The organism is Ruegeria sp. CF2 (assembly GCF_056537385.1).
In genome coordinates, this window is record NZ_JBQFRL010000001.1 from 2,178,795 (window position 1) to 2,221,338 (window position 42,544).

Annotated in this window: 40 protein-coding genes and 1 tRNA gene (1 of these 41 running past the window's edge); 21 read left to right on the plus strand and 20 right to left on the minus strand. The window is 62.7% G+C overall.

Annotation, left to right across the window (positions count from 1 at the left end; genetic code table 11):
* The 4 genes in view from ACR0IR_RS10745 to ACR0IR_RS10760 are tightly spaced (at most 42 nt apart) and all read right to left on the minus strand, a layout consistent with a single transcriptional unit that may run on beyond the window.
* Window positions 1-1,210, minus strand: the 5' portion of a protein-coding gene (locus ACR0IR_RS10745) for an NAD(P)/FAD-dependent oxidoreductase (RefSeq protein ID WP_480779102.1). It extends 65 nt beyond the left edge of the window; only the first 1,210 of its 1,275 coding nucleotides appear in the window; it begins with the start codon at window positions 1,208-1,210; its stop codon lies beyond the left edge, outside the window.
* A gap of 42 nt (window positions 1,211-1,252) precedes the next feature.
* Window positions 1,253-2,287: an ACP S-malonyltransferase gene (locus tag ACR0IR_RS10750; RefSeq protein ID WP_170362784.1), complete on the minus strand. Its 1,035-nt coding sequence runs from the start codon at window positions 2,285-2,287 to the stop codon at window positions 1,253-1,255.
* The gene (locus ACR0IR_RS10755; protein ID WP_170362782.1) at window positions 2,284-4,473 is read right to left on the minus strand and encodes a dehydrogenase E1 component subunit alpha/beta; all 2,190 of its coding nucleotides are present in this window, start codon (window positions 4,471-4,473) and stop codon (window positions 2,284-2,286) included. The genes ACR0IR_RS10750 and ACR0IR_RS10755 overlap by 4 nt, the downstream gene beginning before the upstream one ends.
* An 18-nt stretch (window positions 4,474-4,491) precedes the next feature.
* Window positions 4,492-5,658, minus strand: a complete 1,167-nt coding sequence (locus ACR0IR_RS10760; protein WP_170366729.1) for a pyridoxal phosphate-dependent aminotransferase — start codon at window positions 5,656-5,658, stop codon at window positions 4,492-4,494.
* Between the two features lie 98 nt (window positions 5,659-5,756).
* Here ACR0IR_RS10760 and ACR0IR_RS10765 point away from each other — a divergent pair, with 98 nt between their 5' ends.
* Complete coding sequence (locus tag ACR0IR_RS10765; RefSeq protein ID WP_170366730.1) at window positions 5,757-6,641, plus strand: LysR substrate-binding domain-containing protein; 885 nt, start codon at window positions 5,757-5,759, stop codon at window positions 6,639-6,641.
* 101 nt (window positions 6,642-6,742) lie between these two features.
* Here the strand turns inward: ACR0IR_RS10765 and ACR0IR_RS10770 are convergent, their stop codons facing one another.
* The 3 genes from ACR0IR_RS10770 to ACR0IR_RS10780 form a co-directional block, all read right to left on the minus strand.
* The gene (locus ACR0IR_RS10770; protein ID WP_480779103.1) at window positions 6,743-7,900 is read right to left on the minus strand and encodes an acyl-CoA dehydrogenase family protein; all 1,158 of its coding nucleotides are present in this window, start codon (window positions 7,898-7,900) and stop codon (window positions 6,743-6,745) included.
* A 108-nt stretch (window positions 7,901-8,008) separates the two neighbouring features.
* Window positions 8,009-8,800 carry a TIGR03084 family metal-binding protein gene (locus ACR0IR_RS10775; protein ID WP_170362776.1) on the minus strand — a complete coding sequence of 264 codons (792 nt, stop codon included), beginning with the start codon at window positions 8,798-8,800 and terminating at the stop codon, window positions 8,009-8,011.
* A 48-nt stretch (window positions 8,801-8,848) separates the two neighbouring features.
* Window positions 8,849-9,412, minus strand: a complete 564-nt coding sequence (locus ACR0IR_RS10780) for a TetR/AcrR family transcriptional regulator (RefSeq protein ID WP_170358021.1) — start codon at window positions 9,410-9,412, stop codon at window positions 8,849-8,851.
* A 304-nt stretch (window positions 9,413-9,716) separates the two neighbouring features.
* Here ACR0IR_RS10780 and ACR0IR_RS10785 point away from each other — a divergent pair, with 304 nt between their 5' ends.
* The 3 genes from ACR0IR_RS10785 to ACR0IR_RS10795 are packed head-to-tail and all read left to right on the plus strand — an operon-like array spanning window position 9,717 to window position 11,102.
* Window positions 9,717-10,178 carry a nuclear transport factor 2 family protein gene (locus ACR0IR_RS10785; RefSeq protein ID WP_170362774.1) on the plus strand — a complete coding sequence of 154 codons (462 nt, stop codon included), beginning with the start codon at window positions 9,717-9,719 and terminating at the stop codon, window positions 10,176-10,178.
* A 13-nt stretch (window positions 10,179-10,191) separates the two neighbouring features.
* Window positions 10,192-10,806 carry a pyridoxamine 5'-phosphate oxidase family protein gene (locus ACR0IR_RS10790; protein WP_170362772.1) on the plus strand — a complete coding sequence of 205 codons (615 nt, stop codon included), beginning with the start codon at window positions 10,192-10,194 and terminating at the stop codon, window positions 10,804-10,806.
* Between the two features lie 47 nt (window positions 10,807-10,853).
* A complete protein-coding gene (locus tag ACR0IR_RS10795; protein WP_174819685.1) occupies window positions 10,854-11,102 on the plus strand; it encodes a hypothetical protein in 249 nt (82 codons plus the stop codon).
* Between the two features lie 51 nt (window positions 11,103-11,153).
* On the opposite strand, the gene ACR0IR_RS10800 is transcribed toward ACR0IR_RS10795, so the two are convergent.
* Window positions 11,154-11,828, minus strand: coding sequence for a TetR/AcrR family transcriptional regulator (locus tag ACR0IR_RS10800; RefSeq protein WP_170362770.1), 675 nt, complete (start codon window positions 11,826-11,828; stop codon window positions 11,154-11,156).
* A gap of 64 nt (window positions 11,829-11,892) precedes the next feature.
* Here ACR0IR_RS10800 and ACR0IR_RS10805 point away from each other — a divergent pair, with 64 nt between their 5' ends.
* From ACR0IR_RS10805 to ACR0IR_RS10830, 6 genes are all read left to right on the plus strand, one after another.
* Window positions 11,893-13,209 (plus strand): flavin-containing monooxygenase, encoded by a 1,317-nt coding sequence (locus ACR0IR_RS10805; protein ID WP_170362768.1) that lies wholly within the window; start codon window positions 11,893-11,895, stop codon window positions 13,207-13,209.
* Window positions 13,206-14,108, plus strand: coding sequence for a bile acid:sodium symporter family protein (locus ACR0IR_RS10810; protein ID WP_480779104.1), 903 nt, complete (start codon window positions 13,206-13,208; stop codon window positions 14,106-14,108). The genes ACR0IR_RS10805 and ACR0IR_RS10810 overlap by 4 nt, the downstream gene beginning before the upstream one ends.
* Window positions 14,105-15,037, plus strand: a complete 933-nt coding sequence (locus ACR0IR_RS10815; protein WP_170362766.1) for an SDR family oxidoreductase — start codon at window positions 14,105-14,107, stop codon at window positions 15,035-15,037. Before ACR0IR_RS10810 ends, ACR0IR_RS10815 begins: the two co-directional genes overlap by 4 nt.
* Window positions 15,034-15,792 carry an SDR family NAD(P)-dependent oxidoreductase gene (locus ACR0IR_RS10820; RefSeq protein WP_170362764.1) on the plus strand — a complete coding sequence of 253 codons (759 nt, stop codon included), beginning with the start codon at window positions 15,034-15,036 and terminating at the stop codon, window positions 15,790-15,792. The genes ACR0IR_RS10815 and ACR0IR_RS10820 overlap by 4 nt, the downstream gene beginning before the upstream one ends.
* A 133-nt stretch (window positions 15,793-15,925) precedes the next feature.
* Window positions 15,926-16,798: an NAD(P)-dependent oxidoreductase gene (locus tag ACR0IR_RS10825; protein ID WP_170362762.1), complete on the plus strand. Its 873-nt coding sequence runs from the start codon at window positions 15,926-15,928 to the stop codon at window positions 16,796-16,798.
* A gap of 105 nt (window positions 16,799-16,903) precedes the next feature.
* Window positions 16,904-19,969 (plus strand): aminotransferase class III-fold pyridoxal phosphate-dependent enzyme, encoded by a 3,066-nt coding sequence (locus ACR0IR_RS10830; protein WP_170362760.1) that lies wholly within the window; start codon window positions 16,904-16,906, stop codon window positions 19,967-19,969.
* 43 nt (window positions 19,970-20,012) lie between these two features.
* On the opposite strand, the gene ACR0IR_RS10835 is transcribed toward ACR0IR_RS10830, so the two are convergent.
* Together ACR0IR_RS10835 and hemP are read right to left on the minus strand one after the other, a co-directional pair.
* On the minus strand, window positions 20,013-20,489 hold the full coding sequence (locus ACR0IR_RS10835; RefSeq protein WP_170362758.1) for a hypothetical protein: 477 nt from the start codon (window positions 20,487-20,489) through the stop codon (window positions 20,013-20,015).
* Complete coding sequence (gene hemP, locus ACR0IR_RS10840) at window positions 20,486-20,653, minus strand: hemin uptake protein HemP (protein ID WP_005978533.1); 168 nt, start codon at window positions 20,651-20,653, stop codon at window positions 20,486-20,488. Before hemP ends, ACR0IR_RS10835 begins: the two co-directional genes overlap by 4 nt.
* A gap of 220 nt (window positions 20,654-20,873) precedes the next feature.
* Here hemP and gph point away from each other — a divergent pair, with 220 nt between their 5' ends.
* Window positions 20,874-21,548, plus strand: coding sequence for a phosphoglycolate phosphatase (gph, locus tag ACR0IR_RS10845; protein ID WP_170362756.1), 675 nt, complete (start codon window positions 20,874-20,876; stop codon window positions 21,546-21,548).
* Between the two features lie 224 nt (window positions 21,549-21,772).
* Here gph and ACR0IR_RS10850 read toward each other — a convergent pair whose 3' ends face one another.
* Window positions 21,773-23,020: an acetate/propionate family kinase gene (locus tag ACR0IR_RS10850; RefSeq protein ID WP_170362746.1), complete on the minus strand. Its 1,248-nt coding sequence runs from the start codon at window positions 23,018-23,020 to the stop codon at window positions 21,773-21,775.
* The gene (locus ACR0IR_RS10855; RefSeq protein ID WP_170362744.1) at window positions 23,017-24,405 is read right to left on the minus strand and encodes a bifunctional enoyl-CoA hydratase/phosphate acetyltransferase; all 1,389 of its coding nucleotides are present in this window, start codon (window positions 24,403-24,405) and stop codon (window positions 23,017-23,019) included. Before ACR0IR_RS10855 ends, ACR0IR_RS10850 begins: the two co-directional genes overlap by 4 nt.
* 386 nt (window positions 24,406-24,791) lie before the next feature.
* On the opposite strand from ACR0IR_RS10855, the gene ACR0IR_RS10860 reads away from it, so the two are divergent.
* Complete coding sequence (locus ACR0IR_RS10860) at window positions 24,792-25,994, plus strand: APC family permease (RefSeq protein ID WP_254441508.1); 1,203 nt, start codon at window positions 24,792-24,794, stop codon at window positions 25,992-25,994.
* A 44-nt stretch (window positions 25,995-26,038) separates the two neighbouring features.
* Here the strand turns inward: ACR0IR_RS10860 and ACR0IR_RS10865 are convergent, their stop codons facing one another.
* On the minus strand, window positions 26,039-27,634 hold the full coding sequence (locus tag ACR0IR_RS10865; protein ID WP_170362740.1) for a GMC family oxidoreductase: 1,596 nt from the start codon (window positions 27,632-27,634) through the stop codon (window positions 26,039-26,041).
* Window positions 27,635-27,742: 108 nt separating this feature from the next.
* Between ACR0IR_RS10865 and ACR0IR_RS10870 the strand changes: the two genes are divergently transcribed.
* From ACR0IR_RS10870 to ACR0IR_RS10885, 4 genes are all read left to right on the plus strand, one after another.
* The gene (locus ACR0IR_RS10870) at window positions 27,743-28,981 is read left to right on the plus strand and encodes a TRAP transporter substrate-binding protein (protein ID WP_093962894.1); all 1,239 of its coding nucleotides are present in this window, start codon (window positions 27,743-27,745) and stop codon (window positions 28,979-28,981) included.
* A gap of 66 nt (window positions 28,982-29,047) precedes the next feature.
* Window positions 29,048-29,713 carry a TRAP transporter small permease gene (locus ACR0IR_RS10875; RefSeq protein WP_093962895.1) on the plus strand — a complete coding sequence of 222 codons (666 nt, stop codon included), beginning with the start codon at window positions 29,048-29,050 and terminating at the stop codon, window positions 29,711-29,713.
* On the plus strand, window positions 29,713-31,071 hold the full coding sequence (locus ACR0IR_RS10880) for a TRAP transporter large permease (RefSeq protein WP_093962896.1): 1,359 nt from the start codon (window positions 29,713-29,715) through the stop codon (window positions 31,069-31,071). The genes ACR0IR_RS10875 and ACR0IR_RS10880 overlap by 1 nt, the downstream gene beginning before the upstream one ends.
* Before the next feature lie 11 nt (window positions 31,072-31,082).
* Window positions 31,083-31,862 (plus strand): IclR family transcriptional regulator, encoded by a 780-nt coding sequence (locus ACR0IR_RS10885; RefSeq protein ID WP_170357980.1) that lies wholly within the window; start codon window positions 31,083-31,085, stop codon window positions 31,860-31,862.
* 98 nt (window positions 31,863-31,960) lie between these two features.
* Here ACR0IR_RS10885 and ACR0IR_RS10890 read toward each other — a convergent pair whose 3' ends face one another.
* From ACR0IR_RS10890 to ACR0IR_RS10915, 6 genes are all read right to left on the minus strand, one after another.
* A complete protein-coding gene (locus ACR0IR_RS10890; protein ID WP_170363840.1) occupies window positions 31,961-32,422 on the minus strand; it encodes a c-type cytochrome in 462 nt (153 codons plus the stop codon).
* A gap of 37 nt (window positions 32,423-32,459) precedes the next feature.
* Entirely contained in the window at window positions 32,460-33,359 is a 900-nt protein-coding gene (locus ACR0IR_RS10895; protein ID WP_170362738.1) for a c-type cytochrome, read from the minus strand.
* A gap of 9 nt (window positions 33,360-33,368) precedes the next feature.
* Window positions 33,369-33,941, minus strand: a complete 573-nt coding sequence (locus tag ACR0IR_RS10900) for a c-type cytochrome (protein ID WP_170362736.1) — start codon at window positions 33,939-33,941, stop codon at window positions 33,369-33,371.
* A 54-nt stretch (window positions 33,942-33,995) separates the two neighbouring features.
* Window positions 33,996-34,316, minus strand: coding sequence for a hypothetical protein (locus tag ACR0IR_RS10905; protein WP_170362734.1), 321 nt, complete (start codon window positions 34,314-34,316; stop codon window positions 33,996-33,998).
* 24 nt (window positions 34,317-34,340) lie between these two features.
* Window positions 34,341-34,790: a c-type cytochrome gene (locus ACR0IR_RS10910; RefSeq protein WP_170362732.1), complete on the minus strand. Its 450-nt coding sequence runs from the start codon at window positions 34,788-34,790 to the stop codon at window positions 34,341-34,343.
* A gap of 282 nt (window positions 34,791-35,072) precedes the next feature.
* Window positions 35,073-36,407, minus strand: coding sequence for a hypothetical protein (locus ACR0IR_RS10915; RefSeq protein ID WP_170362730.1), 1,335 nt, complete (start codon window positions 36,405-36,407; stop codon window positions 35,073-35,075).
* A 99-nt stretch (window positions 36,408-36,506) separates the two neighbouring features.
* Between ACR0IR_RS10915 and ACR0IR_RS10920 the strand changes: the two genes are divergently transcribed.
* The 5 genes from ACR0IR_RS10920 to ACR0IR_RS10940 all read left to right on the plus strand — a co-directional run bounded on the left by ACR0IR_RS10920 (window position 36,507) and on the right by ACR0IR_RS10940 (window position 42,290).
* Window positions 36,507-36,740 (plus strand): hypothetical protein, encoded by a 234-nt coding sequence (locus ACR0IR_RS10920; RefSeq protein ID WP_170362728.1) that lies wholly within the window; start codon window positions 36,507-36,509, stop codon window positions 36,738-36,740.
* 10 nt (window positions 36,741-36,750) lie between these two features.
* Window positions 36,751-38,223 carry a guanitoxin biosynthesis MBL fold metallo-hydrolase GntH gene (gntH, locus tag ACR0IR_RS10925; protein WP_217357055.1) on the plus strand — a complete coding sequence of 491 codons (1,473 nt, stop codon included), beginning with the start codon at window positions 36,751-36,753 and terminating at the stop codon, window positions 38,221-38,223.
* 4 nt (window positions 38,224-38,227) lie between these two features.
* Window positions 38,228-39,208 (plus strand): CobW family GTP-binding protein, encoded by a 981-nt coding sequence (locus tag ACR0IR_RS10930; RefSeq protein ID WP_170362726.1) that lies wholly within the window; start codon window positions 38,228-38,230, stop codon window positions 39,206-39,208.
* Window positions 39,209-39,336: 128 nt separating this feature from the next.
* On the plus strand, window positions 39,337-41,010 hold the full coding sequence (locus ACR0IR_RS10935) for a sulfatase-like hydrolase/transferase (RefSeq protein WP_170362724.1): 1,674 nt from the start codon (window positions 39,337-39,339) through the stop codon (window positions 41,008-41,010).
* 47 nt (window positions 41,011-41,057) lie between these two features.
* Complete coding sequence (locus ACR0IR_RS10940) at window positions 41,058-42,290, plus strand: DUF3179 domain-containing (seleno)protein (protein ID WP_170362723.1); 1,233 nt, start codon at window positions 41,058-41,060, stop codon at window positions 42,288-42,290.
* 165 nt (window positions 42,291-42,455) lie between these two features.
* Here ACR0IR_RS10940 and ACR0IR_RS10945 read toward each other — a convergent pair.
* Window positions 42,456-42,532, minus strand: a tRNA-Met gene (locus ACR0IR_RS10945).
* Between the last annotated feature and the right edge of the window lie 12 nt (window positions 42,533-42,544).

Here is a 42,544-nt window from a genome sequence, read left to right on the forward strand (position 1 = left end):
CTGTCCAGCTTTCGCTGTGCTCAGGCACCGGCGGCAGCGGCAGGCGGGCGGGGTCGCCCGACAGCAGGCTGTCGGCCATCATGCGGCCGAACACCGTGCCCGGCCCGATCCCGCGCCCGGAATAGCCATGCGCCGACAGCGCGCTCGGCCCGATCTGCACCAGCTTCGGGATATGGTCCGAGGTCATGGCGATGCGCCCGTGCCAGCCGTCTTTCAGCGGTTGGTCGGCCAGCGCAGGGTATATCTGCGCCAGTTTGCGCGTGATCCATCCCCGATGGACGAAACTGCCCGCGTGGCCCAGATCGCCCATTGCCCCGATCACCAGCCGCCCGGCCTGATCCATGCGGAACGAGGTCATGATCAGCCCGGTATCCCAGCACCCCTCGCCCCCCGGCAGCAGAGTGGCGCGGATGTCCTCGGGCAGCGGATCGGTGGCGTATTGAAAGTAATAGACCGGCACATAATCCTGCCGGGTGTCAGGCAGCCCCGCGTGATAGGCGTTGGTGGCCTGGATCAGCGCCTTGGCCCGTACCGAACCCTGCGGGGTGGCCAGATGCCAAGTATCACCATCGTGGTGCAGGGCCTGCACCGGGCAGCTGGCGTGGATCGCGGCCCCGGCCTGCTGCGCGGCGCGGGCGAGGCCCTGCACAAAGGCCAGCGGCTGGATCGTCCCGGCGCGCGGGTCGAAAATGGCGCCGTGAAAGGCGGTGCTGCCGGTGCGGCCGGCGGTTTCCTGCGCCGACAGCAGTTCGACCGGCGCGCCATCGGCCGACAGTTGTTGGTGGCGGGTCTGCAGGTCGCGCAGACCTTTGGGCGAATGGGCCAGGTGCAGGGTTCCGGCCTGCACCGGCTCGCAATCGATGGCGTGGTCTCGGATCAGGCGGAACACTTCGGCCGGGGCCTGCGCCAGCAGGGCGATCAGCCGATCGCCCGCCTCGCGGCCCAGATGGGCCCGGATCTCGGCCGGGGGCAGCCACAGCCCGGCATTGGCCAGCCCGACATTGCGGCCCGACCCGCCATGGCCGATCTCAAGCGCCTCGAGCAGGCAGACCGACGCCCCCGACTGCGCCGCGTGCAGCGCCGCCGAACAGCCGGTATAGCCGCCGCCGATCACGGCAAGGTCCACCGTGACAGGCCCGGTCAGGGGCGGAGCGTCCACCCGCTCGCAGCTGGTCTTGGTCCACAGGCTGATTTCCGGATCGGTGGTCATGGGCGGGATGTCCTTGAATGCGCGCGCAGATTCCTCGAGCGCTCAACCGATGGCAAGGGGTCTTTGATCCTCGCGCCCCAGCGCAATCAGGAATGGGTTCTGTGCCTGCAGGGCCTGAAAGCTCTGCTTGTCGGACATGCCGCGCCAGTTGGCCAGCACCAGCGACTGCGCCACCGCGCCGCCCAGCGTGGCGCCGGGGCCGGTGACGATGAACAGGTCGGGCGCGAATTCGCGGGCGGCGGTCTGCACCGCGCGGGTGAAGTCGTAAGGCTCGGTCACTTGATCGCCCAAGGTATAGTCCCACAGCGCACCCGTGTCGGTGGCGCCGGGCCACCAGATCTTGCCGCGCCCGTCGATCATCGGCAGGTCGGGCTGGGTGAACAGCGTGGCGGGCAGTTGGCGGCGGCCCTCCTGCGCCACGGGCGCCTGCAGGCGCGTGTGGAAGGCCGCGTGGTTGGCCAGCCGCATCGGGAACCGCTCCTGCACCACGGGCTGCGCGGCTTCAAACGCCTTGAGCCCGGCCTCGTTGCCGGCCAGAACCAGCATCCCGCCCAGGTCGATCGACAGGGCGAGGTCATGTTCGGGCAGATCGTCGATGCGCGCCACTTCGGCCACGAGCTCGGCCTTGCGGGCCGGGTCGTCGCTCCAGTCGTCGCCGGTGAAGGGATAGACCAGTTGCCCGCCGATCAGGTGGGTCTGCATCAGCGTGCCCATCGTGTTGACCACTCGGAACCCGTTTTCGGGCGACAGCGCGCCTGCGGCGGCCAGCGCGATATACCAGCCCATCGAATTGCCGGTGACGGCCACCACCTCGATATCCTCGGGTAGCGCCTGCGCATCGGCCAGCGATGAGGCGTAGGTCAGCGGCGAGGCCACGTCGCCGCGCGAATATTTGCTGACCGAGAATCGCTGCGCGCCGTCCAGCGCGGTCACCGCCTCTTGGCCCGTTTCGGCGCGGATGGCGTCGAATTCACGGAACAGCTCCATCCGGCCCGCGTGATGGCGGTGCAGATAGCCCAACTCGGGCTTGTTGTAGGTGCCCCGGCCGGGGCAGATCACGACAGCGGTACGGGTCATTTCTGGGCTCCGGTCAGGGTCAGGGCGGCGGCCACGATGCCATCCTTCGAAGGCAGCGGCGCGGCAAAGGCGGGGCCGGTGGCGATGAAGCAATCCTCGGCCACCACGCGGGCGGTGGGCAGGTCGGTGTGCTCTGCAAAGAGCGTCATCAGCGCCTCGGACTGGCTGCCGGTGCGGCGGCATTCATCGACGATCAAGACGTGTTTGCAGCCTTTGGTCGCCTCAAGCAGCGCCTGTTCGGGCAGCGGCGCCAGCCAGCGCATGTCGATGATGCGGGTCTTGAGGCCCGCTGCTGCCAGTTCGGGCAGCGCCTGTTTCGACAGGTAATGGCCGTTGCCGTAGGTCACGATGGCCAGATCGGTGCCGTCGCCATGCACGCCCACCTCGCCCAGAGCGATGCGTTCGCCGGGGGCGGGATAGCGGGTCATCCACGCGCCGTCTTGCCCTTCGTGCAGGTCGCGCATCGGGTAGAGCGCGATGGGTTCAAGGAACACCACCACGCGCTGCTCCTCGCGCGCAAGGCGCACGCATTCGCACAGCATCCGCGCCGCGTCCGCCCCGGTCGACGGGCAGGCGATGATGACGCCCGGAATGTCACGCAGCACCGCCAGCGAGTTGTCGTTGTGGAAATGCCCGCCAAAGCCCTTCTGGTATCCCAGCCCGACGATCCGCACGACCATCGGGTTGGTGAACTGCCCGTTCGAGAAGAAGGGCAGCGTGGCGGCCTCGCCCCGGATCTGGTCCTCGGCATTGTGCAGATAGGCGAGGAACTGGATCTCGGGGATCGGGACAAAGCCGTTATGGGCCATGCCGATGGCGAGACCGAGGATGGACTGTTCGTCCAGCAGCGTGTCGATCACCCGGTCGGGGCCGAAGCGTTGCTGCAGCTTCTGCGTCACGCCATAGACGCCGCCCTTGCGGCCCACATCCTCGCCCATGCAGACGATCTCGCCATGTTCCAGCATCAGGTCGGTCAGCGCCCAGTTGATCAGGCGCGCCATCGGCTGCGGGTCGTCCATCGCGCGCAGGTCGCTGCCGAAGGCGGCGGCGCGGGCCTCGGCGCTGGGGCCGTTGGTGGGCTTGCAGGGGCGTTTCGGCGGGATCAGGCTGGCCGCGACTTCGGCGGCGGTGGCCAGATGCGGGCGAGTGGCGGCCTGCGCCGCGATGCGGTCGGTGCGGGCGCAGGTCTGTTCATAGATCTTCAGCGCCTGTCCGGGCGACAGCGCCCCGGCCTGATCCAGCAGGCGCACCGAATGCAGCAGCGGGTCGTTGGCCTCGTCGGCCTCGACCTCGGCGCGGCTGAGATAGGTGGTGGGCACATCCGCCCCCGCATGGCCATACAGCCGCACGGTTTTCAGGTGCAGGAAGGCCGGCTTGCGCCGGGTGCGGACGTATTCGGCCGCTTGCTGCGCCACCGCGAAGGTTTCATAGATGTCCAACCCGTTGGCCTGGAAATACCTGATGCCCGGACGATACTCCATCGAAGCCTGAATCCAGCCCTTGGGCGTCTTGACCGAGATGCCGATGCCGTTGTCCTCGCAGACAAAGAGCAGCGGCAGCGGGATCGACTGCACGCTGGTCCAGCCGGCGGTGTTGATCGCCCCCTGCGCGGTGGAGTGGTTGGCCGAAGCGTCGCCAAAGGAGCACATCGCGATGCCGTCCTCGGGCAGTTGCCGGTGTTCGGGGTCATGCCGCCGCGCCGCACCCAGGCTATAGGCCGCCCCCACCGCCTTGGGCAGGTGGCTGGCGATGGTCGAGGTCTGCGGCGGGATCATCAGCGCCTTGGAGCCCAGCACCTTGTGCCGCCCGCCCGAGGTCGGGTCCTCCTTGGAACAGGCGAAACTCAGCAGCATGTCCCAGGCGATCTGCTGGCCGGGCACCTGCTCGGCCCGGGCGATCTGAAAGGCGGCGTCGCGATAGTGCAGAAAGGCGATGTCGGTCGGGCGCAGGGCATGGGCCACGGCGGCCATGCCTTCGTGCCCCGACGAGCCGATGGTGTAGAACCCCTGCCCCGCCTTCTGCATCGCCCGGCTGGTGCGGTCCAGCGCCCGGCTGAGGACCTGAGAGCGGAACAGCGAGACCGCCTCGGGCGCAGTCAGGCCCGGGCGCGGCGGCGCGCCCGCGGGCAGGTCGCGGTTGGCAACGCGGGTCAGGAAGTTTTCGTGAACGATCTGGGCGCGATCCATCTGGGTTCCCCGGTCAGGTCAGAGTTTGGCCGTGGCGTCGGCAATCCGGCGCAGGCCTTGGGTCAGGCTATCGGTGTCATAGGCAAAGGAAAGCCGAAAATGCCCCGGCATGCCGAAGGCCCGCCCCGGCACCACCGCGATGCCCGCCTGATCCAGCAGATGACGGCAGAACTCGGGGTCCGACGGCATCGCGGCAGGCGTCTGCGGAAAGACGTAGAAGGCGCCGCAGGGCACTGGGCAGTCCAAACCGGCGGCCTTCAGGCCATCCACGACCAGATCGCGGCGCGCACGCATCGCCTCGCGGCGTTCGGCCAACAGATCCTGCGGGCCGGTCAGCGCGGCCTGCGCTGCCGCCTGCGCGATGGAACAGGCACCCGAGGTGATCTGCCCCTGTACCGCCGCCATCGCCTTGATCAGCGGCGCGGGGCCGATGCCCCAGCCGATGCGCCAGCCGGTCATCGAATAGGCCTTGGACACGCCATTCACCGTCAGCGTGCGGTCTGCCAGCGCCAGAACCGCCTGGGTAAAGGGCGTGAAGGGCACGTATGCGAGGTGCTGATAGATCTCATCCGAGATCACCCAAACCTGAGGGTGCCGCTCCAACACCGCGCCCAGCGCCTGCAATTCGGCCTCAGAGTAAACCGCTCCGGTCGGGTTCGACGGCGTGTTCAGCAGCAGCCAGCGGGTGCGCGGGGTGATCGCGGCCTCCAGCTGTTCTGGGGTCAGCTTGAAGCCCTGTTCGCGCGGACAATCCAGCACGACCGGCACACCGCCCGCCAGTTTCACCATGTCGGCATAGCTGGTCCAGAAAGGCGCGGTGGTGATGACCTCATCGCCCGAGTCGAGCGTCGCGAGGAACGCGCCGGCCAGCACCTGCTTGGCCCCGGTCGAGACGATGACCTGCGCCGGCTCGACCCCGGCCTGTTCCGCGATGGCGGCACGCAGGGCCGGCGTTCCGGCGGTGGCGGGGTATCGGGTCTGCCCGTCCAGCGCCGCCTTGTGGGCGGCCTCGACCACGTGCGGCGGCGTGGGAAAGTCGGGCTCACCGGTGCTGAGCGCGATCACGTCCACACCCTGCGCACGCAACTGCGCGGCCCGTTCCGAGATTTGGACGATCTCGGACAATTCGATCCCGTCGAGTCTCCCTGCCCGCCGAAATCCGCTCGAACTGTTCTGAATGGTCATGATCGCCCCGCTGCACTTTTCTACCGCCGCGCCTTTTTGCTATTGGATTGGGGGATCCACCAGTGATATTCCCTCCAGAAGCCATGAGGAAAAGTCATATGCTGGCACCGCGTCGATTTCTGCCGTCCATTTCTTCCCTGTTGGCGCTCGAAGCCGTCGACCGCCTGGGCAGCGCCTCAGCAGCTGCCGATGAACTCTCGCTCACCCAAAGCGCAGTCAGTCGCCAGTTGAAGGCCGTCGAAGAACAACTGGGCGTCGCGCTGATCCAGCGCGACCAAATGCGCCTGCAGCTCACACCCGCTGGCAAGGAATACGTGGAAACCGCCCGAACAGCGCTGCAGCAACTGGCGCAGGCCTCACTGAAGCTGAAGGCCAACCCTTCCGGCGGTTCTTTGCAACTGTCGATCCTGCCCGCCTTCGGTATGCACTGGCTGGCGCCACGGCTTCAGGATTTCGCGCAACGCCACCCCGAAGTGACGATGAACCTCAGCACACGGCTCAAGCCATTCGACTTCGGCACCGAACCCTTCGACGCAGCCATCCACTTCGGCCAGCGCGACTGGGCCGGGGTGAACTATCTGCCGATCATGTGCGAAGAGGTTCTGCCGGTCTGCGCGCCAGCCCTGCTGCCAGCCGAAGCCCCGAACGCTGAATGGCTGGTCGACGCACCACTGCTGCATCTGGATACCCGGCCCGATGCGTGGGAACGCTGGTTCGCCGCGCAAAGCACCCCTGTCGAGGGCGTCCGAGGCATGCTGTTCGACCAGTTCTCGACCATGATCCAGGCTACGATCCATGGGTTGGGCGTAGCACTGCTGCCCAGCTACCTGATTTCAGCCGAGCTCGAGGCCGGCCGGTTGGTTCCGGCCTGTGCAGCTCCGCCGGTCAGCCTGGGCGACTACTATCTTGTCTGGCCGCAAAATCGCACGGAACCGGCCCCGCTTGTCTCGTTCCGCGCATGGCTGCAGGGGCAGCTGCCTTAGCCGATCCGCCTCCGCCGCGGCCGAGCATCGCTCGGGCGCGGCCGGGCCCAACCGGAGGAGGCGGCCCGCAAGGGCCGTTGACGACGGGCGGGAGCGCCCGGTCAGACGTCGATCGAGCGGGCGATGAGTTCCTTCATCACCTCGTTGGTGCCGCCATAGATCATCTGCACCCGCGCATCCGCGTAAAGCCGCGCGATCGGGTATTCCATCATGAATCCATAGCCACCGAACAGCTGCAGGCATTCATGCATGATCTCGTTTTGCACCTCGGACCCCCAGTATTTCACCATCGAGGCGGTGGCCGCATCCAGCTGCCCGGCCTCCAGCTTGGCGATGCAGTCATTGACGAAGCTGCGCAGCACCTCGGCCTTGGTCTTGCATTCCGCCAGCTTGAAGCGGGTGTTCTGGAAATCCATCACCCGTTGGCCGAACGCCTTGCGCTCTTGGGTGTATTTCACCGTTTCAGCGATGGCGAAGTCGATCGCGCCCAGCGCCATGATGCCAATTGTCAGACGTTCCCACGGAAGTTGCTTCATCAACTGATAGAAGCCCTGCCCTTCCTCGGAGCCCAGAAGGTTGGTCATCGGCACCTTGACGTCCTCGAAGAACAGCTCGGCCGTGTCATTGGCCTTCATGCCCAACTTCTTGAGGTTGCGCCCCCGGCGGAAGCCCTCGGCCCCCTCGGTCTCGACCGCGATCAGCGACACGCCCTTGGAACCCAGCGACTTGTCGGTCTTGGCGGCCACGATGATCAGGTCGGCGGTCTGGCCATTGGTGATGAAGATCTTGGACCCGTTCATCCGGTAGGAATTGCCATCCTTCTCGGCGGTGGTGCGGATCGCCTGAACGTCCGAGCCTGTGCCCGGTTCGGTCATGGCCAGCGCGCCGACCATCTCGCCGGAGGCCAACTTGGGCAGCCATTTGCTCTTTTGATCCTCGCTGCCATAAGCGGTGATGTAGTGGGTCACGATCGACTGGATGCCATAGCCCCAGCCCGCATCCCCCCGCGAGGTCTGCTCATAGATCGTGACCGCGTCAAAACCCATGCCGCCGCCGACGCCACCGAATTCCTCGGGGATGGCCCCGGCCATCAGCCCGGTTTCCCCGGCCTTCCGCCAGAAGTCGCGATCTACCACGCCCTGCTCGGCCCAGGCCTCGATGTTGGGCACCAGTTCATCATCCATGAACCGCCCGGCCATTTCGGCAAACATGCGGTGTTCGTCAGTGACCCAGGAAGCGGTCGAGGTAAAAAGCGACATGATTGGTTCTCCGGAATTCTGTTGGCGAAAAGGGTAGCTTTCACCGCCGATTCCGCCAATCCGGGTGACGCCGCGTCGGTTTGCGCCGCTACGCAACGTCCTTTGGCGTCAATGCCCTACGCGGTGCCGGGCGCCGGGCGGCGGCGGCGTTTCCGGGGCGCCGGCGAAACACTGGGCGATGGCCATCCACTCCTGCGCGACCGGCCCCTGTACCGACAGGCCGGTGTCCGCCACGTTTCGGGTCTGGGTCACAACGCGGGCAAAATCGACGGCCGGCCCTTCGATCAGGTCGGCGCCGGGCGCGCCGAACTCCCACAGCGCCCCCGAAGGCGCGATCAGGCGCAGATGGGGCGTCACCGGAGGAACCTGGCGGCCATGCACCGTGAAAGTCCAGCCAAAGGTGTTCACGCCCAGCACGACGATGTTGCGGATCCGGTCGGTCTCGGGCCGGGTCAGGCCAAGAATGTCGAATACCTCCTGCCCATGCGCCCAGGTCTCCATCTGCCGCGCGGTCATCGAGGACCGCACTGACATGTCCGGCCCCACCCATTTGACCCGCGACTTGGGGTCCAGCCCCGACCAATCGCGGCCCATCCGGCCGCATAGATCAGACCATGCGGCGCGCAGATCATGTCCACGCTCAGTGATTGCAGCGTTTTCCGTGGCGCGAAAGCCCTCGGCCTGAATGCACGGCATCACCTGCTGCACCCTTGCATCGAACGCATTCGGGTCGCGCTGTGACAGGTCGGCCATCTGGTTCCAGAAATGCAGGTGCACCAGCACATCGTCGATCGTCCAGTCTTTGAACTGGGTCACGATCTGCCAGTCCGCGGCACTCAGCCCCGTCAGTGCGTCATCAAGAACCTGACATTCTTCCAGAAAATCCGAAGCCTGCTGCATATACCCCCCCGCTTACCTGCTTCAGGGACTTAAGCGGGTTTTTATGGGTCAAGCCAGCGCGTTTTTCAGCAAGACTGCAGCCGCCTCTTTTGCGTCGCGCGCGGGATCGCCGTTGCGGAGCAGCACGGCGGTGACGATCGCACCCTCTTTCAGCAGCAGCAGCTGGCAAGCCAGCTTGTCCGGGTCCCGCGCGCCGGCCTTGCGACACAGGTCGGTGAAGTATTCCAGCAGCAGGCGCTTGTGCTCGCCCGCCTGCACATGGATCGGGTGGTCGGGATCCTGGTATTCGGCCCCCGCCTTGATGAACATGCAGCCGCGAAAGTTATCCTCGCGGAACCATTCGCCCAGCGCATCGAACGCGGCCAGCAGTTGATCGGCGGGGGTGTCGGCCAGTTCCTCGATCCGGCGCACGAACCAATTGCGGAAATTCTCGTCCCGCAGGCGCAGTACCGCCAGGATCAACTCTTCCTTGGTGCGGAAATGCTTGTACATCGAGGTCTTGGACACGCCGGTTTCGACCACCAGCCGGTCCATTCCGGTGGCGTGAAACCCATCGCGGTAAAACACCTGCAGTGCTTTACGGACCAGCTCGTCCCGTTTGTTCGGACGCATGATTCGGCTCCTTTGCGTACAGATCAGTACATAATGCCTTTGCCGCGCAGGTGCAATTCACACCGCTTAAATCCCTGTTTTTTAATCATATTCTCCATCCAGAAAGGCTGAGTATAAAACTTTTTTCGGCTCAAGGGTTGAAAAAGTTAACCGTTCTGTACACCTTATCAGCACAGTTTACCGATCTGTACACCCAAAGGATTTGACCGATGCAACGCCGCGCCAGCCCATTTCGCGCAAGCTATGTTCCCTTCCTTCTGACCCTGGCCCTTCTGGCCGCCACCCTCGCCTGAAAGCCCTGACCATGCCCCCTCCTCTGCCCCCGTTCACGACGCAGACCGCCATCGAAAGGGTTCGCAAGGCCGAAGACGCCTGGAACAGCCGCAACCCCGACTTCGTGACCCCGGCCTATACCGAGGACAGCCAGTGGCGGAACCGGGCTGAGTTCCTGACCGGCCACGCCGAGATCCACGCCTTTCTGGCCCGCAAATGGCGCACCGAACTGGACTATCGCCTGATCAAGGAGCTGTGGGCCTGTGACGGGAACCGCATCGCGGTGCGCTACGCCTATGAATGGCACGCCGACAGCGGCCAGTGGTTCCGCTCCTATGGCAACGAAAACTGGGAGTTTGCCACCGATGGCCGGATGGCCCAGCGACATACGTCCTTGAACGATCTGCCGATCACCGACGTCCAGCGCCTGTTTCACTGGCCCCTGGGGCCACGGCCCGCCGACCATCCCGGCCTGTCCGATCTGAACCTGTGAAAGGAGGCACCCCATGCCCCGCGCCTTTTCCGAACTGACCTTCACCCCCGCCGTCCGCGCCCATCAAGAGCGGATGGGGTCCGCCGCCTCCTACGCCAAGTTCATCGACGGCGGCCCGCAGCAGGGTCACCTGATCGGCCCCACCGAGCAGGCCTTCATCGAGGCGCGCGAAGGGTTCTATCAATCCACCGTGTCCGAGATCGGATGGCCCTATGTCCAGTATCGCGGCGGCCCGGCCGGGTTTCTGAAGGTGCTGGACGACCGGACCATCGGCTATGCCGATTTCACGGGCAACAAACAGTATATCTCGCGCGGGAATCTGGACGGCAATGACCGGATCGCGCTGATCCTGATGGATTATGCCAACCAGCGCAGGCTCAAGATTCTGGGCCGCGTGGACTTTCGCGAAGGGGCCGAGGCCGCGCGCGACCTTTTCCCTGAGGCGGCCGAGGCCGAACGCGCGGCGATCATCCATGTCGCGGCGCTGGACTGGAACTGCCCGCGCCACATCACCCCTCGCTTCACCGAGGCCGAGCTGCGCCCGCATCTGAACGCGCTTGGTCGCCAATTGGCCCAGCTGCAAGCCGAGAACGACCAACTGAAGCAGGCCCTGGCCCGAAAGGCCTGAGCCACCCCCAAGACCCCGAACCCGTCAGCAACAGGAGTATCAATGCCATGCTACGCGCGATTACCAACACCCTCGCCACCCTGACCGCCGGATCGGTCTTTGCCGTTTCGGTCGTGACCGTCGGCTTCTACCTCTCGCCCGAGGCCGTGCGCGCCGCCGAGCCCGACCCGTTTCAGACCCAGTTCCGGGCACAGACCATCGAAGCGATGCAGAGCGCTTATCCCGTGCTCACCCCCTACACAGAATCCAAGGCGCAACCAAAGCCCGAGTCTTCACCCAAGCTGCCGACAAACTGACAATTGAGGACCGAGATCTTGAATCCCCGCGCGTCTCGGGCACCGCCCGCGCTATCGACTGAGCCGAGCGCGGCCCGAGTGCACCATTGCCTCGATCCCCGCGGCGCAGAATTCGACCAATTGGTCGATCCCGGACAGATCGCCCCCCTGTGACAGTGCCTGCACCCGCCAGGCGCTGTTGAGATGCGCCAGCATCGCCGAGACCGAATAGACCTGGCCAGTGGCCAAAAGCGCCGGGACGGCCTGCGGATACAGTGCGGCGATCTCACGGATGAAGAGCTGAGCGGTGGGGTCGAAACACTCGGCGGCAATATGGCGCCAGCGCGGATCGACCGACACATGCGCCACCAGCCGCCCGTAGGCCATCCAGCCCGGGCCGCCGGATTCGGCAAGACTGACATAGGGGCGGATGAAACAGTCCAAAATACCTCGCAGGGTCAGAGGGCCTTGCGCACGTTGATCCTCCAGCGCCTGCATCCGGATCCGGGCAAGCTCGTCGGCTCGGCGTGCGACGGTCTGGAAGAACAGCTCTTCCTTGCCGCCGCCATGGTGGTGGACCAAACCCACCTGCACCCCGGCGCGCGTGGCGATGTCGCGGATCGAGGCGCCCTCGAATCCCCGTTCGGCAAACAGCGCCTCGGCCGCGTCCAAAATCCGCGCCTTGGTTTCCAGCGACCGGGCCGACGGCGCCCTTTGCCTTTGTTTTTCAATGTATTTCGCGCTCATGTTTTTCATCTTGCCTTATTTTGGACGATCGTTCAAGTTAAGCGCCACGATCAGGGGAGGGTTCATGACACAAGCGCGCAAGGCATATGCCTTGATCGGCGCAGGTCCGATGGGGCTGGCGGCGGCCAAGGTGCTGAAGGAACAGGGCATCCCGTTCCAGGGGTTCGAGCTGCATTCCGATGTGGGCGGGTTGTGGGATATCGATGCGCCACGGTCGACCATGTACGAATCCGCGCATCTGATCTCATCCAAGTCGATGACCGAATTTGCCGATTTCCCGATGGGCGACGACGTGGCCGAATACCCCTCGCACCGGCAGATGCGCGACTATTTTCGGGCCTTTGCCGATCATTTCGGACTGCGCGATCACTACAGGTTCAATGCCGAGGTGATCGACGCGTCGCCGCTGGGTGCGCCGGGCGATGGTTGGCGGCTGACCTGGCGGGACGACCAGGGAACGCATAGCGGTGAGTTTGCCGGGGTGCTGATCGCGAACGGTACCCTGTCGGAGCCCAACATGCCCGATTTTCCCGGCAAGTTCGACGGCGAGTTGATCCACGCCTCGCAGTACCGCTATCCCAGCCAGTTCGACGGCAAGCGGGTGCTGGTCGTGGGCGCGGGCAATTCCGGGTGCGACATTGCGGTGGACGCCATCCATCACGCCGCGCAGTGCGACCTTTCGATGCGGCGGGGATACTATTTCGTGCCGAAATACGTCTTTGGCAAACCCGCCGACACGCTGGGCGGGATGATCCGCCTGCCGATGTGGCTAAAGCGCCGGATCGACGGGATGATCCTGCGCTGGTTCGTGGGCGACCCGCAGAAATACGGCTTTCCCAAGCCAGACTACAAACTGTACGAAAGCCACCCGGTGGTGAATTCACTGGTGCTCTATCACGCGGGCCACGGCGACCTGCGCATTCGCCCCGATATCGACCGGATCGAGGGCCGCACCGTTCACTTCAAGGACGGCAGCGCCAGCGACTATGACATGATCCTGGCCGCGACCGGGTACAAGCTGCATTACCCGTTCATCGACCCCAACCTGCTGAACTGGCAGGGCGACGCGCCGCATCTGTACCTGAACGCCATGCATCCCGAACGCGACGACCTGTTCGTGCTGGGCATGATCGAGGCCACCGGGCTGGGCTGGCAAGGACGCCACGAGCAGGCCGAAATGGTGGCGCGCTATATCAAGGGTCTTCAGTCCGGCTGCCCCGTGGCTGCAGCGCTGAAGGCGGAAAAACAAAAAGACTATCAGCGCGCCACCGGAGGCATGCAGTACTTGAACCTGCCCCGCATGGCCTATTACGTGGACAAGGCGACCTATCGCAAGGCGGTGACGGATTGGATCGCGCGGTTCCGGAAAGCCCGCGCATGACCGGCATCGACGAGATCACGCTGAATTTCAGCCCCGGCTCGCTGACTCTGCTGAACGCGATCCTGGCGATCGTGATGTTCTCGATCGCCATCGACCTGTCGCCACGCGACTTCGACCGGCTGCGGCGCGCGCCCAAGCCTGTGGTGGTGGGGCTGGCCTCGCAATTCCTGGTGCTACCGGCGCTGACCTTCCTGCTGGTCTGGCTGACCGAGCCGCGCCCTTCGATCGCCTTGGGGCTGATCCTGGTGGCGGCCTGCCCAGGAGGCAACATCTCGAATTTCATCACCCATCGGGCGGGCGGAAACGCGGCGCTTTCGGTGTCGATGACCGCCTTCGCCACCATCGGGGCCATCGTGATGACCCCGTTCAACATCGCGCTGTGGGGCGGGCTGTATCCGCCGACCCGCGCCATTCTGCAGCAGACCCAGATCGACCCGGTGCAAATCGCCATCATCGTCGGGCTGATGCTGATCCTGCCGCTGGTTCTGGGGGTGACCCTGAACCAGAAGCGCCCCGCCCTGACGGCGCGGCTGCGCGGGCCGCTGCAGATCCTGTCCATGGCCATTTTCGTGGCTTTCATCGTGCTCGCCCTGGCGGCCAACTGGAGTTTCTTCCTGGGCTACGCCGAGGCGGTTGCCGGGCTTGTGATCCTTCACAACGCCCTGGCACTGGGGGGCGGTTGGGTTGTGGCCACTCTGACCCGGCTGTCCCCCTTTGACCGGCGTGCAGTCACGATCGAGACCGGCATCCAGAATTCGGGCCTAGGGCTGGTGCTGATCTTCGCCTTTTTCAACGGCTTGGGCGGCATGGCCGTGGTGGCCGCCTTCTGGGGGATCTGGCATGCCATCTCGGGGCTGGCGCTGGCGCAGCTGATGGCCCGGACCGAGGCCGCCCGATGACCCGAATTCTGATCACCGGCGCTGCGGGCCTGGTCGGCCGCGCCCTGCTGGACGAGCTGAGCGACCATGAGGTGTTTGCCACCGACCTGCGCCGCCCGGACACGCTGCCGGACGAGGTTCCTTTTCTGCGCATGGATGTCACCACGGGCGACCCGGCCCGGGTGATCGCCAAGGTGAAGCCCGAGGTGATCGTGCATCTGGCCTCGATCGTCACGCCGCCGCCGGGCATGTCACGGGCCGAGGCCCATGCGGTGGATGTGGGCGGCACGCGCAAGGTGGTCGATGCCGCGCTGGTCCATGGCGTACGGCGGCTGGTCGTCACCTCATCTGGTGCGGCCTATGGCTATCACGCGGACAACCCGGTGCTGCTGCGCGAAACCGATCCGGTGCGCGGCAACCCCGAGTTTCCCTACTCCGACCACAAGCGGCAGGTCGAGGAATTGCTGGCCGAGGCCCGAACCGCCGCGCCGCAGCTGGAACAGGTGGTGCTTCGGGTGGGCACGGTGCTGGGCGACGGCACCGACAACCAGATCACCGCCCTGTTCCGCAAACCCCGCCTGCTGGCGGTGGCGGGCAGCGACAGCCCCTTCGTGTTCATCTGGACCCGCGATCTGGCCCGCATCCTGAAACGCGCGGCCACCGACGGGCCGCCGGGAGTGTACAACGTCGCCGGGGACGGCGCGCTGAGCGTCGAAGATCTGGCCCGCGCGCTGAACAAACCCGTGCTGCGCCTGCCGGCCTGGGCGCTCAAGGCGGCGCTGGCCGTGGCCCGACCCTTGCGCCTGTCGCGCTACGGGCCCGAACAGGTGCGGTTCCTGCAATACCGACCGGTTCTTGACAATACCGCGCTGAAAACCGTGTTCGGCTATATCCCGCAGAAGGCCAGCGCCGAGGTGTTCGACCTTTGGAAAAGGAGTGTGGGCCTATGAAAACCGCAGTGATCTCGGGCGGGGCCGGCGGGCTGGGTCAGGCGCTCTCGGCCGCGCTGCAAGAGCGTGGATGGCGCGTGGTCCTGCTGGATCTGAAGGTGGATGGGGTGCAGGACACCGCTACGCAGATGGCGATTGCCTGCGATCTGACCGATCCGGCGCAACTGGCGCGCGCCGTGAACGATACGCTTGCGCATTGCGACAGCATCGATCTGGTCATCTACAACGCCGGGATCACCCAGATCTGCGGGTTCGATCAGTCCGACGACGCCAGCCACCGCAAGGTGTTCGAAATCAACTATTTCGCGGCCGTCTCGATGGCCCGCGCCTTTCTGCCCGCGCTGCGCCAGTCGCGCGGTGCGCATCTGGCGATCTCGTCGGTGGCGGGGTTTGCGCCTCTTTATCACCGCACGGCCTATGCGGCCTCGAAACACGCGCTGGAAGGTTTCTTCAAATCGCTGCGGTCCGAAGAACGCCCCCATGGCGTGCGGGTGCATATCGCGGCGCCATCATTCGTGGCGACCAACCCGGGCCGGGCTGATCGGCAGCCGGATGGCACCGCACGCCCCGGATCTGCCAGCGACGGCATGGACGAGATGACCCCCGAGGCGGCCGCCCGCGTGATCCTGCAAGGGATGGATCGCGGGCGGCCCGTCATCCCGGTGGGCCGGGTGGCGCGGCTGGCCTGGTGGCTGAACCGGCTGGCCCCACGCCTGTACCAACGCCTAATGGAGCGCAATATCAGCGGCGCGTGACGCGCGGCCACTATTTGCGGCCCGTTTCCCGGTGCGGGGTTGCCCTTTGGCCGCGGCTTTGCTTTGTCTCTGGCAAGCATTCCGGCCAGTGGGCGTTTCATGTCCCGGACCGGTCACAGGGAGGATCTAGAAAATGGCGAAAGTTGCATTCCTTGGCCTGGGCGTCATGGGCTATCCGATGGCCGGGCATCTGCAGGCGGCCGGGCATGAGGTGACCGTCTACAACCGCACCGCGGCCAAGGCGGAGAAATGGGTATCGCAGCATGGTGGCCAGATGGCGACCACGCCGCGCGGTGCCGCCGAGGGGGCCGAGTTCGTGATGACCTGCGTCGGCAACGACGACGATCTGCGCATGGTCTGCACCGGCGAGGACGGCGCGTTCGACGGCATGGCGGAAGGCTCGGTTTTCGTTGACCACACCACCGTTTCGGCCAAGGTCACGCGCGATTTGTACGCGGCCGCCAAGGCGCGCGGGATCTCTTTTGTTGATGCGCCGATCTCGGGCGGCCAGGCCGGGGCCGAGAATGGGGTTCTGTCGATCATGTGCGGCGGCGATCAGGCCGCCTATGACCGGGCCGAGCCGGTGATGCAGGTCTATGCCAAGATCTGCCGCCGCATCGGAGACAGCGGCGCGGGCCAGATGACCAAGATGTGCAACCAGATCGCCATCGCCGGGCTGGTGCAGGGCCTGAGCGAAGCGCTGCATTTCGCCGAGAAGGCCGGGCTGGACGGGCGCGCGGTGGTCGAGGTGATCAGCCAGGGTGCCGCCGGAAGCTGGCAGATGTCGAACCGGTACGAGACAATGCTGGACGACCATTTCGACCATGGCTTTGCGGTGGACTGGATGCGCAAGGACCTTGGCATCTGCCTGGACACGGCGGACGAGACCGGGGCATCACTGCCGGTGACCGCGCTGGTCGATCAGTTCTACAAAGATGTTCAGAAGATGGGCGGCGCCCGCTGGGACACCTCGTCACTGATCAAACGCCTGCGGGCCGTAGGGTAAGGCGGGGGGCTGTCTGCCCCCCATCGCGCCAATGCGCGATCCCCCCCCCGAGGATATTTTTTGGCCAGATGAAATGGCCCCGGCGCGCGCGGGGCGGAGACGGGAATGGACGAATTGAGTGCTTTTTGGGCGGCCGCGCTGCGACGGGTCTGGGGGCTGGACGCCCGGCTCTCGCGGCTGGATGGCGAATATGACCTGAATTTCCTGGTGCAGGCCACCAATGGGCAGGATTATGTTCTGAAGGTCATGCGGGCCGGGTGTGACTCGCAGTTGGTGGATCTGCAGATCAAGGCGTTGGAGCATATCGCGGCCGAGGCCCCGGGGCTACCGTTTCCCAAGGTCATCCCCGGTCTGGACGGCGGTTTACTTCTGCAGATCGACGACGACGCGGGACGGCCTCGTCTGGCGTGGCTGTTGGAAAGGCTGCCGGGCCGGTGCTATGCCAAGACGGTGCCGAAATCCGAGGACCTGATCCTGAAACTGGGCCGGGTATTGGGGGCGACCGATCGGGCGCTGGAGCGGTTTTCGCATCCCGGCCTGGAGCGGCCGGAGTTCAAATGGGACCTGACCCAGGCCGGCTGGATCGCTGACAAGCTGGATGCTGTTGCCGACCCCGATCGCGCGGCCCTTCTGCGCGAGATTTGTGCACAGTTCGATGCCGTCGCGGACATGCTGGCCGAGCTGCCCCGGCAGGCCATCCACAATGACGTGAATGACTACAACATCCTGGTCGAAGGAGAGCTGTCGGAGCGCCGGCAGGTTTCGGGCCTCATCGATTTGGGCGACATGTGCGCCGCGCCGCGGGTGTGCGAACTGGCGATCGCTGGGGCGTATGTGGTGCTGGATCACCCCCGCCCTGAACGGGCACTGGCCGCGCTGGTGCGGGGCTATCACGCCGCAAACCGGCTGCGCCCGCAGGAGGTGGATTTGCTCTGGCCTCTGCTGCGGATGCGGCTGGCCGTGTCGGTCGTCAATTCCACGCTGATGGCCGCCGAAAACCCCGACGACCCGTATGTGACGATCAGCCAGGCACCGGCCTGGCGGTTTCTCGAGGATGGTTCGGTCAATGGCGAGCTGATGTCGGCGCGGCTGCGGGCGGTCTGCGGGCTGCCCGTCACCGACGGGGCCGAGCGCATTCACGCGTACCTGTCAGAACATCGCGGGCAGTTTGCGCAGTTGTTGGGACAGGACCTGTCGGACGTTCCGATGGGTTCGCTGTCGGTCGAAAACTCGACCTGGCCGCAGAACCCGTTTCACATGCCGCTGGAGGAAGCCGCGCGGGTGGGCGCGGAATTCGGCAACGCGTTGTGGCTGGGCTATTACAACGAACCGCGTCTGATCTATGCCGAGCCGACGTTCCGCAAGGGTCCGTGGAAGGCGTCGGACCGGCGCACGGTGCATCTGGCCGTGGATGTGTTCGCGCCGGCGGGAACGCCTTTGCTGGCGCCGCTGAGCGGGCGGGTCGAGGCGGTCGAGAACCGGGCGAACCATCTGGACTATGGCGGCGTGGTGATCCTGCATCACGAAACCCCCGAGGGTGACGCGTTCTATACGCTGTACGGGCATCTGGACCCCGAGGTCTGTGACCGGCTGAAACCGGGCGATCCGGTGGCGCAGGGGGCGGCATTCGCCCGGCTGGGCGGTGCCGGCCAGAACGGCGGCTGGGCGCCGCATGTGCATTTCCAGCTGGCCCTGACCACGGCCGGCATGCAGGCCGACTGGCCCGGCGTCGCCGACCCGGACGAGTTGGACCTGTGGCACGCGGTCTGCCCGAACCCGGCGGCCTTACTGAACTTGCCGGACGAGAAAGTCTTCTATCGCCCGACCGACAAGGCCGAGATCCTGAACAAACGGCGGGACCATTTCGGCGGCAACCTGAGCCTGACCTATGACGACCCGGTGATGCTGGTGCGTGGGTGGAAACATCACCTGTTCGACGAATGGGGGCGGCCCTATCTGGATGCCTACAACAACGTGCCGCATGTGGGGCACGCGCATCCGCGCATTCAGGCCGTGGCGGCGGATCAGTTGAAGCGGATGAACTCCAACACCCGCTATCTGCATCCGGCGCAGGTGGAATTTGCCGACAAGCTGCTGTCGAAGCTGCCCGATCACCTGCAGGTGTGCTTCTTCGTCAACTCGGGCACCGAGGCCAACGAGCTGGCGCTGCGCCTGGCGCGGGCGCATAGCGGGGCCAAGGGCATGGTGACGCCCGATCACGGCTATCACGGCAACACCAATGCGGCGGTGGCCATTTCCGCCTACAAATTCAACAAGCCCGGCGGCGTGGGCCAGGCCGATTGGGTGGAACTGGTCGAGGTGGCCGACGATTATCGCGGCAGGTTCAAACGTGACGACCCCGACCGGGCGCAGAAATATGCCGACCTGGTCGACGACGCGATTGCAACCCTGCAGCGCAAGGGGCACGGGGTGGCCGGTTTCATCGCCGAGACCTTCCCCTCGGTCGGGGGTCAGATCATCCCGCCAAAAGGCTATCTGTCAGCGGTTTACGAAAAGATCCGCGCCGCCGGCGGCGTCTGCATCGCTGACGAGGTGCAGACGGGCCTGGGCCGGCTGGGCGAGTACTACTTCGGCTTCGAACATCAGGGCGCGTCCCCCGATATTGTGGTTCTGGGCAAACCCATCGGCAACGGCCACCCCCTGGGCGTGCTGGTCACCACGCGCGAGATCGCCGACAGTTTCGACAACGGGATCGAGTTCTTCTCGACCTTCGGCGGCTCGACCCTGTCCTGCCGGATCGGCAAAGAGGTACTGGACATCGTCGATGACGAGTGCCTGCAGGAGAATGCCCGCGTGATGGGCGCACGGCTGATGGATGGTCTGCGCGCGATCGAAGCCGAGTTCGCCTGCGTGGGTGATGTGCGGGGCATGGGCCTGTTTCTTGGGGTCGAACTGATCAACCCCGACGGCTCGGAAGGCACCGAGATCTGCCGATACGTCAAGAACCGCATGCGCGACCACCGCATCCTGATCGGCAGCGAAGGGCCGAAGGACAATATTCTGAAGATCCGCCCGCCTCTGACCATCGAAGCCGAAGATGTGGACATGATTCTGTGGGCGCTGCGGTCTGTGTTGGCCGAGGTCGGCGACTATGCCCCTGCCCCGTTGTGCGACCACAGCCATCCCCATGACGGGTGCGGCTGCTGCTGAGATACGCCCTGGCCGGATTCGGCCAGGGCAATTAACCGCGCTGTCAGTGCAGCACGGCCGAGGGGGTCTGATGGCCGGTAGACGGCAGTGGGATGGCGGCGGTCATGCGCCGCAGGGCCAGCCCGAACTCTTCGGACAGTGACGCCAGCGCGGGCGCGAAATCGGGGCGTACGATCAAGGCCGCCAGCATCATCGCATCCTCGCGCGCCCCTTCCGATGCCGCCGCGATCATCTGCGCGAAACAGCTTTCGTCCGCGCCCAGACAGGCGCAGCCCAGCCCGTGCCGGATCAGAGGGCGGCGGGCGTGATGGGCGCACAGACTGCACAGACGATCCAGCGCCAGGATGGCCAGTTGCCCGTGATCAGCGCCCAGCGCGATGTCGAAATCATGCGCCGCATCGGCGCGGCCGGCGGCACCGTCACTCCACATCCGCAGATACATGACAGCGCCAGCCTCGATCGGCGTCAGATCAGTCAGCCGCCCGACCGGGGCGCCGCCCCGGGTCGATGCGCCGCTCATTTCGTCAGGATCAATTTGCCCGCGCGGGTGATGCGCAGGGTATACAGCTGGTCGCCCAACTCGATATGGGCCAGGTTGCCGCCCTGCGTCAGGTCCTCGGCCTTGTGGGCCGGCAGCATCGAAACGGCATAGGCTTGGGTCGGATTCGGGTTCTGCGCGTTCATCGGGTCATCTCCGGTTGTGTTCAGGCAAAGCGCCTTTTCCGTTCAACTTTCATGGATCTGGCTGGCCCGGAACCGGGTTGGCTGCGTGTCTTCGCGCTTAATCTGATAAAAATACTAAGGTATGTCAAGTGCCGGTTTCCTGCTATTCGCACACCGAACCATTGCGCCCTTGCGGCAGGCCCGTTAGGCCGGGTCTCGACACTAAGACTCGGGAGCGGAGATGACGGCGGCAATCGTGTTTGATCTGGATGGCACGCTGGTAGACAGCCTGGCCGACATTGCGGCAGCAGCGAACCGGATGCTGGCCGATCAGGGCCTTGCGCCCCTGCCCGACAAAACGATCCAGGGATTCGTCGGCAATGGTCTGCCAAAACTGGTTGAGCGCGTGATCCTTCACTGCGGCCTGAGCATCGAGCGTCATTCCGAACTCACACAGGTCACGCTGAACCATTACAGCCAGGCATCAAGTGCAATGACCAGGCCTTATCCAGGTGTCCAAGACGCTCTGAGACGACTGCGGGCTGCAAATATCGCGCTAGGGGTCTGCACCAACAAACCGGAAACGCCCGCGCGGCATATCCTTGAGGTTCTGGATCTGGCGCAGTTCTTCGACGTGGTGATCGGCGGAGATACAGTGAAATCCCGCAAACCCGACCCCGCCCACCTGACCGCCACGTTCGAGGCACTGGGTTCAAACGACGCGCGTGTCTTTGTGGGCGACAGCGAAGTGGACGCAGAAACCGCCCAACGTGCCCAAATCCCATTTCTTCTGTATTCGGAAGGGTATAGAAAGTCGCCGGTCTCGGAACTTCCTCATTTGGCCAGCTTCGACGATTATTCGCGACTCCTTGACCTGGCAATGCGCATAACGGGCTTATCTGGCACCGAGCTCTAAGGCTTTGGCTGCCAAGGGATTCAACTGATTTTCTGGGGTTTTTGAGGGGCCGGCTGAGGGGGTAGGTAGCCAGCCCCTCTTCGGGGAAAGTGGTAGGCCAAGTTTCACCTTGGTTAATCAGACAATAGCCCAGCCCACCTCTGCCCGAAATTGGGGGTTTCCCGTAGAAAGACATTTTTTGCGAAAAATTCGCAGAATTTCCTTCGCTGACGTCCAGCGCCTGATCACTCAGGCCCCGAACCATCGGCCGGGGGCGGCGCGGCTGGGCTCGCTTTGTCCAATAGCGTCTCGTACATGTGCGGATAGACGAAACGAGCAGCCGCACGGGCGATCACCAGTTCCTCGTTGGTGGGGATGACCATGACCTGAACCCGGGACAGCGGTGTCGAGATGATCCGGGCGTGGTCCGTATTGGCATCATGGTCCAGTTCAATCCCCAACCACCCCATGTTGACGCAAATCCTTTCGCGCACCAGCGCAGAATTCTCGCCAATCCCACCAGTGAACACCACCGCATCCAGCCCACCCAGCACAGCCGCAAGGGCACCGAGTTCACGCCGCGCACGAAAATTGAAATAGCTGATGGCCCGGCGCGAGCTGCCGCTGTCGGACTTTTCCAGCGTGCGCATGTCGCTGGACAGACCGGACAGACCCAGCAGACCGGATTTGCGATACAGAAGTTCGGTGATCTCATCCACGCTCATGCCCTTCTGGTCCATGAGGTAGAGGACGACACCGGGATCCAACTGGCCGCATCGGGTTCCCATAGGCAGACCGTCTATGGCCGAGAACCCCATGCTGGACCCGACCGAGCGGCCGTGGATCATACCGCACATCGACGCGCCGTTGCCCAGATGCGCCACGATGACCCGGCCGCCATGCAGCAGCGGCGCGGTCTTGGCCAGATGGCCCGAGATGTATTCGTAGCTGAGGCCGTGAAACCCATAACGGCGAACGCCCTTGTCATAATACTCGGTCGGCAAGGCAAACGTATCGTTGACCCAAGGGTGACTGCGATGAAAGGCGGTGTCGAAACAGGCAACCTGCACCGCATCGGGGAACCGCTCGACCGAGGCACGAACGCCGCTGAGGTTGTAGGGCTGGTGCAACGGCGCGAACGGCGAGAGTTCGTCAAGCGCTGCAAGGCTTTCAGGTGTCAGCAAGATCGGTTGATCGTGGTCAGGACCACCGTGAACGATGCGGTGGCCGACGGCTGCAATATTGGCCGCGGGAAATTGCTGGACGATCAGGTCCAGAACATGGTTCAGGGCCTCGTTATGATCGGCAATCCCGTCTGCCACATCACCGCCCAACGTGCGGCCATCCGACGTTTTGGCGCGGATGGTCGCGCCAGCGGCGCTGATGCGGTCCACGATTCCGGTGCAGATTGCAACCGGGTCATCGGATGGCAACGAAAACAGCCCGAACTTCAGAGACGACGAGCCTGCGTTCAGCGTGATGACATGGCTCATGACCGCCCCCCGGCAATGCGGGCGGCGTGCAGGGCAGCCACGGCGCAGGATGCCAAACGCGCCTTGTCGTCATCCGCGCGGCTGTTCAGGATGATCGGCACCTTCGCCCCCAGAACCACCCCTGCCGCTTCGGCATTGGCGATATATGTCAGCTGTTTGGCCAGCATGTTGCCCGCATCCAGGTTCGGAACCACAAGTATGTCGGCCTGTCCGGCCACTGGCGAGACAATCCCCTTGATCCGTGCTGCGGCCATGCTGACCGCATTGTCCATTGCCAGAGGACCGTCGACCAAGCCTCCTTTGATCTGGCCACGTTCAGCCATCTTGGACAGCAACGCCGCGTCGATCGAGGACCGAATGGCCGGGTTCACCGTCTCTACCGCCGACAGTACGCCGACCTTGGGCGTTTCCATCCCGATCGAGATCGCCAGATCAATCGCGTTCTGGGTAATGTCGATCTTGGTTTGCAGATCGGGCTCGATATTGATCGCGGCGTCGGTGACCAGCAGCGGATGCGGTTGCCCGGGCACGTCCATGACGAAGACATGGGTAAAGCGGCGGCCCGCGCGCAATCCCTGATCCTTACGCAATGCGGCCCTCAGCAGATCATCGGTGTGCAGATGCCCCTTCATCAGCGCCCCGGCCCGGCCTTCGACCACAAGGTCGACGGCGATGCGGGCGACTTCGCTATGCTCTTCCGCGGCGACAATCTCGAAACCATCCAGCTTTTCGCCCAGTTCCTGCGCCGCCTGCCCGATCAGGTCCGGGCGACCGACAAGTATCGGCTCGATGATCGTTTCCCGCGCAGCCAGGATCGCGCCGCCCAGCGAGTTCGGGTCCTCCGGGGCAACGACGGCGGTCGGGATGGGATCCAGCGGCCGGGATTTCTCCAGCAACGCGTCGAAGTGACGGTGCCGCTGGACGATCAGGCCGGGAACCTCGATTTCACGGAACGACAGCGCGCGGTCCGGGGCGATTACCACGGCTTTGCCGCTGACGATGACCGCATCATCCCTGCATCGGGTGACGTTGGTATCCAAGACCACCTCGCGGTTGGCACGCTTTTCGGTGACGACCACGCGCGCCAAAAGCTCGTCCCCGGCCATGGCACGGCCCACGAAGTCGAACTGTTGCGACTTATAAAGCGTCCCGGCCCCGGGAAGGATGTTTCCCAGAACAGCCGAGATCAGCGCGCCCACGAACAGCGATGGCGCCACCGCCTCGGGCCGGTCGTCTCCATCCCCGTCCTCATGGGCCAGGTGCAGCGGGTTGTGATTGCCCGAATTCGCGGCGAAGGCATAAAAGTCATCCTCGGTGCACAGACGCTTCAGTTCGGCCGTGTCCCCGATGTTGAGCTGATCATAGGGTTTGTTGTGATACTGCATCTGGTTCAACCTGCGAATATTGCGCGCCGAACGCGGCCATACAAGGGCCGAGCGACCGGAGCTGTGTTGCCCGGAACCTGATGGATTACACGCGAAATGTCCAACTCATACCCCGGCACGTCACGTCATATTTGCGTGCCGGAAGACCTTGCACGAGCGATGCAACAAGACGTTGACAGCCACCCGGTTTTTTTGACGCGCCCGCCATCTGGCTTGGGAAAAGGCGATGGAACGCGGCACAACCAAGCGCCAGAGTTGAACGGGATACCGCTGATTGGTAAATCTGAGCGACCTTGGATGCCGGTAAACATACCATGATCGCCCCTCAGCGATTGAACCCCCACCAGCGGCGTCCCGACGAGCACTAGCGAGGCCGAACCGTTCCCTTGACGACCGAGTTGCAGAATACGTTGATCCTGGCCGCGGTCGTGGTGGTCTTGGCCATTCTGGTTTGGCCACGTGTCGCCAATTCCCGGATGTGGAGAGCCTCGATCACCCCGCTGGCGTCGATCATCGGCAGCGGGTTCCTTGTTCTTGGTCCAATCCTGGACGTCAGTTTTGGCGATCTGGCCCCGCTTGCCATGCTGGGCCTCTGCGCCGCGGCCTGGGGGTTTGGAAGCGCAATTCGATACAACATCCGCGACATTGCGCACAGATCCGACCGGGGTGCCGGTATCGAGCGGGCCGAAAGGGTCGCGTCGGCAAGCCTGTCTTTTGCCTACTTCATTTCGGTCGCCTACTACCTGAACCTGTTCGGCTCGTTTGGCGTGAGCCTGACCCAGGTGGATGACGCGTTTCATGCCCGCCTTGTGACCTCGGGCGTGCTTGTGCTGATCCTTTTCGTTGGCTGCACCCGGGGGTTTTCCGCGCTGGAACGGTTGGAGCAGATTTCAGTCGGCCTGAAACTGGCAATCATCGCCGGGCTGCTTGTCGGACTTGCCACGTATTTTGCCGAGCAATACAGCCACGATGCACTTGTCTTTGACCCGCCGGCCGAGCGCGGCTCGCACGCGCTCATGTTATTGGCCGGGCTGATCGTCACCGTGCAGGGATTTGAAACCTCGCGTTACCTCGGCCACGCCTATGATGCGGAAACCCGCATTCGCTCCATGCGGTGGGCCCAGTTGATCGCAAGCGCGGTTTACCTGATCTATATCGGCCTGTTGACCTATTCGGTCGAACCGGGCGGCTTGGTTCTGGACGAAACGGCGATCATTGACCTGATGCAGGTCGTCGCCCCGATACTGCCCGTTCTTCTGGTTATTGCGGCCCTGTCGGCCCAGTTCAGCGCCGCCGTCGCGGATACCAGCGGGTCCGGTGGACTGCTGTCCGAGATTTCAGGCGGGCGCGTCTCTGAAAGGACCGCCTATACCGTTCTGGTTGGCGTCGGGTTGATACTGACCTGGACAGCGAATGTCTTTGAAATCATCAGCTACGCTTCCCGCGCCTTTGCAGTCTATTACGCGCTGCAGGCCGGGATCGCGGCCCGGTCGGCATCTCAGCAGAACCTGCGCTTCCGCGCGTTGGTGTTTGTTTTGTTCTGCATTCTTGGCGCAGCAATCGCGGTATTCGGATTGCCCGTCGAATGACGCTCTGACCTTACCCAGCCAATAACTGGCCCACAGACGCCGTGTCAGCCGTGTCCCGCGATCAGATCGCTGGCTTTCTCGCCGATCATGATGGCGGGCGCATTGGTGTTTCCGCTGACGATTTCCGGCATGATCGAGCAATCGGCCACGCGCAACCCCTCGATCCCCCTCACCTTCAAATCAGGACCGACAACGGCCGCGTCGGTCGTGCCCATCGCGCAGGTTCCGGTCGGATGATAGATCGACACCGAATTCGAGCGTGCCCAGTCCAACGTACCTTCATAGTCGTCACAGGACAGATCGGCCGTCGGTCGGAACTCCTCGGAGATCTTTGAGGCCAACGGATTGTGGCGCGCAATGTTGCGAGCGATGTTGACGCCCGCGACAATCGTTCGGCAATCGGTTTCTGTCGACAGATAATTCGGGATGATTTTGACATAGCTGGCGGGGTCCGGTCCGTCCAACCGCAACTCTCCACGGCTTTCCGGCCTGAGCTGGCAGACCGACATCGTAAAGGCCGAAAACGGGTGCACGCCTTCGCCAGGGCTGTCCGCCGACCAGGGCTGGACGTGAAATTGGATGTCCGGGGTTTGAACATCGGGACGGGTCTTCATGAAACCGGTTGCCAGACTGGCCGCCATGGTCATGGGACCGGCCCGGAACAACGCGTATTTCAGCGCGATGCGGGCCTGGTTGAACAGGCTTCGCACCTCATCGTTCAGGGTCGGCTCGTTGCACTTGAATACCAGGCGCGCCTGCAGGTGATCCTGCAGCCCCCTGCCTACGTTCGGCAAGGCGTGAACGGGTTCGATTCCGTTTGCCTTCAAATGATCGGGGTCACCAATGCCTGACAGCATCAGGATCTGCGGAGAGTTGATTGCCCCCCCGGACAGGATGACCTCGTGCCGGGCTTTCACCGTTTTGGTTTCGCCCGACCGATCGCGGTAAACGACGCCTGTTGCGCGCTTGCCGTCCATGGCAACCCGCGTCACCAGCGCGCGCGTGATGATCGTCAGGTTCTGCCGGTTGCGAATGGGCTTGAGATAGGCGACGGCCGCACTGCAACGACGACCGTTGCGCGTAGTCAGCTGAAAATACCCGACGCCCTCCTGGTTGGCACCGTTGTAGTCGGGATTGAACGGGTAGCCTGCGGCCTGCGCCGCGGCGACCCAGGCATCGCAGATAGGGCGCTGTATGCGCATATTGGAGACGGACAGCGGGCCACCTACGCCGTGATACTCATCCTCTCCACGCTCTTGATCTTCGCTGCGTTTGAACAGGGGCAAAACATCGTCCCAGCCCCAACCGACGTTTCCCATCTGGCGCCAGCGGTCGTAATCCTCCTTCTGCCCGCGAACATAGAGAAGCCCGTTCAACGAGGACGACCCGCCCAATACTTTTCCGCGCGGCCAATCAATGGAACGCCCATTCAGGCCCGGGTCAGGCTCGGTGCGATAACACCAATCGACCGAGGGGTTGTGCATGGTCTTGAAGTACCCGACCGGGATGTGAATCCATGGGTTGGTGTCTGGTCCGCCCGCCTCGATCAACGCAACTTTGGCTTGGGGATCAGCACTAAGCCGATTGGCGATGACACATCCCGCAGAACCGGCACCGACAATCACATAGTCCACTTCCATGATCGGCTCCTCCCGCAGTTGCTAAAAAAACCCTATGCAAGATGCATGAATTAAGCTAGCATTTTTTGATACAAAACGTCTCAATAATTGCGAAACGGGAGGATAGCAATGGAGATCGGACGAAAGTTAAGTGGCATTTCACGGCGGGACTTTTTCCGCGTTGCCGGACGCTATGGCATGAGTTCCACTCTGCTGGCAGCAGGGGGTTTCGGTGGGGCCATGAGCCTTGCCAATCTCGCGCAGGCGGCTGAATCCACGTATGAAAAACGGTTCTCGAAAGAGCCCAAGCATACGCTGAAATTCGGTGCGGCAGGTTTCAACACGCGCAACCTTCTCATCGAACGGGCCGGAGCCATCGAGTTCGCCCGCGACCTCGAAGAGCGCACGGACGGTGAGATTCGCATCGAATTCATCGGCGACAACCAGATCTGCGGTCAGCTGAGCTGTGTCGAGAAAACCCAGCAGGGCATCGTGGACATTTACGCGGCCTCGACCCAGAACTCGGCCGGTGGCGCACCCTATCTGAACGTGTTGGACTATGCCTACATGTTCCCAAGCCGCGCAGCGCAGTATCATTTCTTCTACAGCCCCGCCAGCCAGCGGATCCTGCGCGAGCCGCTCGAGAAGCGCCACGGGTTGAAGTTCCTGTTCACCCACTGCGAATTGCGCGGGCTGCAGATGGGGTCGACCTTTGCGGACAAGCCCACCGTCACCAAACTGGAAGAGCTGTTTGGCACCAAGAACCGCGTGACCGGCACTCAGCTGGGTCGGATCGCGATGCAGCTGCTGAACCTGAACCCGGTTCCGGTGGCCTGGGAAGAAACGCTGGATGCGCTGAAGACCGGTCTGATCGATGGGGCCGAAACCTGGGCATCGGCGGTGGCCTATGCGAACATGGCGCCGGTCGTTTCCCAGTCGGTCAACCTCAAGTTCTTCTGCGGTACCGAACACACATCGATGTCGGCCAAGGTCTTCGACAGCCTGGGCGGCGAGTTGCAGGATGCGGTCATGGAATCGTCCTACTTCACGCAGGCCCTGATCCAGGGTGCGAACGAAGCTGCGCTGCTGAACACGGTCGGCTTCTCGGATCCGCAGCTGCCCAACACGATCTTTGCCGAGAACGGTGTGCGTGCGGCCTTCCTGCCGGACGACCAGATCAAGCTGGCCGAGGAAATGTGTGCCCCGAACTTCAACCCGGAACCCTGGGCAGAATGGCGCGAGCGCCTGAACAAATGGGCCGGCGGCATCGACACCTATCAGGAGATCTACGACATCGCGCGCGAGATCCCGGCAGACACCCTGCCCGAAAATGTCGAGCCGCGCCGTTGGTGGATGGGCCAAGCCTGATAAACTGATTTGAACCGGCCCCGCGTGGGCCGGTTCATCCGAAGACCGACTGGGAGGACGGGGTTCATGTCATTTTGGGCAGACATCGGCGCGATATTCAGCGCCTTTCTCAGCCAGGATTCCTTTGAAATTCAATCAGCGTTGGAGTCCGACGCAGCATGGGTTGTCGGCGCCGTCGTCGCTGCGCTGGGCGGGCTTCTGGTCATGCTGATCTATCGCAAGGTTCCCTTCATCGAGCGCCATCTGGAACGATCTGTGATGGTGTATTCCTATCTGGCCATTGCGCTGATCATCTTCTGGGGCGTGATCGACAGGTTCGTCTTCAATGACCAGGAACCCTGGTCCACAACGATTCCACCCTTGCTGTTCATGGTGATGGCGTGGTTCGGGGCCTCCTACAACGTGCGCCTCAGAACGCATCTGAGCTTCAGCGAATTCCGAACCGCGATGCCACGTGGCGGGCAGTTGGCCTGCCTGATCCTGGACGCGGTGCTGTGGTTCATCTTCGCGGTCATCGTCATCGTGACCACGTCGCGGCTGGTGGCCTTGTCAGCGTCCAACTTCCAGATCGTTCTGGGCACGGACAACGTCATGCAGTGGTGGTTCCTGCTGGCGGCACCGTTGTCATTCTTTCTTATGGTCGGCCGAGTGTTCCAGAACCTGGCGGACGATCTGCGCAACTTCAAAACAGGCGAGCCGCTGATCAAGCAGGCCGTGATCGGGGCAGACTGATGGCAGACGGAACTTGGGTTACTTTGATTTCGCTCGGCGTGACTTTCCTGTTCATGTTGGGCGTGCCGGTCCTTCTGGTCATCGGCTACTGGGTGATCGGCTGCTCGTTTGTTCTGGGCCTGACGCTCGACAACATGGGCGCCGAGCTTTTGAACGTGTTCAACAAGGGCTTCGCGCTGCTGGCCATGCCCCTGTTCATCCTGACCGGAGACCTGATCAACAAGTCGGGTATCGCCCGAAGGCTCAGCGACTTCGCCTATGCCTGTCTCGGATGGATACGCGGCGGTCTGGCGATGGCTTCGCTTGGGGCCTGCGGGTTGTTCGCAGCGATCTCGGGGTCCAACTCGGCCACGACCGCCACGATCGGATCGATGCTGCACCCCGAGATGGTCAAGGGCGGGTATGACGAACGATTTAGCGCGGCAACCGCCGCAGCGGGCGGCACGGTCGGGATCATCATCCCGCCGTCGATCATCTTCATCGTCTATGGGTTCCTGATGAACCTGCCGATTTCCGAGCTGTTCGTGGCCGGCATTCTGCCCGGCGCGCTGATGGTGATCGGGATGCAGTTTGCCTGCTGGATCATCTGCCGCATGAACGGCTGGGGTCACCTGATCCCGCTGCAGCTGAACCGCGTTCTGAAAACCGCCTTCGGCGCGTGGCTGGGCTTTTTTGCCATCGGGCTTGTGCTGTGGGGCATCTACACCGGCAAGTTCTCTCCGACCGAGGCCGCCGGGGTCACTGTTGGCTTCTGCGTCATCGCCGGGCTGGTGAGTTATCCGATCAACCGGATCATGGGCGCCCGCGACGATGTTTCCCCAACGGACAAGAGCTTTGCCGAAATGCTGGTGGTCGAGGGTTTCACGATCCCCGAGATCCCGTCAATCGTCATCCGTTCGGCACAGATCACCGGGATCCTGGCGCCTCTGATTGCCATCTCGGTGGTGATGCAGCAGATCCTTTCCCTGTTGGGGGCCCAGGAAACGATCGGCAATTTCGTGACCTCGATGGGGGGCTACCATGCTGTTCTGTTCACCTCGATGGTGATCGTGTTTTTCTCGGGCATGGTTCTGGAAAGCCTGCCGGTGACCATCATTCTGGCCCCGATTCTGGCGCCGATCGCAGCTTCGGTCGGGATTGATCCGATCCACTTCTCGGTGATCTTCCTTGTCGGAGCATCCATTGGCTTCATCACGCCGCCATACGGGCTGAACCTGTATGTCGCCTCGGGAGTTACAGGCGTGCCGTATTTCCGGCTTCTGCGGTATACGGTGCCTTATCTGGTGGCGTTGCTCTCGGTCTGGATTCTGGTGTCACTGGTGCCTGATCTGGCCTTGATACTACTGCCGAAAAACTAGACTGTAGCCGGATGACCGCGACGGACACACAAGACAAGGACACCCAGATTCCAACGAACCTGCGCCTGTTGCTGATCTTGGAAGAGGTCGCGCGGCGCGGGGTCGCGGTCAAACCGGCAGATCTGATCGAAGCGTTGGGTCTGGCAAAGCCGACGGTCCACCGGCTGCTGCAGACGGCCGAGGCCGAAGGGTTCCTTCAACGAGATCTGGACGGCCGGTCCTATGGGCCCGGCCCCCGGTTGCGGCAGATGTCCGTGAACACCGTGTCGTCCGAACATCTCCGCACGGCCCGCCTGGCCATTCTGCGCGGAGTAGCCGACGAAATTGGTGAGACCTGCAACCTTGCCATCCCCGACCGCGAGGGGATGATCTATCTCGACCGGGTCGAGACCAAATGGCCACTGAGAATCCAGCTGCCGATTGGGACCCAGGTGCCATTCCACTGCACCGCCAGCGGAAAGATGTACCTCTCGACCCTGCGCCGAAACACCTTGGATGGGTTTCTCTCGGCCCGCGGGCTGACCGCTAACACCGAGAAAACCATTACCGACCCCACGGCCATGCGTGCCGAGATCGCCAAAATCGCCCAGAACGGTTACTCGACCGACGACGAGGAGTTCATGCCCGGCATGGCCGCCGTCGCGGTTCCGGTCTTTGACGAGAATGACCGGCTTGCGGCCACTCTGTCCGTGCACGCCCCCACGCAGCGGCACGATCTGACAAGCCTGAAGCAATTCCTGCCACTGCTGCAGTCCGGGGCACTCAAACTGTCGGGTCTGCTTGCTTCATAGGGTGGCGAACACGGGACCGAGCCGAGCGGAGGCGAGTAGTGATCTCGCCCAACCGACTTGAGCAGACACAGAATTGACGCGTAAACTCCGACAAAAAATCAGTTGCCTGCCCGGGCTTCCGCCTCGGTACGTTGGCGTTGAATCGCGCGTTCGCGTTCGGGCCAACTGTCCTTGATGAACGCGAGGATGTCCCAGATATCCTGATCGGACAGGCTGTCGGCAAATCCCGGCATTCCGCTTTGGACCCCCGAGACTCCCATTCGCTTGAGCATCTCCTCGCCGCCCAACTTGGTATAGTCGAACAATAGGCCATCGCCATGATGCCAGGTGTGCCCGGTTCGATCATGCGGCGGGGCTGGCAGGACGCCGTCCGCATCAGGCGTTTGCCAATCGGCTTGACCCTCCAGCTTGACCCCGTGACACGACGCACAGTTTTCGGCATAAAGCGCCGCCCCACGTAGCGGATCGGCGGATGCACCGTCAGGCACCCCTTTTGACATCCACCATTGAGCGCTGGCTACACCGATGATCACAACGGCCACCGGTGTACCCCATTTCATCATTGGCGAGATCACTCGGCGCGGCGGCTCCACCTTTTTACCCTTCGTCATGGGCATCGAGCAGATAGGTGGCCATGGCGCGGTGGTCTTCTTCGGTCAGGAAGCGGGTGCCGTAGGTCACGACCTCGCCCATTGCGCCGCCGAATACGTCACCGTCGGGCATGATACCTGTGCGCAGGGCATAGGCCAGGCTGTCGACCGTCCAGCCCCGCCTCTGCAGGGTTGCAGAGTCGATGGCCGGCGTCTTGTCGCCGCCCGGCAGGGCATCGCTTCCCTTGAAGTGCCCGGTATCCGACTTGCGGGCGCCCAGCAGATTGCGCCCGGTGTGGCAGGCGGCGCAGTGGGTGGCGCCTTCGACCAGCAGCCGGCCGCGGTTCCACACATCACTTTTGCCGGGGACCGGATCGGTGCGCGGCGGCTTGAGGAACGCCGCGCGCCACAGTTTCAGCCCCCAGCGCTGGTTGAAGGGAAAGGCCATCTGCTGCGGGCGCGACGGCGTGGCCACCGGGGGCACGGTCTGGAACGCCGCCCACAGGTCGGCGATGTCCTGATCGGTGAATTCGGCGTAGAACGGGTACGGGAACGCCGGGTAATAGGGCTGCCCGTCCGGCGCCACGCCTTGGCGTACGGCCTTGGCGAATTCCTCGATCGTCCAGCCACCGATTCCGTGGTCCGGGTCGGTGGTCAGGTTGGGGGAATACAGCGTGCCAAAGGGTGTCTTTAGCTTGACGCCGCCGGCCAGGGGCGCGCCGCCCTCGGCGAAGTTGGTGTGGCAGGCGATACAGCCGCCCGCCCGCGCCAGGTAGGCCCCGCGGTCAACGTCGCCCGTCAGGTCGGGCAGTTGCGGCGTCAGACCGATCGGCCACGCGATTACGGCGGCCAGCCCCGCCGCAGCCAGTACGGCAGAGGCAAGGACCAGACGATAGAGGCGTTTCATCGAAGCACCTTATTCCGACCGAAACCGCGTGTGACAGGCCGAGCAGGTCTGGCCCAGCATCATGAACACGCCATCGGCGGGCATCTCGGACAGCTCCTCGCGCCCGGGGGGGCCGCCCGTCATGGCCCCGCCCCCCATCATCGAAGCGCCGCCCATCATGCCCGATCCGCCCATCAAGCCGGACCCTTGCCCGGCACCGGCCATCATCAGCCCGTTGTCGGCCGCCAAGGCCAGCCCCTCGGCATAGGTCTGCAGCTGTTCGGCCAGTTCGGCGAAGGCGTCCCAGTCCTGCCAGATCGCGGGTTTGGCCTCGGAGGGCATGCCATCGCTGCCTTCGGGGAACAGCCGGGTCATGCTGTCGCCGGCATGGCGGCCGATCGTCTCGGCTGCGTCTCGGACGGTGCCGGCGTCATAGGGCGTCTTGCCCTGCATCATCGGCGTCAGGGTCTTCATGGCGTCCTTCATGGCGGACATGCCGTCCATGCGTTCCTTCACGATCCCTGTGGCGCCACCATGCGCCAGGGCGGTCACGGCAATCATCGACGCCAGCACGGCGCCCGTCGTCAGTTTGAAAAGGGTCATCATCTTGTCCTGTATGTCTGCTTCAACTCGCCCCCAGAAAAGGCATTTCGTGACTCAGGACACGGCGCGCGGCGGGGGCGGATCGAACAGGGCCACCGGCAACATCCGGTATTGGCCCGACGGGATGGCACGGCGGTTGATCGTTGAGACCAGCGCGGAAACGACGGGCGCGGCCACGGTCATGGCCACGCCGTTGCAGAAGGCCCCGCCGTGGCAATGGCCCGGGTAGCCCTGTTCGACATGGTCGGGGTCGGTTGCTTCCAGATCCACGACGGCATGTGTGCCCCCATCGCCCCCATGCGCAAAGGCGGGTTCCGAGAACACCAGAATACCGGCCAGAACCAGGCCCAAGGCCAGAACCCACCGTCCGATCATCCTGTCCGCCCAACTGTGCAAGGTTCAGTTTATCTCGTTCTCGCGCTGCAGTTCCCTGACATAGGCAACGATGCCCTGCACGTCTGCACGGGTCAAGCCAGCGACCGGTGGCATGTCGCCAAAGCGCCAGTGATGGGCCTGAACACCATATTGAACCGCCCGCTGAAAAGCCTCGTCCCCGTGGTGGCTGGGCTCATAGATCTTGTGCACCAAGGGCGGAGCCAGGCCTTCCAAACCCGTGGCATTCGCCCCATGGCAGACAGCGCATTTGACGTCAAAGGCAACCTTGCCCATCTGGGCCGGCGCACTGAACGTCGCCGGCACGCTGACTTGCGCGATCGGGTCCCCCCGCGACAGCGACGAGGTGTCAGGCACCTCCATCGAGTGCCCTGCAGGTTGTTGGCTGAGGTTGTAGGCGAACACGGCAGCGCCTGCGATCAGAACGCCGCCTACCAATAGCGTCAGTTTGTTCATCGGCTCGTTTCACTCGGTTGTTTTTGGCTTGGCGCGGGCGACACCAAAACGGTCTGACACTGAACAAACCTGCTTGACCTGCCGGTCTTGCCGCCTTGCGCACAGTTTCGGGGGACTGTCTGCCCCATTCCCGCGCTGGAAGGTCAAGAAAAGTTTGCCGCAAGTTTCCCCAAAGCCGACGATGGACTGCAGCACCGAAACGTCAACGCCGAGCTGGGCCGCGCACGAAGCCATCAGTTGGAACTTGAAGACTTCTTAGCGGCGCAGGCTGCGACGGGTCTGTCAGTACTTCGCCAGAGATCCGAGTATCTTCTTCCGTATATCGGCGTCACCCGGAAAGATCCTTTGCACCAGAAATTCGGACGGAAAATCCGGCCACGTGGCCTCCAACTCATCAACAAGTCTTTGCGCTTCGTCAAAATTGCCCAGCTGATCATGAGCGACGGCCTGGAACAAAAGTGATGGCCCGCTTACGGGCGCTCCTGCAGCAGGCGCACCCTGAAAGGCATCGACAACGTTTTCGTAGTTCCCGAGCACAAGCTGCGATACGCCCCAGATATTTCTCGCCCCAAATCGTCCGGATCCGGATCTGACCCGCGACGGATTGCTGACCTCGGCCGCAAGTTCGGGCTCGTTCGCAATCAGGGCGGCAATCCCGACAAGGTCCAGAACATGCCCATCTTCAGGCGCAAGTTCGGCAGACAGCCGCGCGTATTTCAAAGCTTCATCGGCGTCGCCCGACACCGCCAATCGCCAGCCATTCGAGGCGTTGGCCCAAGCACCCGACGGGGACAACTCAAGTGCCGTTCCTGACATCTGGGATGCTTGGCGCAACAGATCCTCTCGTGTGCCCTCGTCTTGAGACAGCAGAGCCAGTGTGGCCAAGACCTGCACCATTCCCGCATAGCCATCGGGCAAGGCCGGGTCGAGCTCGGTGGAATGCTGGAACATTCCCAGGGCGATCTGCTGGCGTTTGACATCGAATACCGGAAAGAACATCCCCCGCGCCTGATCCGCCAGGTTGGCCGCCTGCAATCGGGCAAGCGACTGCTGACCAAGCGCAGCCCGTTCGGCCTGCCGGGTGGTGTTGGAGGGTTGCCCGGCCTCGTCGTTGCCGGGTCTCAGCCACATGCCCAGCATGACGATCATGGCCACAACGCCCAGCCCGACCAACAGAAGTCCACGCAGGTGCCTACGTTCACGGGGCGGGCCTTGGCTTGCCAAGTCCGACTTCGGATCATCCGGGGAAGCTTGGTGCGAAAACCGCGGTTTGTATCCGCCAGGATCGACGAAGATCCGAACGCCCTGGCCGTCCCAATGGTCTTCGTAAAACTCACGCAGCAAACGCCGTAGTCGCCTCGCCTCTACCCGAACCAGATTTCGACCACCGCTGCCATCAATGCTGCGACCGTACACTTCGACTGCGATGGCCTTGCCGCGGATCTGGGAACCGCGACCGGCGAGGGCTTCCTCGACGACATAGGTCAGAAACTGCTGAAGCCGGGGCGAAGTTTGGAACTCGGCGCTGGCGACAACGTCACGCAGCGCCTGCCGAACCAGGTCAGGTGATGGCAGCCCAACATCTTGATCTATCGATAAATCATTGGCTTGGTTCACTGCAAACTCACCCCCAACTCACGGTGACTCACTTGGCCGCCCCGGTCAACCGCACGCATCTTGATGCGAGAATAGATAGTGGGAATCGGGCTTTATCCAGTGACGGACGACCTCAAAGACGAGCTACCCGAGCTTTCGACTGCGCTTTCCAGCCAGTTCGAGGCGGACGCGTTTCTGAGCGAGGCCATCGAGGACTTCGGCAAAGTCTGCGCAAAGCTCAAGGATACGTCGATCACCGCGTCCGAGCGCGAGGAATGGGCCCACATCAAATCTGAACTTGTGAACGAGCTTCGTCGTCTGGCGAAGCGCAATCTTAGAAACGCATCCGACTGAGGGTATAGCAATGACCGACAAAGACCAAAGCAACGATCACGAAAACGAACAAAACCAGCCAGCGGATGAAATCGAAAACCCTTCGCGCCGGCATGTCATGCAGGGGCTGGCGGCAGGTGCGGTGGCAACGGGGGCTGTCAGCTACGGCTCCGGCGCAGCACAGGCGCATGAGGGGGACGGCCCTCTGGGTGAAAGCCTGAAGAACCCCTATGGCGGCCGGCCTGCCGGCGGCATCACTCTGCCAGAGTACTTCCGGCCGACGAAATACATGACCGGGTCGAACGCAAACTATTTCCCGCTTTCCGAGGAATTGGGGCCCGACGAGATGCGCATCTCGTTCTGCGGGTCAACGCCGTTTCCTCCGCGTGAGGATCAGGCAGGCACCTGTGTGATGGTCGAGCTGGGCAATGGAAAACGGTTCTTCTTCGATTTCGGGTCGGGCTGTGTGCGCAACATCATCGGGATGCAGGTGCCTGCGCAATTGATCAACGATATCTTCATCACGCATCTGCATGTCGATCACTACGCCGACATCCCCTATATCTATCCGTTCAGAGCTTGGTCCGGCGGCTACACGCCGCTGCGGATCCACGGCCCGTCCGGTCGGACCCCCGAGCTTGGGACGGCGGGCATGGTGGACGGCATGAAGCAAATGCTGAAATGGCATTTAGAGGCCTTCGACGTATTCCCGATTGGAGACGGTTACGAAATCGAGGTCAACGAGTTCGATTTCCGTCAGGAAGGCGGCATCGTCTATGACGAAGATGGCGTCACCGTGCGCTCTTGGCCACGCAGCCATGCCAAGGACGGCGCCGTCGGGTATCGCCTGGATTGGAACGGCCTGAGCTTCGTTTGGACCGGGGACGGCCGACCGGATGAATTGAGCCTTGAATACGGCAAAGGCGTTGATGTGTTCGTCACCGAAATGTCCGGTCAGGATATCGGCCAGTTGATGACCTACAAATACGGCCTGCCGCAGGAGCTGTTCAACTACACGATCGATACCCATCACACCTCGCATTATGCGGTTGGCAAGATGATGGCTGAGGCACGCCCCCGGCTTGCGATGGTGACCCATTACACGCAGGACGAGGACATTGATGCCGAGATGCTGGCGGGTATCCGGGCCCATTATGATGGGCTGTTCGCCTGGGGTCTGGACGTGGCCGTGGTCAACGTCACAAAAGATGCGATCTGGTATCGGAAGGCGACACTGCCCGGCAAGTCAGGCTCGGTCGCACCGTTCCGTGAATTGGGCAAGATGGAAGCCGAAGGCAAGATCACCTTGCCAGATGAAATCAAGCCACCTGCCCCGCGGTCGTCGCGCGCCGAGCAGCAGGACCAAAAGTACCGTGACATGGAGATCGATCCCAAGGAATACTACCCCTCCGACGTGTTCCGTGCGCCCAATCCCGAATGGCCCAGCGACTTCGTGATCAGGACCGACGACGTCATTCCAAACCGCAAGAAGAAGACGGAGTGACACTATGATCGAGTTTGGTTCGACTTCGGCAATTCCGGTCACGATTCTGACCGGCTTTCTCGGGGCGGGGAAAACTACCCTTCTGAACCGCATCCTGACCGGCAATCATGGTCTGCGGGTTGCGGTTCTGGTCAACGATTTCGGCTCGATCAATGTGGATGCTGATCTTGTGGTTGGCCTGGAAGATGATGTGATGAGCCTGGCGAATGGGTGTGTGTGCTGCTCGATCCGGGATGACCTGATCGAAACGGTCGAGGCCGTTCTCGCCCGACCGGAGAAACCGGAATACATCGTCCTCGAGGCCAGTGGCGTATCGGACCCGTCATCAATTGCGATGACGTTCACGGACCAGAAGTTCCGGGACATGATCCGGCTCGACAGCCTCATGTGCCTTGTCGACGCCGAGCAGCTGTTCGCCGCACCAGAGCAGATGGAGCTGAAACTCAGGCAAATCGCGTTCTCCGACATGGTCATCTTGAACAAGGTGGACCTGGTCAGCAGAGAAACAGTCCAGAAAGTGCACGACTGGCTCGGCTCGCGTTTCCGCAGGTATCGCCTGGTCGAAGCGGTCAATGCGGATGTCCCGCTGGACATATTGCTGTCGGTCGGCCGGTTTGCTGCCGAACAGCTTGAGACAGAAGTGCCGGAGCATCATGAGCATGGGCCTGACTGCGGGTGCCGACACGCTGATCATTCAGACGGCTTTTCAACAACGATGATGAAGGCCAAGCAACCCATCAGCCTGTCATCGCTGAGAAGCGCAATTCGAAAGCTACCGGGCGACGTCTATCGCCTCAAAGGATTTGTTTTCAGCGAGGAGGACCCGGATCATCGCATTCTTGTGCAGGTCGTCGGAAAGCGCATGGATATCTCACGGGATGGCGCATGGGGGGACCGAAAGCCCGAGACGCGGCTTGTGGCAATCGGCGCGCCAGGTGCGCTTTCGGAACACGTGCTCACCGACGCCCTGTTCGAAACAGCCTAGTGATCACGCCGGTGTTTGGGCCTCAAACGGGGCGACCGGCCCTCGTGCCACCGCCCCCGAATTTGATTTAGAGGCCGAAATAATTAGACTTGTCACAATCGCAACCTTCCTGCAGCGGGGAACCCTTAATGTTCACAAGACTTTTTTGTTTGGCGCCGGCCATCTCGATCCTGTTGTCTTCCCCGCTTTTTGCGCAGGACACGCCGATCATCCATGACGCACAGTACTATATTCTGGAAGCGCAAAATGGCGAGCAGTGGATTGAAGACAACGCTGCCGTCGATGCGGTGCTGGCAGAGTTCCGTGAAGGCAATGCTGGCAACCCTCCCAACATCGTATCCATTCTGATCGACGATCTGGGTTTCGGCGACATGGGCATTCCCGAACTGAATGCGGTACGCGGAATTGAGACCCCCAACATCAATGCGTTCTCGGACGAAGCCATGCGCATGGTTCGAATGTATACCGAGCCCTCCTGCACGCCGACGCGCGTGGCCCAGATGACCGGGCGCCTGCCGGTGCGCATGGGCATGGGGGATACCACGGTTGACATTGCCGGCTTTGGCCTTCCCGGAGATGAGGTCACGCTGGCAGAGGTTCTGAAAGAGGCCGGCTATGCCACCAGCCATGTCGGCAAGTGGCATATGGGTGATATCGCCGAAAGCTGGGCGATGAACCAGGGTTTCGACTATGCACAGCATGCCATCCATCAACAGGGTCAGCTGACAATCTTCAACGATGACGCCATCCGCGAGCAGGTCTCGGTCGGCATCCAGGACTTCGAAGAGGACTACATCGTAGACGATTGGTTCCGCCCCGATCCTGCCGCCATGGCCACCGTCATCGAAGGTGAGGCTGGCGGTCCAATCCGCGAAATCCGCATGCAGGCCGGCGAGCGGTGGGACGCAGAAAAATACGATGAGATGAACGAACAGTTCCAGCTCAAGGCGCTGTCTGAACTGCAGCGGCTGGCAGGCGGCGACACCCCCTTCTTTCTGCAGTACTGGCCGATGATCCCGCTGGACAACACGCGCGCCGGACGCGATGGCCCAGAAAGCGTGAATGGCGGCCTTTACGCAGACAAGTTGCAGCTGCTGGACGAATACCTGGGTGTGCTCTTTGACGAGATGGAGACGCTTGGCGTGGCCGAAAACACCATCGTGGTGCTGATGGGCGACAACGGACACTTCACGAAATATTCCCCACAGTCTGGTTTCACGCCGATGATTTTCCGCGGCGGCAAGGGAGATACGACAGAAGGCGGCGTACGTGTGGATGCCTTCATCCGCTGGCCCGGAGTGATCGAGGCGGACTCGATCGTGAACAACATCATCCATGTGTCGGATCTGTATACGACCCTGTCCCGCCTCGCTGGTGCCGACGCGTTCATCCCACGGGACAGGCTTGTGGATGGGGTGGACCAATCCGCGTCAATCCTGTTCGGTGATGAGTCGAAAACGCGCCGCGATCACGTGATCATCTATTCGGTGGCGTCCCCGAAGGCGATCGTGAAGGATCAGTTGAAACTGAACCTTCCGGGTGCCGGAGAAAGTGCAATTCTGGCGAATTTTTTCGATATTTATCGGGATACGCATGAAAAGTACCCGGTTTCGACCGAAGTCGGCGCATGGGGCGGCCAGGAATTCCAGCGCATTCTGGGCCGGCATCTTGCCCGAAAGAAGCTGTATCCTGATACCGAACCTGCGCGCGGCGTGCCCTATGAAGGCATCGAAAACCTGCGCCCGGAAACCGTTGCCGCGGTCGAAGCCTTTCTGACCAAACAGGCTGCGGTCGAACGCTAACTGCAATCCGACCTCACCTCGGCCCGCCACGTTCAAGAGGCACCTCCATGCTTGCCAACCTGATCTTCTATATCGGACTCGCTGTCTCGCTCGGGATTGGCTTTCTCTATTTCCGCGACCTCGGCGACGTCTCCCAGATGTTGTTGAAGGTAAAGCGAGAAAACATGATCCGCTTCATTCGCAACGAATATCGGTTGATCGGGCTTGGCCTTGCGGCTTTTGCGGTTGCCACCATAGCCCGCTTTGCGTTCGGTGCTGGCATCGGCGCGATCTGGTGGGTGGGCGCGGCTCTGGCATTGGTTCTGTATGGTTTTCCCTATGTGTGGGTCCATTTGGGGTTGAGAAACCAACTCAACACAGCCCGGTATTACAGCATTGCTGAAGCGGAACGGTTCGTCGGACCGACCGCGCCCGTGATCGTGATGACAAACGGCGATCACGCCCGGGCCCATCCTGACGCCCAGATCATGCGACCCCACCTGGCCGGCGATGCCAAGGGGCTTGGGGGCGAAGACGTTGTCATGACCTATTGCGCAATGGCCAATCTTGGTCAGGGTTACATGCCATCCATCGAAGGGAAGCGGCTGAACCTACAAGTTTTAGCACAACATGGCAACAACCTGATCCTGCGGGACAACGACACCGGGGAACCGATCCAACACATCTATGGGTTCCGAGAAGCGGATCGGGACACCGCGTCGGACGGTCCCGCCTGCCCATTGCGGCCGGAAGCTCAAATGGAGCCATGGCCAACATTCCGCATGACATTCCGTGGCTTCAAGAAAGCCTATCCAGACGGTGAGGTTTTTCTGAACAAGCCGTCGAGCAACCCGTTCCTGAGACTGCTGGACATGGCGCTGGAGATCATTTTCGGTTGGGGGATCGCCAGGCAGCATCAAGAGGCTGACCCCGTCATGGACAACATGGAGCGCGCGCCTGACACACGCCTGCCCAACAAGACACCTGTTTGGGGCGTGACCATCGGGTCGGATGTCGTCTGTTGGACCGACGACTTCGTGGTTGACCAGAACTGGCTGTTGAACACACAAGCCGGCGGGCGTGATCTTGTGGTGCAAATAGACCCACATTTCGAAAGCCTCGGGGTCTGGTACAACGACAGCGGCAACCCAGTAAAGCGTTGTGACTTTTGGGGAAATAGCGATCAGGGGCAACTCACGCGGGTTGAAACCTTGCGCGCCGGTTTGTTCTGGCACGTCTGGGCTGAGTTCTTTCCCAACACAGATGTCAATCGCATCGGCGTTAGCGCGAACGAAAGTTAGTCGGATTGGCTCATCGAGCGTGAAGGTGCGGCGCCCCAGGGGAATGCATTCGGATAAGCATTCCCAAAGCGCATCTGCTTCGCGTCCTAGGACATTGCCCAATCGGTATAGGTCTAGCCTTGGTCCACAGCTTGGGTTTTGTGGATAGGTTTGATTTTGTGGATTTGGTTGCGGGAGCAGGATTTGAACCTGCGACCTTCAGGTTATGAGCCTGACGAGCTACCGGGCTGCTCCATCCCGCGACACTTTGGGTT

Excerpts from the sequence above, each read along its gene's own strand:
- ACR0IR_RS10810 (WP_480779104.1), top strand. The coding sequence starts at position 13,206 with ATGACCGGCATCGACGAGATCACGCTGAATTTCAGCCCCGGCTCGCTG.
- ACR0IR_RS10770 (WP_480779103.1), bottom strand. The coding sequence starts at position 7,900 with ATGTCGCTTTTTACCTCGACCGCTTCCTGGGTCACTGACGAACACCGC.
- ACR0IR_RS10765 (WP_170366730.1), top strand. The coding sequence starts at position 5,757 with ATGCTGGCACCGCGTCGATTTCTGCCGTCCATTTCTTCCCTGTTGGCG.
- ACR0IR_RS10830 (WP_170362760.1), top strand. The coding sequence starts at position 16,904 with ATGGACGAATTGAGTGCTTTTTGGGCGGCCGCGCTGCGACGGGTCTGG.
- ACR0IR_RS10885 (WP_170357980.1), top strand. The coding sequence starts at position 31,083 with ATGACCGCGACGGACACACAAGACAAGGACACCCAGATTCCAACGAAC.
- ACR0IR_RS10825 (WP_170362762.1), top strand. The coding sequence starts at position 15,926 with ATGGCGAAAGTTGCATTCCTTGGCCTGGGCGTCATGGGCTATCCGATG.
- ACR0IR_RS10855 (WP_170362744.1), bottom strand. The coding sequence starts at position 24,405 with ATGCAGTATCACAACAAACCCTATGATCAGCTCAACATCGGGGACACG.
- ACR0IR_RS10760 (WP_170366729.1), bottom strand. The coding sequence starts at position 5,658 with ATGACCATTCAGAACAGTTCGAGCGGATTTCGGCGGGCAGGGAGACTC.
- ACR0IR_RS10865 (WP_170362740.1), bottom strand. The coding sequence starts at position 27,634 with ATGGAAGTGGACTATGTGATTGTCGGTGCCGGTTCTGCGGGATGTGTC.
- ACR0IR_RS10775 (WP_170362776.1), bottom strand. The coding sequence starts at position 8,800 with ATGCAGCAGGCTTCGGATTTTCTGGAAGAATGTCAGGTTCTTGATGAC.
- ACR0IR_RS10780 (WP_170358021.1), bottom strand. The coding sequence starts at position 9,412 with ATGCGTCCGAACAAACGGGACGAGCTGGTCCGTAAAGCACTGCAGGTG.
- ACR0IR_RS10870 (WP_093962894.1), top strand. The coding sequence starts at position 27,743 with ATGGAGATCGGACGAAAGTTAAGTGGCATTTCACGGCGGGACTTTTTC.
- ACR0IR_RS10940 (WP_170362723.1), top strand. The coding sequence starts at position 41,058 with ATGCTTGCCAACCTGATCTTCTATATCGGACTCGCTGTCTCGCTCGGG.
- ACR0IR_RS10800 (WP_170362770.1), bottom strand. The coding sequence starts at position 11,828 with ATGAGCGCGAAATACATTGAAAAACAAAGGCAAAGGGCGCCGTCGGCC.
- ACR0IR_RS10875 (WP_093962895.1), top strand. The coding sequence starts at position 29,048 with ATGTCATTTTGGGCAGACATCGGCGCGATATTCAGCGCCTTTCTCAGC.
- ACR0IR_RS10755 (WP_170362782.1), bottom strand. The coding sequence starts at position 4,473 with ATGGATCGCGCCCAGATCGTTCACGAAAACTTCCTGACCCGCGTTGCC.
- ACR0IR_RS10930 (WP_170362726.1), top strand. The coding sequence starts at position 38,228 with ATGATCGAGTTTGGTTCGACTTCGGCAATTCCGGTCACGATTCTGACC.
- ACR0IR_RS10880 (WP_093962896.1), top strand. The coding sequence starts at position 29,713 with ATGGCAGACGGAACTTGGGTTACTTTGATTTCGCTCGGCGTGACTTTC.
- ACR0IR_RS10900 (WP_170362736.1), bottom strand. The coding sequence starts at position 33,941 with ATGACCCTTTTCAAACTGACGACGGGCGCCGTGCTGGCGTCGATGATT.
- ACR0IR_RS10815 (WP_170362766.1), top strand. The coding sequence starts at position 14,105 with ATGACCCGAATTCTGATCACCGGCGCTGCGGGCCTGGTCGGCCGCGCC.
- hemP (WP_005978533.1), bottom strand. The coding sequence starts at position 20,653 with ATGAACGCGCAGAACCCGAATCCGACCCAAGCCTATGCCGTTTCGATG.
- gph (WP_170362756.1), top strand. The coding sequence starts at position 20,874 with ATGACGGCGGCAATCGTGTTTGATCTGGATGGCACGCTGGTAGACAGC.
- ACR0IR_RS10835 (WP_170362758.1), bottom strand. The coding sequence starts at position 20,489 with ATGAGCGGCGCATCGACCCGGGGCGGCGCCCCGGTCGGGCGGCTGACT.
- ACR0IR_RS10890 (WP_170363840.1), bottom strand. The coding sequence starts at position 32,422 with ATGAAATGGGGTACACCGGTGGCCGTTGTGATCATCGGTGTAGCCAGC.
- ACR0IR_RS10905 (WP_170362734.1), bottom strand. The coding sequence starts at position 34,316 with ATGATCGGACGGTGGGTTCTGGCCTTGGGCCTGGTTCTGGCCGGTATT.
- ACR0IR_RS10910 (WP_170362732.1), bottom strand. The coding sequence starts at position 34,790 with ATGAACAAACTGACGCTATTGGTAGGCGGCGTTCTGATCGCAGGCGCT.
- ACR0IR_RS10820 (WP_170362764.1), top strand. The coding sequence starts at position 15,034 with ATGAAAACCGCAGTGATCTCGGGCGGGGCCGGCGGGCTGGGTCAGGCG.
- ACR0IR_RS10895 (WP_170362738.1), bottom strand. The coding sequence starts at position 33,359 with ATGAAACGCCTCTATCGTCTGGTCCTTGCCTCTGCCGTACTGGCTGCG.
- ACR0IR_RS10750 (WP_170362784.1), bottom strand. The coding sequence starts at position 2,287 with ATGACCCGTACCGCTGTCGTGATCTGCCCCGGCCGGGGCACCTACAAC.
- gntH (WP_217357055.1), top strand. The coding sequence starts at position 36,751 with ATGACCGACAAAGACCAAAGCAACGATCACGAAAACGAACAAAACCAG.
- ACR0IR_RS10805 (WP_170362768.1), top strand. The coding sequence starts at position 11,893 with ATGACACAAGCGCGCAAGGCATATGCCTTGATCGGCGCAGGTCCGATG.
- ACR0IR_RS10850 (WP_170362746.1), bottom strand. The coding sequence starts at position 23,020 with ATGAGCCATGTCATCACGCTGAACGCAGGCTCGTCGTCTCTGAAGTTC.
- ACR0IR_RS10785 (WP_170362774.1), top strand. The coding sequence starts at position 9,717 with ATGCCCCCTCCTCTGCCCCCGTTCACGACGCAGACCGCCATCGAAAGG.
- ACR0IR_RS10790 (WP_170362772.1), top strand. The coding sequence starts at position 10,192 with ATGCCCCGCGCCTTTTCCGAACTGACCTTCACCCCCGCCGTCCGCGCC.
- ACR0IR_RS10795 (WP_174819685.1), top strand. The coding sequence starts at position 10,854 with ATGCTACGCGCGATTACCAACACCCTCGCCACCCTGACCGCCGGATCG.
- ACR0IR_RS10935 (WP_170362724.1), top strand. The coding sequence starts at position 39,337 with ATGTTCACAAGACTTTTTTGTTTGGCGCCGGCCATCTCGATCCTGTTG.